General features: G+C 60.1%; 47 protein-coding genes and 1 pseudogene (1 of these 48 running past the window's edge). 26 read left to right on the forward strand and 22 right to left on the reverse strand.

Features of this window, described 5'->3' with window-relative positions:
• Positions 1-156 precede the first annotated feature (156 nt).
• Positions 157-1,698 (forward strand): alkaline phosphatase D family protein, encoded by a 1,542-nt coding sequence (locus OPU96_RS16650; protein ID WP_498559377.1) that lies wholly within the window; start codon positions 157-159, stop codon positions 1,696-1,698.
• A 147-nt stretch (positions 1,699-1,845) separates the two neighbouring features.
• On the opposite strand, the gene OPU96_RS16655 is transcribed toward OPU96_RS16650, so the two are convergent.
• A complete protein-coding gene (locus tag OPU96_RS16655) occupies positions 1,846-4,371 on the reverse strand; it encodes a PepSY domain-containing protein (RefSeq protein WP_498559378.1) in 2,526 nt (841 codons plus the stop codon).
• A 136-nt stretch (positions 4,372-4,507) separates the two neighbouring features.
• Positions 4,508-6,808: a TonB-dependent receptor gene (locus OPU96_RS16660; RefSeq protein ID WP_498559379.1), complete on the reverse strand. Its 2,301-nt coding sequence runs from the start codon at positions 6,806-6,808 to the stop codon at positions 4,508-4,510.
• A gap of 205 nt (positions 6,809-7,013) precedes the next feature.
• On the opposite strand from OPU96_RS16660, the gene OPU96_RS16665 reads away from it, so the two are divergent.
• The 3 genes and pseudogenes from OPU96_RS16665 to OPU96_RS16675 form a co-directional block, all read left to right on the forward strand.
• A complete protein-coding gene (locus OPU96_RS16665; RefSeq protein ID WP_192297724.1) occupies positions 7,014-7,694 on the forward strand; it encodes a Fe2+-dependent dioxygenase in 681 nt (226 codons plus the stop codon).
• A 1-nt stretch (position 7,695) separates the two neighbouring features.
• Complete coding sequence (locus tag OPU96_RS16670; RefSeq protein ID WP_498559380.1) at positions 7,696-8,448, forward strand: tetratricopeptide repeat protein; 753 nt, start codon at positions 7,696-7,698, stop codon at positions 8,446-8,448.
• A gap of 27 nt (positions 8,449-8,475) precedes the next feature.
• Positions 8,476-8,583 (forward strand): annotated as a pseudogene (locus tag OPU96_RS16675) (type II toxin-antitoxin system HicB family antitoxin); the annotation flags it as partial.
• 74 nt (positions 8,584-8,657) lie between these two features.
• Here OPU96_RS16675 and OPU96_RS16680 read toward each other — a convergent pair.
• The 5 genes from OPU96_RS16680 to OPU96_RS16700 form a co-directional block, all read right to left on the reverse strand.
• A complete protein-coding gene (locus OPU96_RS16680; protein ID WP_016986476.1) occupies positions 8,658-9,821 on the reverse strand; it encodes a type III PLP-dependent enzyme in 1,164 nt (387 codons plus the stop codon).
• A gap of 474 nt (positions 9,822-10,295) precedes the next feature.
• Positions 10,296-11,453, reverse strand: a complete 1,158-nt coding sequence (locus OPU96_RS16685) for an osmoprotectant ABC transporter ATP-binding protein OsmV (RefSeq protein ID WP_192297721.1) — start codon at positions 11,451-11,453, stop codon at positions 10,296-10,298.
• On the reverse strand, positions 11,450-12,103 hold the full coding sequence (locus OPU96_RS16690) for an ABC transporter permease (RefSeq protein ID WP_226456494.1): 654 nt from the start codon (positions 12,101-12,103) through the stop codon (positions 11,450-11,452). Before OPU96_RS16690 ends, OPU96_RS16685 begins: the two co-directional genes overlap by 4 nt.
• Positions 12,104-12,115: 12 nt before the next feature.
• A complete protein-coding gene (locus tag OPU96_RS16695) occupies positions 12,116-13,009 on the reverse strand; it encodes a glycine betaine ABC transporter substrate-binding protein (RefSeq protein WP_226456493.1) in 894 nt (297 codons plus the stop codon).
• 20 nt (positions 13,010-13,029) lie between these two features.
• Complete coding sequence (locus OPU96_RS16700) at positions 13,030-13,746, reverse strand: ABC transporter permease (RefSeq protein WP_025856261.1); 717 nt, start codon at positions 13,744-13,746, stop codon at positions 13,030-13,032.
• 331 nt (positions 13,747-14,077) lie between these two features.
• Between OPU96_RS16700 and OPU96_RS16705 the strand changes: the two genes are divergently transcribed.
• The 3 genes from OPU96_RS16705 to OPU96_RS16715 all read left to right on the forward strand — a co-directional run bounded on the left by OPU96_RS16705 (position 14,078) and on the right by OPU96_RS16715 (position 16,506).
• Positions 14,078-15,661 carry a peptide chain release factor 3 gene (locus OPU96_RS16705; RefSeq protein ID WP_192297717.1) on the forward strand — a complete coding sequence of 528 codons (1,584 nt, stop codon included), beginning with the start codon at positions 14,078-14,080 and terminating at the stop codon, positions 15,659-15,661.
• Positions 15,662-15,917: 256 nt separating this feature from the next.
• Positions 15,918-16,163 carry a hypothetical protein gene (locus tag OPU96_RS16710; protein WP_226456491.1) on the forward strand — a complete coding sequence of 82 codons (246 nt, stop codon included), beginning with the start codon at positions 15,918-15,920 and terminating at the stop codon, positions 16,161-16,163.
• 97 nt (positions 16,164-16,260) lie between these two features.
• Entirely contained in the window at positions 16,261-16,506 is a 246-nt protein-coding gene (locus OPU96_RS16715) for a hypothetical protein (protein ID WP_498559381.1), read from the forward strand.
• Between the two features lie 114 nt (positions 16,507-16,620).
• Here OPU96_RS16715 and OPU96_RS16720 read toward each other — a convergent pair whose 3' ends face one another.
• The 11 genes from OPU96_RS16720 to OPU96_RS16770 all read right to left on the reverse strand — a co-directional run bounded on the left by OPU96_RS16720 (position 16,621) and on the right by OPU96_RS16770 (position 33,568).
• Positions 16,621-17,592 carry a peptide ABC transporter ATP-binding protein gene (locus OPU96_RS16720; protein WP_017138288.1) on the reverse strand — a complete coding sequence of 324 codons (972 nt, stop codon included), beginning with the start codon at positions 17,590-17,592 and terminating at the stop codon, positions 16,621-16,623.
• Positions 17,592-18,560 (reverse strand): ABC transporter ATP-binding protein, encoded by a 969-nt coding sequence (locus tag OPU96_RS16725; RefSeq protein WP_192297714.1) that lies wholly within the window; start codon positions 18,558-18,560, stop codon positions 17,592-17,594. Before OPU96_RS16725 ends, OPU96_RS16720 begins: the two co-directional genes overlap by 1 nt.
• 10 nt (positions 18,561-18,570) lie before the next feature.
• Positions 18,571-19,482, reverse strand: coding sequence for an ABC transporter permease subunit (locus OPU96_RS16730; RefSeq protein WP_105520930.1), 912 nt, complete (start codon positions 19,480-19,482; stop codon positions 18,571-18,573).
• A gap of 10 nt (positions 19,483-19,492) precedes the next feature.
• Positions 19,493-20,503, reverse strand: a complete 1,011-nt coding sequence (locus OPU96_RS16735) for an ABC transporter permease subunit (protein WP_003171721.1) — start codon at positions 20,501-20,503, stop codon at positions 19,493-19,495.
• 75 nt (positions 20,504-20,578) lie between these two features.
• A complete protein-coding gene (locus tag OPU96_RS16740) occupies positions 20,579-22,177 on the reverse strand; it encodes an ABC transporter substrate-binding protein (protein ID WP_498559382.1) in 1,599 nt (532 codons plus the stop codon).
• An 80-nt stretch (positions 22,178-22,257) separates the two neighbouring features.
• The gene (locus OPU96_RS16745; protein ID WP_092240692.1) at positions 22,258-23,655 is read right to left on the reverse strand and encodes an OprD family outer membrane porin; all 1,398 of its coding nucleotides are present in this window, start codon (positions 23,653-23,655) and stop codon (positions 22,258-22,260) included.
• Positions 23,656-23,823: 168 nt separating this feature from the next.
• The gene (locus OPU96_RS16750; protein ID WP_370694907.1) at positions 23,824-25,368 is read right to left on the reverse strand and encodes an ABC transporter substrate-binding protein; all 1,545 of its coding nucleotides are present in this window, start codon (positions 25,366-25,368) and stop codon (positions 23,824-23,826) included.
• A 363-nt stretch (positions 25,369-25,731) separates the two neighbouring features.
• A complete protein-coding gene (locus OPU96_RS16755; RefSeq protein WP_226456487.1) occupies positions 25,732-27,360 on the reverse strand; it encodes an ABC transporter substrate-binding protein in 1,629 nt (542 codons plus the stop codon).
• A 258-nt stretch (positions 27,361-27,618) separates the two neighbouring features.
• Positions 27,619-29,220, reverse strand: a complete 1,602-nt coding sequence (locus OPU96_RS16760; protein WP_498559383.1) for an ABC transporter substrate-binding protein — start codon at positions 29,218-29,220, stop codon at positions 27,619-27,621.
• 100 nt (positions 29,221-29,320) lie between these two features.
• Positions 29,321-32,677: a dermonecrotic toxin domain-containing protein gene (locus OPU96_RS16765; RefSeq protein ID WP_498559384.1), complete on the reverse strand. Its 3,357-nt coding sequence runs from the start codon at positions 32,675-32,677 to the stop codon at positions 29,321-29,323.
• A gap of 180 nt (positions 32,678-32,857) precedes the next feature.
• Positions 32,858-33,568 (reverse strand): SIMPL domain-containing protein, encoded by a 711-nt coding sequence (locus OPU96_RS16770; RefSeq protein WP_226456484.1) that lies wholly within the window; start codon positions 33,566-33,568, stop codon positions 32,858-32,860.
• Positions 33,569-33,772: 204 nt separating this feature from the next.
• Here OPU96_RS16770 and OPU96_RS16775 point away from each other — a divergent pair, with 204 nt between their 5' ends.
• The 3 genes from OPU96_RS16775 (at position 33,773) to OPU96_RS16785 (ending at position 37,412) form a co-directional block, all read left to right on the forward strand.
• Positions 33,773-35,035 carry an ATP-binding protein gene (locus tag OPU96_RS16775; RefSeq protein ID WP_192297707.1) on the forward strand — a complete coding sequence of 421 codons (1,263 nt, stop codon included), beginning with the start codon at positions 33,773-33,775 and terminating at the stop codon, positions 35,033-35,035.
• Positions 35,028-35,588: a response regulator transcription factor gene (locus OPU96_RS16780; protein ID WP_003171731.1), complete on the forward strand. Its 561-nt coding sequence runs from the start codon at positions 35,028-35,030 to the stop codon at positions 35,586-35,588. Before OPU96_RS16775 ends, OPU96_RS16780 begins: the two co-directional genes overlap by 8 nt.
• A gap of 99 nt (positions 35,589-35,687) precedes the next feature.
• A complete protein-coding gene (locus OPU96_RS16785) occupies positions 35,688-37,412 on the forward strand; it encodes an ABC transporter ATP-binding protein/permease (protein ID WP_498559385.1) in 1,725 nt (574 codons plus the stop codon).
• Positions 37,413-37,518: 106 nt separating this feature from the next.
• On the opposite strand, the gene OPU96_RS16790 is transcribed toward OPU96_RS16785, so the two are convergent.
• Positions 37,519-37,956: a Z-ring associated ZapG family protein gene (locus tag OPU96_RS16790; protein ID WP_032886236.1), complete on the reverse strand. Its 438-nt coding sequence runs from the start codon at positions 37,954-37,956 to the stop codon at positions 37,519-37,521.
• 147 nt (positions 37,957-38,103) lie between these two features.
• Between OPU96_RS16790 and OPU96_RS16795 the strand changes: the two genes are divergently transcribed.
• From OPU96_RS16795 to zapE, 3 genes are all read left to right on the forward strand, one after another.
• Entirely contained in the window at positions 38,104-38,733 is a 630-nt protein-coding gene (locus OPU96_RS16795) for an alpha/beta hydrolase (protein WP_192297705.1), read from the forward strand.
• 24 nt (positions 38,734-38,757) lie between these two features.
• The gene (locus tag OPU96_RS16800) at positions 38,758-40,113 is read left to right on the forward strand and encodes a tryptophan--tRNA ligase (RefSeq protein ID WP_226456481.1); all 1,356 of its coding nucleotides are present in this window, start codon (positions 38,758-38,760) and stop codon (positions 40,111-40,113) included.
• Positions 40,114-40,192: 79 nt separating this feature from the next.
• The gene (gene zapE / locus OPU96_RS16805) at positions 40,193-41,287 is read left to right on the forward strand and encodes a cell division protein ZapE (RefSeq protein WP_192297703.1); all 1,095 of its coding nucleotides are present in this window, start codon (positions 40,193-40,195) and stop codon (positions 41,285-41,287) included.
• Positions 41,288-41,417: 130 nt separating this feature from the next.
• Here zapE and OPU96_RS16810 read toward each other — a convergent pair whose 3' ends face one another.
• A complete protein-coding gene (locus tag OPU96_RS16810) occupies positions 41,418-42,338 on the reverse strand; it encodes a GlxA family transcriptional regulator (protein WP_192297837.1) in 921 nt (306 codons plus the stop codon).
• Positions 42,339-42,558: 220 nt separating this feature from the next.
• On the opposite strand from OPU96_RS16810, the gene OPU96_RS16815 reads away from it, so the two are divergent.
• On the forward strand, positions 42,559-43,695 hold the full coding sequence (locus OPU96_RS16815; RefSeq protein ID WP_226456480.1) for an acyl-CoA dehydrogenase family protein: 1,137 nt from the start codon (positions 42,559-42,561) through the stop codon (positions 43,693-43,695).
• Between the two features lie 110 nt (positions 43,696-43,805).
• Here OPU96_RS16815 and OPU96_RS16820 read toward each other — a convergent pair whose 3' ends face one another.
• Complete coding sequence (locus OPU96_RS16820) at positions 43,806-44,846, reverse strand: NADP(H)-dependent aldo-keto reductase (protein ID WP_192297701.1); 1,041 nt, start codon at positions 44,844-44,846, stop codon at positions 43,806-43,808.
• A 248-nt stretch (positions 44,847-45,094) separates the two neighbouring features.
• On the opposite strand from OPU96_RS16820, the gene rplM reads away from it, so the two are divergent.
• From rplM to OPU96_RS16860, 8 genes are all read left to right on the forward strand, one after another.
• The gene (gene rplM, locus OPU96_RS16825; RefSeq protein WP_226456479.1) at positions 45,095-45,523 is read left to right on the forward strand and encodes a 50S ribosomal protein L13; all 429 of its coding nucleotides are present in this window, start codon (positions 45,095-45,097) and stop codon (positions 45,521-45,523) included.
• A gap of 14 nt (positions 45,524-45,537) precedes the next feature.
• A complete protein-coding gene (gene rpsI / locus OPU96_RS16830) occupies positions 45,538-45,930 on the forward strand; it encodes a 30S ribosomal protein S9 (protein WP_002555064.1) in 393 nt (130 codons plus the stop codon).
• Between the two features lie 266 nt (positions 45,931-46,196).
• Positions 46,197-46,790, forward strand: a complete 594-nt coding sequence (petA, locus tag OPU96_RS16835; RefSeq protein WP_027604843.1) for a ubiquinol-cytochrome c reductase iron-sulfur subunit — start codon at positions 46,197-46,199, stop codon at positions 46,788-46,790.
• Positions 46,790-48,001: a cytochrome b gene (locus OPU96_RS16840; RefSeq protein WP_003171746.1), complete on the forward strand. Its 1,212-nt coding sequence runs from the start codon at positions 46,790-46,792 to the stop codon at positions 47,999-48,001. The genes petA and OPU96_RS16840 overlap by 1 nt, the downstream gene beginning before the upstream one ends.
• Positions 48,001-48,783, forward strand: coding sequence for a cytochrome c1 (locus OPU96_RS16845; RefSeq protein ID WP_192297699.1), 783 nt, complete (start codon positions 48,001-48,003; stop codon positions 48,781-48,783). The genes OPU96_RS16840 and OPU96_RS16845 overlap by 1 nt, the downstream gene beginning before the upstream one ends.
• A 149-nt stretch (positions 48,784-48,932) precedes the next feature.
• A complete protein-coding gene (locus tag OPU96_RS16850) occupies positions 48,933-49,550 on the forward strand; it encodes a glutathione S-transferase N-terminal domain-containing protein (RefSeq protein WP_192297698.1) in 618 nt (205 codons plus the stop codon).
• Between the two features lie 17 nt (positions 49,551-49,567).
• Positions 49,568-49,984, forward strand: coding sequence for a ClpXP protease specificity-enhancing factor (locus OPU96_RS16855; protein ID WP_192297697.1), 417 nt, complete (start codon positions 49,568-49,570; stop codon positions 49,982-49,984).
• 159 nt (positions 49,985-50,143) lie between these two features.
• Positions 50,144-50,893: a FadR/GntR family transcriptional regulator gene (locus OPU96_RS16860; protein WP_226456478.1), complete on the forward strand. Its 750-nt coding sequence runs from the start codon at positions 50,144-50,146 to the stop codon at positions 50,891-50,893.
• A gap of 164 nt (positions 50,894-51,057) precedes the next feature.
• Here OPU96_RS16860 and OPU96_RS16865 read toward each other — a convergent pair whose 3' ends face one another.
• Positions 51,058-52,215, reverse strand: coding sequence for a phospholipase (locus tag OPU96_RS16865; RefSeq protein WP_498559386.1), 1,158 nt, complete (start codon positions 52,213-52,215; stop codon positions 51,058-51,060).
• Positions 52,216-52,450: 235 nt separating this feature from the next.
• Here OPU96_RS16865 and kdgD point away from each other — a divergent pair, with 235 nt between their 5' ends.
• From kdgD to garD, 4 genes are all read left to right on the forward strand, one after another.
• Entirely contained in the window at positions 52,451-53,362 is a 912-nt protein-coding gene (gene kdgD, locus OPU96_RS16870) for a 5-dehydro-4-deoxyglucarate dehydratase (protein WP_192297694.1), read from the forward strand.
• Positions 53,363-53,416: 54 nt separating this feature from the next.
• Positions 53,417-54,862, forward strand: a complete 1,446-nt coding sequence (locus OPU96_RS16875; protein ID WP_192297693.1) for an aldehyde dehydrogenase family protein — start codon at positions 53,417-53,419, stop codon at positions 54,860-54,862.
• Between the two features lie 183 nt (positions 54,863-55,045).
• Positions 55,046-56,410 (forward strand): MFS transporter, encoded by a 1,365-nt coding sequence (locus tag OPU96_RS16880; protein WP_498559387.1) that lies wholly within the window; start codon positions 55,046-55,048, stop codon positions 56,408-56,410.
• An 11-nt stretch (positions 56,411-56,421) separates the two neighbouring features.
• Positions 56,422-57,671 carry the 5' portion of a galactarate dehydratase gene (gene garD / locus OPU96_RS16885; RefSeq protein ID WP_498559388.1) on the forward strand. 304 nt of this gene lie beyond the right edge of the window, so only the first 1,250 of its 1,554 coding nucleotides appear in the window; it begins with the start codon at positions 56,422-56,424; its stop codon lies off the right edge, out of view.

Below are 57,671 nucleotides of genomic sequence, written 5' to 3' on the forward strand. Positions count from 1 at the left end.
GGCGGTGGGTCAGTCAAAGATGTTCTAACTGACCCACCGCCTTCGCGAGCAAGCCCGCTCCCACCGTTTGATCTTCATTGATCGCAAGGCCTGTGTCATATCCGCTTCATCCCTGCATGTTTAAGTTGCCCTTTTGATATTCAAGAGGGCACCTGCATGAGCCACTTCGATCTCGGCCGTCGCCGCGTGATGCAAGCCGTCGGCGCCGGGTTGTTGCTGCCGGGCCTGGCGCCGGCGGTGATCGCTTCGGTCAAGGACCGCCCGCAACTCACCGATGGCGTGCAGTCCGGCGACCTGCTTGGCGACCGGGCGATGATCTGGAGCCGCAGCGACCGCCCGGCACGGATGGTGGTGGAGTGGGACACCCGCAGCACGTTCGGCAACCCGCGCAAATCCATCTCGCCCCTGGCCGACCATCGCAGCGACTTTACCGCCCGCGTCGAACTCACCGGGCTGCCCGCCGACCAGGCGATCTTCTATCGCGTGCACTTCGAGGACGCCCAGACCGGTGTCGCCAGCGAACCCTGGTTCGGCCACCTGCGCAGCGTGCCGCAACAGCGGCGCGACATCCGTTTTGTATGGAGCGGCGATACCGTTGGCCAAGGCTTCGGCATCAACCCGGACATCGGCGGCATGCGCATCTATGAAGCCATGCGCCTGCGCCTGCCGGACTTCTTTATCCACAGCGGCGACACCATCTACGCCGACGGCCCGGTGCCCGCGCAGCTCGCGGTGGAGGGCGGACGTGTGTGGCGCAACATCACCAGCGAAGCCAAAAGCAAAGTCGCCGAGACCCTCGATGACTATCGCGGCAATTACCGCTACAACCTGCTGGATGAAAACGTGCGCCGCTTCAATGCCGAGGTGCCGCAGATCTGGCAGTGGGACGACCATGAGGTGGTGAACAACTGGTCGCCGAGCAAGCAGCTCGATGAGCGCTACCAGACCAAGGACATCAACACCTTGGTGAGCCGTGCCCGCCAGGCCTGGCTGGAATATTCGCCGATGCGCCGGCAGAGCGCCGACGGCGGCGGGCGGATTTATCGCAAGCTCGGCTACGGGCCGTTGCTGGATGTATTTGTGCTGGACATGCGCAGCTATCGCGGGCCCAACGATGACAACCTGGGCGGCGAAAAAGCCTTCATGGGCCGTGAGCAACTGGACTGGCTCAAGCGCGAACTCAAGGCGTCCACGGCGCAGTGGAAAGTCATCGCCGCCGACATGCCGATTGGCCTGGGCGTGCCGGATGGAGAGGTCAGCACGGGCGTGCCGCGCTGGGAAGCGATCGCCAACAATGACCCCGGCGCACCGCAAGGGCGTGAGCTGGAGATCGCCGAGTTACTCGGTTTTTTAAGGGCGCAGAAGGTGCGCAACCATGTGTGGCTGACCGCCGATGTGCACTACTGCGCGGCGCATCACTACCACCCGGACCGGGCGGCGTTCCAGGATTTCGAACCGTTCTGGGAGTTTGTTGCGGGGCCGCTGAATGCTGGCAGCTTTGGGCCCAATCCGTTGGATAAAACCTTTGGGCCAGAAGTGGTGTTCGAGAAAGCACCACCGGCGCAGAACACCTCGCCGTTTGCGGGATTCCAGTTTTTTGGCGAGGTGCAGATTGATGGGCAGACGGCGGAGTTGACGGTGATTTTGCGCGACTTGGATGGCGTGTCGGTATTCCAGCAAAAACTCCAACCCACCTGATTTGAAACGCGGTTAAACCTGTGGGAGCGGGCTTGCTCGCGAAAGCGGTGGATCGGTGAAATAGGTGTCGACAGAAACACCGTCTTCGCGAGCAAGCCCGCTCCCACACAAGCCCGCTCCCACATGGGGACTTTGGCGCCTAAGAGGTCAGTACACGTCGCGACGGTAACGGCCCTGTTCGATCAACCGCTCCACGGCGTCACTGCCCAGAATATCCGCCAGCGCCTGATCCACCCCGGCCGCCATGCCCTGCAAACTGCCGCACACATAAATCGCCGCACCCTCGGCCAGCCACTTGCGCAGCACATCCGCCGATTCGCGCAGGCGTTCCTGCACGTAGATCTTTTCCGCTTGATCGCGGGAAAACGCCAGGTCCAGCAGCGCCAGATCCCCACTCGCCAGCCAGCCTTGCAGCTCGTCCTGGCAGAAGTAGTCGTGGGCGATGTTGCGCTCGCCGAACAGCAGCCAGTTGCGCTGCTGGCCGTCGGCAATGCGTGCCTTGAGCAGGCTGCGCAGGCCGGCGAGGCCGGTGCCGTTGCCCAGCAGGATCAGCGGCACCGGCGCGTCGGGCAGGTGGAAGCCGCTGTTGCGGCGCAGGCGCAGGCTGATGGCCGAGCCGAGGGCCGCGTGTTCGGTGAGCCAGCCACTCGCCAAACCGAGGCTGCCGTCGGGGTGGCGTTCCTGGCGCACGATCAGCTCCAGCACGCCATCGCTGGCAATCGAAGCAATGGAGTATTCGCGCATGCCCAGGGGCACCAGCGCGTTGACCAGTGCCTGGGCGTGCAGGCCGACCAGATGGGCGCGATGGGTCGGCAGTTGGCGGGTGGCCAGGGCCTGATCGAGGGTGTGCGCGAGGTCGTCGATCAACACGCCGTCGCTGCCGCTCAGGCCGAGGCCTTCGAGGAAGTGTTCGATGGCCCACGGGCAATTGCGCGGCAGCACTTCCACCAGGTCGCCCGCCAGCCAGGTTTGCGGCGATGGCGGGGTGAGGCCCAGCAGGTAGACGCTGGCGCCGACGCTGTCGCGGTTGAGCAGGGTGCGTTGGCTCAGGGTCCAGTTTTCGTACTGCGCCGTTGGCCAGGCGGTGGTGGGGGCGTGGCCGGTCAGTTCGCCGAGTTGCTGGTGCCAGTGGCGCAGGGCGGCGGTGTCGCCGCTGTCGACTTCAACCGGGGCGAAGAGCGCGTTACCGCCCTGATTGGTCAGCCAGAAATGCAGGCGCCGGGCGAACCCACAGAAGTGTTGGTACTGCCGATCACCCAGGGCCAGCACCGAGTAGTTCAGGCCCTTGAGAGACAGGTCCTGGCCGAGCACGCTGCGCTCGAAACCACGGGCGCTGTCGGGCGCTTCACCGTCGCCGAAGGTGCTGACCACGAACAGCGCGTTTTCGGACTGACGCAGGTCGTCCTGGCTGACGCTGCCCAGGGGCTGCACCTTCACTGGCAGCCCGGCGGCCTGCAATTGGCCGGCGGTCTGCCAGGCCAGTTGCTCGGCGAACCCGCTCTGGCTGGCAAAGCCGATCAGCCATGCCGGGGCCTCGCTGCTGTTGGCGCCGAGGTCTTTGCGCGCATCACGCACCTGGCGTTTTTTGCGGCGGCGGTCGAGGTACAGCAGCCAGCCGGTGATAAAGAACAACGGCATCAGCAGCGAGCTGACGGTGAGAATAATCCGCCCTGCCAGGCCGAAATAGCTGCCGGTATGCAGGGCGTAAACGCTGGTCAGCAGTTGGGAACCAAGGGTCTTGCTGGCGTAGCGGTCGTGGGATTTGACCTCGCCGCTGGCCGGGTCCAGGTTGATCTGGTTCAGCGCGCGGTCGTGGGGCGAGTCCTGCAGCAGGTAGTAGACAGTGGCCGGTTGCCCGGCAACGGCTGGCATGCGGATGTTGTAGGCGCTCAAGCCGGGACCGGCGCGACTGTAGATGCTGCTCCACAGCGCGTCGTAGTTGGCGATTGGCGCCGGGCCAGCGGGTGGCGGGCCGCGCTTGCGCATGCGCTCGTTCTGCGGCGCGTCGGAGAGCAGTTTGGTCAGGCCCTGGTTGTACCAGTCGTAGGACCAATACAGGCCGGTCAGCGCTGCCAGCAGGTAGGCCAGCAGGCACCACGTGCCAAATACCGAGTGCAGGTCCCAGTTGAAGCTGCGGCCCTTTTTGCGCCAGTCCAGCGTCAGCCATACCCGCCAGTTCGCCACTTGGCGCGGCCAGCGCAGGTACAGCCCGGACAGGCAGAAGAACACCAGGATCAGCGTGCACGCGCCGGTGATGTTGCGCCCGGTGTCGCCCATCACGAGGAAACGGTGAAATTGCAGCAGGAAGCCGAACACGTCCTGGCCGACGGCGTCGCCCATGTAGGCGCCGGTGTACGGATCGAAATAGCGCATCTGCCCGCGGCGCTCGCCCGGTGGCGGGGTGAAGAACACGCGTGCGGCATTGCCGCTATCGTTTTCCACCCAGAGCATGGAGACGGTCTTGCCTTCGGTGGCTTCAAGCTTGCGCACGAGTTCGGCGGGCGGCAGCACACCGGCTTCGCGTTTTTCCACGCTCAGTACCGTGGGGTTGAGCGCGCGCAGGATTTCATCCTGGAACGACACTGCAGCCCCGGTGATCCCCATCAAGGCCAGCACCAGCCCGGCGCTGATGCCGAAGAACCAGTGCAACTGGAACAGGGTTTTCTTCAACACGTCTGACCGCCTCGTCTATCTGGGTATGTAGGACACGGCGCGCATTATGCCGTGGCTTGTCGAGAAACATTCTGTTCAACACGCAAAAGCCCCACGCATCCGATGCGTGGGGCTTTGTGCTGCGTGAGGCTGTTGCTTAGAAGTGGAAGTTGGTGGACAGCAACGCCGTGCGCCCGGCCGCCTGGTTGGCGAAGTGCGAACCGTAGGCCTTGTCGTAGTAGGTCTTGTCGGTCAGGTTCTGCACGTTCAGTTGCAGGTCGACGTTCTTGGTCAGCTTGTAGCTGGCCATGGCGTCGTAGCGGGTGTAGGACGGTACGTAAACCGTGTTGCCCGCGTCGCCGTAAACATCGTCGACATAGAACGCACCGCCGCCGACGGTCAGTTTTGGGGTGATGGCGTAGGTGGTCCACAGGCTGAACGAGTTTTCCGGGGTGTTCGGCATCTGGTTGCCTTTGTTCGAACCCGCGGTGACGACGCCCTGACGGTTGCCGTTCTTGCCAGGATCAACCAGCTCGGCTTTCAGGTAGCTGTAGCCGGCGAACACTTGCCATTGCTCGGTGATCTTGCCGCTGGCTGTCAGCTCCAGGCCGTCGACGCGAGACTCACCGGCGGTTTGGTAGGTGTTGGAATCCACCAGGATGCGGGTGTTTTTCTTCTCGGTACGGAACACCGCCGCCGACAGGGACAGGCGGTTGTGGAACAGGTCCCACTTGGTGCCCAGTTCGTAGTTGACGGTTTCTTCCGGCTTCATGTCGCTGGTGTTGATGCCGGTCGGAATCGCGTTGCTGTCGACGCCTTCACCGACCAGGCCGCCGGCCGGCGATGCCGAGGTGGCGTAGGAGGTGTAGATGCTGCCGTTTTCCAGCGGTTTCCAGACCAGGCCGGCCTGCCAGTTGAAGAATTGGCTGTCGTCCTTGACCTTGGTACGCCCGGTGGTGGCATTGGTGTTGGCTTCGGTGTCGAAGGTGTCGTAGCGCAGGCCAACGTTCAGCAGCCATTTCGGGTCTAGCTCGATGGTGTCGAACACGTAGGCGGCGCGGCTGGTGGCCTTGGTGTTGGTGCCCATGTAGTTGCGAGCGGTGGCGCCGGTCCAGGCGTCGTCCGGGTTCGGGTTGCCCAGGGAGGTGCAACTGCCGCCGCTGTTGCCGACCATGCCAGGCGTGCAACCGTTGGGCGTCGGGTTGGCGTTCGGCGTCACGGTGTAACCACTGACGCGGGTTTCTTCACCCGTGAACTCCAGGCCGGTGGAGTAGCTGTGCTTGAAGCCCAGGGCCTGGAAGCTGCCGAACAGGTCGGTCTGGTTGGTGGTGGTCGTGGTGGTGGAGACGCGGGTGTTGGCACGACGCCATACGGTGCCGTATTTGTTGACGTTGAGCTTGCTGTCGTCCGGCTGGGTGAGGATGTAATCCTGGCCGGTGCTGCCATGACGCAGGGTGTTTTTCAGCGTCATGCTGTCGCTCAGATCGTGCTCGATGGAGATCGTGCTGATGTCGGCGCGGGTCTTGCGGAAGTCGCGATCCTTGAGGCCATAGAAGTTGCTGCTGTCGCCGCCGTCGGTGGGTTTGTCATGGCCATGGGTGGTGGCGCTTGCCGAGCCATAACCGTACGGAATGCCCGAATCCGGCAGGTCGTTGCTTTCCATGTGGTAGTAGCTGAGGTTGACGCGGGTCGGGGTGCCCAGGCCAAAGGTCAGCGACGGGGCCACGCCCCAACGGTCGTAGTTGACCGCGTCGCGGCCGGCGACGTTTTGTTCGTGGCTCATCAGGTTCAGGCGGAACGCGGCGCTGTCGTCGAGGAACTGGCGGTTGACGTCAAGCACATAGCGGCGGGTCTGGTCGGAGCCGTAGGTGAAGCCGCCGTTGGTGAAGTCCCGCGCTTGTGGGGTCTTGCTGACCAGATTGAGGCTGCCACCGGCCGAACCACGACCGCCGAACGAGGAGTTCGGGCCTTTGCTGACTTCAATCGACTCAATGTCGAAGATCTCACGGCTCTGGCCGCCGGTGTCGCGCACGCCGTCGAGGTAGGTGTCGCCCTGGGCGTCGAAGCCACGGATGAATGGACGGTCGCCCTGGGGGTTGCCGCCTTCTCCCGCGCCGAAGGTGATGCCCGGTACGGTGCGCAAGGCATCTTGCAGCGAGGTGGCGCCGGTGTCCTTGAGGACTTGCTGTGGCACCACGGTGACCGAACGCGGGGTGTCTACCAGCGGCGCGGTGTACTTCTGCGACGAGGCTTTTTCGACCTGGTAGGAGGTCTGGTCCTGTTCTTCGCCGGTGATGCTGGTGGCGCCCAGGGAGATGGTGTTGCGCTCGCCTTTTTGTTCAGTGTCTTCGGCCGCTTGCGCCAATTGGGCGGCAGAGCTGGCGGTAAGCGCGACGCCGATGGCCGAAGCCAGCAGGCGCGGTGAACTGGCAGGTGTTTTTATTGAAGTGCGCGACATGACGTGTCCTTTCCCCAAGGATGTGAGGCGGCGGAATATAGGGTGAACACGACTTTCTATCAATTGCGATACATTGCTAATTGCATTGAATTTACATTCTTTACACTTTTTGCTTACGGTTTTTACGATCTCATCCGTCAACGGCGTTTTACAGGCTTGATAAGAATCAATACCATTGGCGCCTCTCTGCATTCAGGTACTGCCCATGTTGCTGCACATCCCCGGCCTGTTCTCTCGCGAGGAAGTGCAGCGCATTCGCCAAGCCCTGGAAAGCACCGATTGGGCCGACGGTAAAATCACCGCCGGGCACCAGTCCGCCAAGGCCAAGCACAACCTGCAATTGCCCGAAGGCCACCCGCTGGCCAAGGAAATCGGCGCGGCGATGCTTGAGCGCTTGTGGAAAAACCCGCTATTTATGTCAGCGGCGTTACCGCACAAGGTCTTCCCGCCGCTGTTCAACTGCTACACCGCCGGCGGCAGTTTCGATTTCCATATCGACAACGCCGTGCGCCAGGCCCGGGGTAGTTTTGAACGGGTGCGTACCGATTTGTCGTCCACCTTGTTCTTCAGCGACCCGGAGGAATATGACGGCGGCGAGCTGGAGATCCAGGACACTTTCGGCCTGCAACGGGTAAAACTGCCGGCCGGCGACATGGTGCTGTACCCCGGTTCCAGCCTGCACAAAGTCAACGCCGTGACCCGTGGCGCACGCTACGCCTCGTTTTTCTGGACCCAAAGCCTGGTGCGCGAAGACAGCCAGCGCACCCTGCTGTTTGAAATGGACGGCGCGATCCAGCAATTGACCGCCGATGTGCCCGACCATCCGGCGCTGATCCAGCTCACCGGCACTTATCACAACCTGTTGCGCCGCTGGGTCGAGGTCTGACATGGGCTTCTTGCTGCGTCGCGAAGAAGTGCTCAACGTCGAACAACTGCAATCGATGCTCGACGATTCCCCGGTACGCGCCGCCCAGGCGATCCTGATGGCGGCGAAAGAAGGCGTGGTGGATGCCCAGGCGCTGCTCGGGCAAATCCTGCTGGAAGGCCGAGGCATTGCGCGGGATGAAGCGCTGGCACTGTGTTGGTTCCGGATCGCGGCCCAGGGCGGGCACCTGATGGCGCGCAATATGGCCGGGCGGTGTCTGGAACATGGTTGGGGCTGCGCGGCGGATGAAGCGGCAGCTGCGCGGGAATACCGCAAGGGCGCCGAGGCCGGGCTGGATTGGGCCCAATACAACTACGCCAATCTGCTGGCGACCGGGCGCGGTGTTGCAGAGGATCAATCGCAAGCGCTGAGTTTTTATCGCCGGGCAGCTGAGCAAGGTCACGCCAAATCGATGAACCTGCTGGGGCGTTATCTGGAAGACGGCCGCTTCTGCGCACAGGATCTGGAGGCTGCCGTGGATTGGTATCGCCGTTCAGCCGAAGGCGGAGATTTTCGCGGGCAGTTCAGCTACGCGGCGGTGCTGGCGGACAGCGGCCAGGTCGATGCGGCGCTGGAGTGGTTGCGCAAGGCATTGGCGGGGGGCAATTTGAAGTTTTTACGCACGGCGTGCAAGGCATTGGCTGCGGCGAATGATGCGCAGATTCGCGCAATGGCCGATGCATACGAGGCGCGTGCTACACAGCTAACTCTGTAAACACCGGCTGTGGCGAGGCCGGCATAACCGGAACACCTGTTACAGCGCATCGATGAGCGCGTGCAAAAGGACCATCGCTACGCCTCGCGATCAGGCTTTTTGGCGACGGCGGCGTTGCGTGAGTTATCGGCTTAGCGGAAGCAAAAAAGCCCATGACACGTCATGGGCTTTTTTTCTTGTAGCTTGCGGCTAAAAACTAACCGCTGCTCTTAAACGTAGAAGGATTTCAGTGGCGGGAAGCCATTGAACTCAACCGCGCTGTAGCTGGTGGTGTACGCACCGGTCGACAACCAGTACAAACGATCACCGATCGCCAGGTTCAGCGGCAGGCCGTACTTGTAGTTTTCGTACATGATGTCGGCGCTGTCGCAGGTAGGACCGGCGATGACCACTTCTTCCATCTCGCCTTTCTTCTCGGTCCAGATCGGGAACTTGATGGCTTCGTCCATGGTTTCGATCAGGCCGGAGAACTTGCCCACATCCGTGTACACCCAACGCTCGACGGCGGTACGGGATTTACGTGCAACCAGGACCACTTCGCTGACCAGGATGCCGGCGTTGGCGATCAGCGAACGGCCCGGCTCCAGGATGATTTCCGGCAGGTCGTCGCCGAAATCTTCCTTGAGGAAGCGGATGATTTCTTCGGCGTAGGTTTCCAGGCTGTTGGTGCGGGTGATGTAGTTGGCCGGGAAGCCGCCGCCCATGTTGATCAGCTTGAGGTGAATGCCGTCTTCTTCTTTCAGGCGCTCGAAGATCACTTTGACCTTGGCGATGGCAGCGTCCCACACGCTGATGTCGCGCTGTTGCGAACCGACGTGGAACGAGATGCCGTAAGGCACCAGGCCCAGGTCACGGGCGAGGATCAGCAGGTCCATGGCCATGTCGGTCTGGCAGCCGAATTTGCGCGACAGAGGCCAGTCAGCCGTGGTCGAGCCTTCGGTGAGGATACGCACATACACTTTCGAGCCCGGCGCGGCCTTGGCGATGTTGCGCAGGTCGGCTTCGGAGTCGGTGGAGAACAGGCGCACGCCCTTCTCGTAGAAGTAGCGGATGTCCTTGGATTTCTTGATGGTGTTGCCGTAGCTGATACGGTCGGCGCTGACGCCACGGTCCATCACTTTATCCAGCTCGTAGATCGAGGCGATGTCGAAGCTCGAACCCTTTTCTTTGAGCAGGTCAATGATCTCGACAGCCGGGTTGGCCTTGACCGCGTAATAGACTTTGGCGAATTCGAAACCGGCGCGCAGGTCGTCGTAGGCCTGGCTGATCATCGCGGTGTCGATCACCACGAACGGGGTTTCTTGCTTGTCGGCGAACGCCTTCATTTTGTCAAATGTGGCGCGCGCGAAATAATCTTCGACCTGGATCGACATGCTGGGAACTCCTAAGGGCAAACTAGATTGATCAATGGGTGCAAATGAACGTCCTCCGTATCCCCACTTTGGTTCGCCTACTTCCCAAGGCATGTCGCCGAAAGCAAAAAGGCCATGGGATCTACCGCTTCCCTTGGCCTTGCTGTCTCGTCGTCAGTACTTGAGCCGGATGGATCGTTTCCAGCATGGACGTTCGGCGCGAACTTTAGGGCGTGAGGGGCTTGAGATCAACTAAAAATGTCGCGTTTTTGCACGCGTTCGTCGCGAGCACCCGTGCAGCTACTTATGTAACCGACAGGTGTGACGGAATGATGTTCCCCGGATGGGGCAAATTGAGGTGTTTCAGACACAATAGAGATCCAATGTGGGAGCGGGCTTGCTCGCGAAAGCGGAGTGTCAGTCGATAGATGTTTGACTGATACACCGCTTTCGCGAGCAAGCCCGCTCCCACAGTTTTGACCGAGTGGTGTCAGGTCAAGCCAGTGCGGTTTCGGCAGGCGAAACGATACTGGTCTTGCCACCCCGGGACTTACCGGAACTCAGGTACTCGGCAATCGATTCCTGGGTCACTTCCCCAAGGAACACCCGCTCCGCATCCATCACCGGTAACCACGAGCGATTGAACTCGTACATGCGCGACAACAGGATGCGCAAATGTTCGTCATACGCCGCCGTGGCGTTGAACTCGCGCAGGTATTGGCCGCAAGTACCGCTCTGGCGGTGCAGGTCGCGACGTCGTACGTACCCCAGTGCCTTGTTCTCGGCACAGGTCACCACCACGTAGCGGCGGTCGTGTTCGTCCATCAGTTCCAACGCGTCGGCCACTGGGGTTTCCGGGCTCACCGACGGGGCGTTGTCCGCCGCGTCCTCGGCTTTGACCAGCAGCAGGCGCTTGAGGGTGCTGTCCTGGCCTACGAAGTTGCTGACAAATTCGTCGGCCGGGTGGGCGAGCAGGGTGTCCGGGTGGTCGATCTGCAACAGCTTGCCGGCGCGGAAGATGGCGATCTTGTCGCCCAGCTTGATGGCTTCGTCGATGTCGTGGCTGACCATGATCACGGTCTTGTTCAGCGCACGCTGCATCTCGAAGAACTCGTTCTGGATCATCTCGCGGTTGATCGGGTCGACCGCGCCGAACGGCTCATCCATCAACAGCAACGGCGCATCGGCCGCCAGCGCACGGATCACGCCGATCCGCTGTTGCTGGCCGCCCGACAGTTCACGCGGGTAGCGGTGCAGGTACTGCTTGGGCTCCAGCTTGATCATGCTCATCAATTCGCGGGCGCGGTCGTGGCATTTCTGTTTGTCCCAGCCGAGCAGTTTCGGCACGACCACGATGTTTTCCTCGATGGTCATGTTGGGGAACAGGCCGATCTGCTGGATCACATAGCCGATGTTGCGACGCAGGGTCACTTCGTCGAGGTCGGTGGTGTCTTCGCCGTTGATCAGGATCTTGCCTGAGGTCGGCTTGATCAGGCGGTTGATCATTTTCAACGTGGTGCTCTTGCCGCAACCCGAGGGGCCGAGGAATACGCAAATTTCGCCTTCGTTGACGGTCAGGCTTACATCGTTCACGGCGGTGACAGTCTTGCCGTTGCTTTGGAAGGTCTTGGACAGGTTTTGAAGTTCGATCATTTGAGCAATCCTTTTGGAGTCAGCGAGCGTTGCAGCCATTGCAGAAGCAGGTCGGCGAAGATGGCCAGGAGACTGACCAGCACGGCGCCGACGATCAGCATCGACATGTCGCTGCGGCTGATGGAAGCCAGAATAAGTACACCCAGGCCACCGGCGCCGATGGTGGCGGCGATGGTCATGACACCGATGTTCATCACCACGGCGGTGCGCACACCGGCGAGGATCACCGGCACGGCAATGGGCAACTCGACCATGCGCAGGCGCTGGCCGAAGGTCATGCCGATGCCTTTGGCGGCCTCGCGAATGCCCGGTTCCACGCCCGTCAGGGCCAGGTAGGTGTTACGCATGATCGGCAGCAGGGAATAGAGGAACACGGCGGTGATCGCCGGCATTGGCCCCAGGCCCTGGCCGAATTTGGAGTAGAACGGCAGCAGCAGGCCGAACAGGGCGATGGACGGCACGGTCAGCAACACCGTGGCGCTGGCTTGCAAGGGGCCTGCGAGGCTCGGAAAGCGCGTCATCAGGATGCCCAGGGGCACACCGATCAGGATCGCGAGGATCACGGCAATGCCGACCAGGGTGATGTGCTGCCAGGTCAGATGCAGGACTTGGGCCCAATCAAGATGGGAAAAGGCGTTCAGGAATTCCATGTCTTCTCCTCTTTAGTTGAGCGGATGCTGGCGCAGGAAATCGGCGGCAACAGTGGACGGGCTTTCGTGGTCGACATCGACCCGCGCATTCAACTGGCGCATGGTTTCATCGTCGAACAGTGCAGCGAGCGGTTTGAGGTCGGCGGCCAGTTGCGGGTGGGCGTCGAGATAAACCTGACGTACCACGGGCGCTGCGGTGTAGTCCGGGAAGTAGTGCTTGTCGTCCTCCAGCAGCTTCAATTTGAACGCGTTGAGGCGACCGTCGGTGGTGTAGACCAAACCGGCAAACACCTGGCCGTTACGCAGCGCGGTGTAGACCAGGCCGGCGTCCATTTGCCGGGTGTTCTTGCGGGTCAGGTTCATGTCGTACAGCTTGACCATGCCGGCCAGGCCGTCGGAGCGGTTGGCGAACTCAGTGTCCAGGGCCACCAGGCGATGGGCCTTTGCATCGTCCGCCACGGCTTGGGTCAGGTCGCTGATGCTGTTGATCTCGGGATGCTCGGCGGCCACTTTTTCCGGCAGTGCCAGGGCGTAGGTGTTGCTGAAGCGCGATGGGGAGAGCCAGACCAGGCCTTTTTTCGCGTCGAGTTCTTTCACTCGGGCGTAGGACTGTTCGCTGTCGAGCTTCTCGTCCACGTGGTTGTAGGCCACCAGCGACACGCCGGTGTATTCCCAGATCAGGTCCAGTTGCCCGCTTTCCTGGGCACTGCGCGCCAGGTTGCTGCCCAGGCCGCCGGTCACGCGGGTGTCGTAACCCTTGGTGCGCAGGTACTGGGAGGTGATTTCGGCAAGCAGGGTCTGTTCGGTGAACACCCGGGCGCCGATGCGGATGACCGGTTTTTCAGCGGCTTGCGCAATGCCGGCGAGCAGCAGGACACAGCCTAATATCAAGCTAAGTTTTTTCATGTCGATTCCTTTGCCAAGCCTTAAGACGGACGCAACCCGCGTTCCAGCCAGAGGCGGCTGGCCATGGTCACCAGACCGTCAAGCAGCAATGCCAGCAACGCGGTGCACGCGGCGCCAAGCAGCAATTGCGGCTGATTGTTCAGGGCGATGCCAGGGAAAATCAGGCTGCCCAGGCTGTTGGCGCCAATCAGGAACGCCAGCGGTGCGGTACCGACGTTGATCGCCAGGGCCACGCGCACGCCGCCGATGATGATGGGCACGGCGTTGGGCAATTCCACGCGAAACAGCACCTGGCGCGGGGTCATGCCGATGCCGGTGGCAGCTTCTTTCAGGGAACCCTGGACGTTTTTCAGGCCTTCGTAGGTGTTGCGCACGATGGGCAGCAGGGAGGCAAGGAACAGCGCGAAGATCGCCGGGCCGCTGCCGATACCGAGGACGCCGAGGGCGATGGCCAGGACGGCCAGGGGCGGGACGGTGTTGCCGATGTTGAAGATCTGCATGAAGCGTTCTGCGCGCCCGACCATGTTCGGTCGGCTGAGCAGGATACCGGCGGGGATGCCCACAACGAGGGCGGCCAGCATGGAGACTAGAACGAGGATCAGGTGTGCTTGCAGGTAAAACAACAAATCGTCGCGGTACAGTTCGATCGTGTTGATGCCGATCCAGTGGACCAGCAGGGCCAGGAGCGCGACGACAACCGCACCTCCTATCAGCCCTTTGCCATAGCGAATAGCCACAGGCGGACTCCTTTTTTTCTTCTGTCGGCGAGCACATTCCTTCGTGGCATGCCATTCCTGGCTGTCGGCGAATGTGGTCGCGAAAAGCAGCTCGTCTATACCGGCAACGCGGTATCAATCCGAGCCATGAGCGCAGCCTCGTCAGGCTAACTTGCTGATTTATCAGCCCCTGTTCCGAGTGCGGTAGCAGGGGAGTGGACGTCTCGACCTTTTAAAAGGTTCCATACTTGGCAGCATTTAGCCACCCCCAATCGGGTGAACGGTGGTCCGGTGGCTGGGGTTTGCGCTATACTCGCCGCCCTTTTTTGACTCACCTGCCAGGCGATTTCCCATGACCCACCAGGCCGCCGAAGTCGCGAAACGCCGCACTTTCGCCATTATTTCCCACCCCGATGCCGGTAAAACCACCATCACCGAGAAGCTCTTGCTGATGGGCAAGGCAATCGCGGTGGCCGGCACGGTGAAATCCCGCAAATCCGACCGCCATGCCACCTCCGACTGGATGGAAATGGAAAAACAACGGGGTATTTCCATTACCACGTCGGTCATGCAGTTCCCGTATCGCGAGCACATGGTCAACCTGCTCGACACCCCGGGCCACGAAGACTTCTCCGAAGACACCTACCGCACCCTGACCGCCGTGGACTCGGCGCTGATGGTCCTCGATGGCGGTAAAGGCGTCGAGCCGCGCACCATCGCGCTGATGGACGTGTGCCGTCTGCGTGACACGCCGATCGTGAGCTTCATCAACAAACTCGACCGCGACATCCGCGACCCAATCGAGCTGTTGGATGAAATCGAAGCCGTCCTGAAGATCAAGGCCGCGCCGATCACCTGGCCGATTGGCTGCTACCGCGACTTCAAGGGCGTGTACCACCTGGCCGATGACTACATCATTGTCTACACCGCCGGCCACGGTCACGAGCGCACCGAAACCAAGATCATCGAGAAACTCGACTCGGACGAAGCCCGCGCCCATCTGGGTGACGAGTACGACCGTTTTGTCGATCAACTGGAGCTGGTGCAGGGCGCTTGCCACGAGTTCAACCAGCAGGAATTCCTCGACGGCCAGCTGACCCCGGTGTTCTTCGGTACGGCCCTGGGCAACTTCGGTGTTGACCACGTACTCGACGCGGTCGTCGACTGGGCGCCGAAGCCGTTGGCCCGTGTGGCCAACGAGCGCACCGTGGAGCCTGTGGAAGAGAAATTCACCGGCTTTGTGTTCAAGATCCAGGCGAACATGGACCCCAAGCACCGCGACCGCATCGCCTTTATGCGCATCTGCTCCGGCAAATACGAAAAAGGCATGAAAATGCGCCACGTGCGGACCGGCAAGGACGTGCGCATCGGCGACGCCCTGACGTTCTTCTCCTCCGAGCGTGAACAGCTCGAAGAAGCCTACGCCGGCGACATCATTGGCCTGCACAACCACGGCACCATCCAGATCGGCGACACCTTCACCGAAGGCGAAGCGCTGGGCTTCACCGGAATCCCGCACTTCGCCCCGGAACTGTTCCGTCGCGTACGCCTGCGCGACCCGCTCAAATCCAAGCAGCTGCGCCAGGGCCTGCAGCAGCTCGCGGAAGAGGGCGCCACCCAGGTGTTCTTCCCGGAGCGCAGCAACGACATCATCCTCGGCGCCGTCGGTGTGCTGCAGTTCGATGTAGTGGCCAGCCGCTTGAAAGAGGAATACAAGGTTGAGTGCTCGTATGAGCCGATCACCGTGTACTCCGCGCGCTGGATCGATTGCAGCGATAAGAAGAAGTTGGAAGAGTTCTCCAACAAGGCCGTGGAAAACCTCGCGGTGGACGGCGGTGGGCACCTGACCTACCTGGCCCCGACCCGGGTGAACCTGGCGCTGATGGAAGAGCGCTGGCCGGATGTGAAATTCCGCGCGACCCGCGAGCACCACTAAGGGCTGAGCGGTAAAGAAAGGGTGAAGCTGTGATGGCTTCACCCTTTTTCATGCCCACACAAAACCAACGGTGGGAATGGGCTTGTGTGGGAGCGGGCTTGCTCGCGAATGCGGTGGATCAGCCAGCATAGCTGTGAATGACACACTGCATTCGCGAGCAAGCCCGCTCCCACATTTTGGTCTTCATCAGGCTTGGGATTGGCGAGAACCGTACATCGGGTCTAGTTTTTACCCAACGACTGAGAAGGAGACCGCTGTGTCGAGTGTCAAACATGCCATCCGTCTGGTCCTGCTAACAGGCCTGTTGCTCCCCACCGCACACGCCCAGGCTGATGCCGGAACGCCCCAGTGGAAAGACACCGGCCCCGTCACCAAGCGCAAGCAACAAGAGGTCAACTCCGGCAGCTGGCAGCCCCAGGCCCAGCCCGCGCCCAAGGAAGACGCCGAAAACCCCTATAACGAAGGGGAAGACAGCGAAACCTACGATGACGGCGATACCTGACAGGCGATTGGCGTAAACCTCGGATCGCAACTAGCTTGAATCACAGCGCCAGTTGAACGCTGGCGCACGTGACTCACTGACTGGACGGAAATCGACCATGACTACCTTTCAACGTTTAGTGCTGCTGCTGAAAGTGCTGGTGCTGTTAACGCTGGGTACCACCACCGCATGGGCCAATACCGCGGTGCAAAGCCAGGCGCCCGGGTTTGTGGCGGTGAAGCACTTGCAGCTGGCCCAGAGCGAATCGGAAGCCGGTGACAAAGGCCAAGGCGGCTCCGAGGATGACGACGACCAACAAGCCCCACCGGATGACGATGACAGCGAAGGCGACAGCGATACCTGAGTCGAGACGAAAAAAAGCCCCACCTGCCGGACTGATGCGCAATCCGACGGGTGGGGCGGTAGAACTCCTGTCATGCCCTGGGCTTAATCAGCCCAGGGCATTTTTGTTGCGATCTCACGCCACGAATTGCTCCGCGTAGTGGCAGGCCACCTGGCGGTTATCCAAGGCCCGCAGTTGCGGCTCCTCGCTGCTGCAGCGTGCGGTCGCGTACGGGCAACGCTTGTGGAACGCGCAGCCCGGCGGCGGGTTCAGCGGGTTGGGCAGTTCGCCGACGATCTTGATCTTCGGCTTGTTCGGGTCCGGGTGGATGGTCGGGGTGGCCGACAGCAGCGCCTGGGTGTAGGGGTGCAAGGGGCGTGCGTAGATGTCTTCCTTGGGGCCGACTTCCACGGGGCGGCCGAGGTACATCACCATCACGTCATCGGCAACGTGCTGCACCACCGCGAGGTTGTGGGAAATGAACACGTAGGCGGTGTTGAATTCCTGCTGCAGATCCATGAACAGGTTGAGCACCTGGGCCTGGATCGATACGTCCAGCGCCGAGGTCGGTTCATCCGCCACCAGCACTTTCGGTTGCAGCATCATCGCCCGGGCCAGGGCGATGCGCTGGCGCTGGCCGCCAGAGAACATGTGCGGGTAGCGCTGATAGTGCTCAGGGCGCAGGCCCACTTGCTTCATCATCGCCTGCACTTTCTCGCGGCGTTCGGCGGCGGACAGGTTGGTGTTGATCAGCAGCGGCTCGCCCAGTTGATCGCCGACTTTCTGCCGTGGGTTCAACGACGCGTACGGGCTCTGGAACACCATCTGCACGTCTTTGCGCAATTGCTTGCGCTGGGCCTTGTCGGCGCCGGCGACTTCCTGGCCGGCGATTTTCAGCGAGCCTGAAGACGGTTCCTCAATCAGCGTGAGTGCACGGGCCAGGGTGGATTTGCCGCAACCCGACTCGCCCACCACGGCGAGGGTCTTGCCGGCCTCCAGCTCGAAGGACACGCCATTGAGCGCGCGCACCAACGCGTGGCCCTTGAACAGGCCACGGGACACTTCGTAGTGACGGGTAAGGTCGCGGGCGGTAAGAACGACGGCCATTACGCCACCTCCTGGTTCAAGGGGTAGAAGCAGCGCGCAAGGCTGTTGGTTTTCGGGTCCAGCCCAGGTCGCTGGGCGCGGCAGGCGTCCTGCACATACGGGCAGCGCGGCGACAGCAGGCAGCCCTGCGGACGGTCATAACGACCGGGCACGATACCCGGCAGCGTGGCCAGGCGCGTGGCACCGAGGCTGTGCTCGGGGATCGCCTTGAGCAGCGCTTCGCTGTACGGGTGCGCCGGGATGTCGAACAACTGCGGCACCTGGCCGACCTCTACAGCCTGGCCGGCGTACATCACGCACACGCGCTGGGCGGTTTCAGCCACCACCGCGAGGTCGTGGGTGATCAGCACCAGGCCCATGTTCTGCTCTTTCTGCAGGGCCAGCAGCAGCTCCATGATCTGTGCCTGGATCGTTACGTCCAGCGCAGTGGTCGGTTCGTCCGCGATCAGCAGTTTCGGCTCGCCGGCAATTGCCATGGCGATGGCCACGCGCTGGCTCATACCGCCGGACAGTTGGTGCGGGTAGGCATCCATACGGCTGGCAGCGCCCGGGATTTCAACCTTTTCCAACAGCTCGATGGCACGCTTGCGCGCTTGTTTGCCGGACATTTTCAGGTGCAGGCGCAGCACTTCTTCGATCTGGAAACCCACGGTGTAGCTGGGGTTCAGCGCGGTCATCGGGTCCTGGAACACCATCGCCAGGTCTTTGCCGACGATCTGCCGACGCTGGCGGTTGCTCAGCTTGAGCATGTCCTTGCCGTCGAAGTTCAGGGCGTCGGCGGTGACGATGCCGGGGTGCTCGATCAGGCCCATCAGCGCCATCATGGTCACGGATTTACCCGAACCCGACTCGCCAACGATGGCCAGTACCTCGCCTTTGTCGACGGAAATGTCGAGGCCATCGACCACCGGCACGGCGGTCTTGTCGCCGAAGCGCACATTGAGATTCTTGATTTCTAACAGTGACATGGGAATCTCCTCAGGCGGCGTTCTTGAGTTTCGGGTCCAGCGCATCGCGCAGGCCGTCGCCCATCAAGTTGATTGCCAGCACGCTGAGCAAAATGGTCAGGCCCGGCAGGCTTACCACCCACCAAGCGCGTTCGATGTAGTCACGGGCCGAAGCCAGCATGGTGCCCCACTCCGGGGTTGGCGGTTGTACGCCAAGGCCAAGGAAGCCCAGCGCCGCAGCGTCGAGGATCGCCGACGAGAAGCTCAAGGTGGCCTGCACGATCAGCGGCGCCATGCAGTTGGGCAGCACGGTGATGAACATCAGGCGTGGCAGGCCGGCGCCAGCGAGGCGCGCAGCGGTCACGTAGTCACGGTTGAGTTCGCCCATCACCGCGGCGCGGGTCAGACGCACATAGGACGGCAGCGAGACGATGGCGATGGCAATCACGGTATTGATCAGGCCTGGGCCGAGGATCGCGACGATGGCCACGGCCAGCAGCAGCGACGGCAGGGCCAGCATGATGTCCATCAAGCGCATGATGGTCGGGCCGAGCAAGCGCGGGAAGAACCCGGCGAACAGGCCCAGCAGGATGCCCGGGATCAGCGACATCACCACCGACGACAGACCGATCAGCAATGACAGGCGCGAGCCCTGGATCAGGCGCGAGAGCAGGTCACGGCCGAGTTCGTCGGTGCCGAGCAGGAACTGGATCTGCCCGCCTTCCAGCCACGCCGGCGGGGTCAGCAGGAAGTCGCGGTATTGCTCGCTCGGGTTATGCGGCGCGACCCAGGGGGCAAAGATCGCGCAGAACACGATCAGCAACATGAACGCCAGGCCGGCAACCGCGCCTTTGTTCTTGGAAAAGGCTTGCCAGAATTCTTTGTACGGGGACGGATACAGCAGGCTTTGATCGACTGCTGACACGGGAGTAGGTGTGGTCATGGTCTTGATCTCAGCGCTGGTGACGGATGCGTGGGTTGGCGAAGCCGTAGAGGATGTCCACCACGAAGTTCACCAGGATCACCAGGCAGGCGATCAGCAGGATGCCGTTTTGCACCACCGGGTAGTCCCGTGCGCCAATGGCTTCGATCAGCCATTTGCCGATGCCGGGCCACGAGAAGATGGTTTCGGTCAGGACCGCACCGGCCAACAGCGTGCCGACTTGCAGGCCGACCACGGTCAGCACCGGGATCAGCGCGTTGCGCAGGCCGTGGACGAATACCACGCGCGCCGGCGACAGGCCCTTGGCCTTGGCGGTGCGGATGTAGTCTTCACGCAGCACTTCGAGCATCGACGAACGGGTCATCCGCGCAATCACCGCCAGCGGGATGGTGCCCAGCACGATGGCTGGCAGGATCAGGTGGTGCAGCGCGTCCCAGAAAGCGTCCGGCTCGTCAGCCAGCAGGGTGTCGATCAGCATGAAGCCGGTGCGCGGCTCGATGTCGTAGAGCAGATCGATCCGCCCGGACACCGGGGTCCAGCCCAGGCTCACCGAGAAGAACATGATCAGGATCAGGCCCCACCAGAAGATCGGCATCGAATAGCCCGCGAGGGAGATGCCCATCACCCCGTGGTCGAACAGCGATCCTCGCTTCAAGGCCGCGATCACCCCGGCCAACAGGCCCAGGATACCGGCGAACAGCAGGGCGGCCATGGACAGTTCCAGGGTCGCCGGGAAGAGGGCGGTGAATTCAGTCCACACGCTGGTGCGGGTACGCAGGGATTCGCCGAGGTCGCCTTGGGCGAGCTTGCCAACGTAATCCAGGTATTGCGCATACAGCGGCTTGTTAAGGCCGAGGCGTTCCATTGCCTGTGCGTGCATCTCGGGGTCGACGCGCCGCTCGCCCATCATGACTTCGACGGGGTCGCCAGGGATCATGCGAATCAACGCAAACGTGAGCAACGTTATGCCGAAAAACGTGGGGATCAATAACCCCAGTCGGCGGGCAATAAAACTAAACATCTTGTCGTGTACCTCAATCAGCCGGTTAGGCAGGTCCGGCACCGTCAGTGTCGACGGCGCCGAGCGTTTTTCTTATTACTTCACCTGGGTGGTGGCGAAGTTATTGGTCGTCAGAGGACTTTGGATATAACCCTCGACGTTCTTGCGCATGGCGGTGAACATTTTCGGGTAAGCCATGGGAATCCACGGTTGGTCCTTGCCGAAAACGTCCAGTGCTTGTTCATAGAGTGCAGCGCGCTGGGTCGGTTCAGCATCGGCGCGGGCCTTGTCGATCAAGTCTTGAAACTCTTTGTTACACCAACGGGCGTAGTTTTCGCCGTTTTTGGCTGCATCGCAACTCAGGTTCGGCGTGAGGAAGTTATCCGGGTCGCCGTTATCCCCCGCCCAGCCGGCGGACACCATGTCGTGCTCGCCATTTTTAGCGCGCTTGAGCATTTCGCCCCATTCCATAACTTTGATATTCACTTTCAGGCCAATCTGCGCGAGATCTGCCTGCATGCGCTGGGCGCCGAGCATCGGGTTGGGGTTGGTCGGGCCGCCACCGTTACGGGTGAACAGGGTGAACTCAGTGCCTTCCGGCACACCGGCTTCCTTGAGCAGGGCACGTGCCTTGTCCAGGTCGCGGGGTGGGTTTTTCAGCTTGTCGCTGAAACCCAGCAGGGTGGGTGGATACGGACCGGTGGCATCGACGGCATTGCCTTTGCCATACAGGGATTCGTTGTAGCCCTTCTTATCGAACGCGATGTTGATCGCATGACGCACCCGCGCGTCGCTCATGTACTTGTGGGTGGTGTTCAGCGCGGTGTAGGCGGTGGTCATCGCCGCCAGTTCCGCCACCTTCAGGTTCGGGTCGGCCTTCATGCTCGGCACGTCATCCGGTTTCGGATACAGCGCGACCTGGCACTCGTTGGCCTTGAGCTTCTGCAGGCGCACGTTGTTATCGACGGTGATTGCCAGGATCAGCGGGTTGGCTGGCGGCTCGCCACGGAAGTAGTCCGGGTTGGCTTTGAAGCGCACCTGGGCGTCTTTTTGATAGCGGGTGAAGATAAACGGGCCGGTGCCGATCGGCTTGGCATTCAGGTCATCGGTCTTGCCGGACTTGAGCAACTGGTCGGCGTATTCGGCGGAGTGAATCGAGGAGAACGCCATGGCCAGGTCGGCCAGAAAGGGGGCTTCAGGACGGGTCAGGGTAAAGACGACAGTATGATCGTCGATCTTTTCTACGCTCTTGAGCAGTTCCTTGAAGCCCATGCTTTCGAAGTACGGGTAGCCCACGTTGGACTTTTTATGCCACGGATGATTCGGGTCCAGCTGGCGCTGGAAGCTCCAAAGCACGTCGTCGGCGTTCATGTTGCGCGTGGGTTTGAAGTAGTCGGTGGTGTGGAACTTGATGTCGTCACGCAGATGAAAGGTGTAGGTCAGGCCATCGGCGCTGATCTCGGGCAGGGCCTTGGCCAGCGCGGGGATCACTTCGGTGGTGCCGGGCTTGAAGTCCACCAGGCGGTTGAACATGGTTTCGGCGGCGGCGTCAGCGGTCACGGCCGTGGTGTACAGGACCGGGTCGAAACCTTCCGGGCTGGCTTCGGTGCAGACCACCAGCGGTTTGGCCGAAATGCCGACGGCCACGCTCAACAACGCGGCAGCCATGGCGGCTTGGAGTGGGAGCATTTTCATTCAGAGCCCTCTGCAATCGGTGGGACCAGACAAGCGTAGACGGCAGGCTCGTCCTGAGCCTGCCGTCTACCTGGCGCTAGTTAAAGAATGTTGAACGGAATGGTGGTGACCAGGCGGAACTCTTTGATGTTGCCGTCAGCTTGTTGGGCGCTGGCTCGGTGAGTCACGTAGGTGCCACGGATCGTAGTGGCCTTGAGCGGGCCGCTCTGAATTGCGTAGGAAGTACCAACGCCGTATTCCTGGTGTTTCTCGCCGTCCATCAGGCGCAGGTCGCTACGCGATGCGCCGGCTTCGCCGTAGGCGGTGCCGTTGTAGTGAGTACCGTCGATGCCCCAACCGCGAGCCGAGTACACGTTGAACTTCAGGCCTGGCACGCCGTATTCGGCCATGTTGATGGCATAGGCGATCTGGAAAGACTTCTCGTTCGGGCTGTTGAAGTCCGAAGTCAGGGAGTTTGCCAGGTAGATGCCGTTGGTTTCGTGCAGGTAGTCGAAGTACTCGTCACCGTTCACTTCCTGGTACGAGAAGGTCAGGCTGTGGGCCTGGTGGGTCAAGCCCAGGGACAACGAGTAAGTGTCGTTGTCGATGTTGCCCATCTTCTTGCTGCCGGTGTCGGTGGTCTTGTAGTAGTTCAGGCCGGTGGTCAGTGCCAGGGTTTGAGCATCACCCAGTTCGTGGGTTGCGCCGAAGTAGTACTGGTTCCAGAAGTCTTCGACGTTGGCGGCGAACACGCTGGTTTTCAGGCTCTTGAACGGCTGGTAGTTGAAGCCCAGGGTCTTGACCTTGTCGGTTTCCTGGCCATTGCCGTATTCGGAGCGGAATTTCGACAGGCTCTGCTCGGTACGCGGCGAAACGCGGTCGAAGATGCCGCCCTGGAACGACAGGTTGCTGAACTCTTCGCTGTTGAAGCTCACACCTTCAAAGCTCGAAGGCAGCGCACGGTTGCCGATGGTGTCGACGATACCGGTGCTGAAGTTCTGGCGACCGGCGGTCAAGGTGGTGTTGGAAACACGGAACTTGACGTTGGCCAGGCCCAGTTTGCTCCACTGACCTACAGCGTCGCCGCCGGAATCCGCCAGGGTACGGTTGGAACCGCCGGCGATATCTTTGCGGTCGCGGTCGAGGGCGATGAAGTTGTAGGCAGCGACTTCAGTGCTGACCCCGACAGTGCCTTGGGTGAAGCCCGAGGTGTAGTTGAGGATGGTGCCCTGGGCCCAGTTGATACGGCGCGAGATCGGCGTCTTCACGCCGTCTTTGCGATAGCTGAAGCGGTCGTTGCGAAACTTCATTTCGTTCGCATACCAGTTGCGAGTGGTACCGCCCAGGCTTTGACCGTCGATAAAGCCCTTGGCCTCGCTTTGCGCGCTGGTGCCGGCCAGTGTGGTCGGCACGAAATCCTGGCTGGCGGGTTCCGCGTAGGCGGTCGCCGTGATGCTGCTGATGGCCAGGGCCAGAAGCGCTTTGCTGCTCAGTTTCATGTGTGAAGCTCCTTTGGTTCTCTTTTTTATGCCGGCCTTATCAGGTGAACCGGCTATTGGGTGTAACTCGTTCAAGCTGTTGCAAACGTTTGCCGTAGGAAATTTCCTGAAAATTGGCTGCACGTTTGCTGGAGAGCCAGTTTGGCTCTCCATCATCCGGTTATGTTTTTATGGGGTGATACTGACGCCCGAGAACACGTTGCGGCCGAAGGGGCTCACTTGGAAACCTTCGACTTTGGCGCTTAACGGCTGGTTGACCGTCGAGTGGGCGACCGGCGTGATCGGCACCTGCGCTTTAAGCAGTTGCTGCGCCTGTTTGTACAGAACAGTCCGTTGTTCGCGGTCGGTCACGACCTTGGCTTGCTTGATCAGCTTGTCGTACGCCGGGTCACACCACATGGAGTAGTTGTTCCCGCCGATGGCGTCGCAGCTGTACAGGGTGCCCAGCCAGTTGTCCGGGTCACCGTTGTCGCCGGTCCAGCCGATCAGGCTCACATCGTGCTCACCGTTCTTGGTGCGCTTGATGTATTCGCCCCACTCGTAGCTGACGATCTTCACTTTCAGGCCGATCTTGGCCCAATCGTTCTGCAGCATTTCCGCCATCAGCTTGGCGTTGGGGTTGTAGGGGCGTTGCACCGGCATCGCCCACAGGGTGATTTCGGTGCCTTCCTTCACGCCGGCAGCCTTGAGCAGTTCCTTGGCTTTTTCCGGGTTGTAGGCGGCGTCCTTGATGCTGTCGTCGTAGGACCATTGCGTCGGCGGCATGGCGTTGACCGCCAGTTGCCCCGCGCCCTGGTACACGGCGTTCAGGATGCTCTGCTTGTTCACCGCCATGTCCAGCGCCTGGCGGACTTCGAGCTGGTCGAACGGCTTGTGGCGCACGTTATAGGCGATGTAGCCGAGGTTGAAGCCGGGCTTGGTGAGCAATTGCAGGTTCGGGTCGGCCTTGAGGGCGTCGACGTCGGCCGGACGTGGGTGCAGGGTTACCTGGCATTCGCCGGCCTTGAGCTTTTGTACACGTACCGAGGCGTCAGTGTTGATGGCGAAAATCAGCTGGTCGAGCTTGACCTTGCTCGGGTCCCAGTACTGTTTGTTGGCCACATAGCGGATCTGCGAATCTTTCTGGTAACGCTGGAACACGAAGGGGCCGGTGCCGATCGGCTTCTGGTTGATGTCGCTGGGCTTGCCGGACTTGAGCAATTGTTCGGCATATTCGGCCGACAGGATCGCGGCGAAGCTCATGGCGATGTTCTGGATAAACGCGGCGTCGACCGTGTTCAACGTCATCACCACGGTGTGCGGGCCGGTTTTCTCGACCTTGGCGATGTTCTTGTTCAGGCTCATCCCGTTGAAGTACGGAAACTCGGTGGGGTAGGCCTTGCGGAACGGTTGGTCGGGGTCAAGCATGCGGTTGAAGGTGAACAGCACGTCGTCGGCGTTGAAGTCGCGCGTCGGCTTGAACTCCTTGTTGCTGTGGAATTTCACCCCTTCACGCAGATGGAAGGTGTAGGTCAAACCGTCTTCGGAAATATCCCACTTGGTTGCCAGGCCCGGTACCACGTTGGTCGCGCCTTTTTCAAATTCGACCAGGCGGTTGTACAGCGGCTCGGCCGCGTCGTTGTCGGTGGCGGTGGTGTATTGCGCGGTGTCAAAGCCTGCGGGGCTGCCTTCAGAGCAGAACACCAGGCTCTTTTTCTCGGCGGCTTGGCCCATCGTGGCCACAGCCAGCAGGCTGGTGGCAAACAGTGCGGATAGAACGGTGGTATGGCGCATGACGATCCCGATCCTTGTTTGTAGTTGTCGTCAGCGTGCAATCACCCGGCCATTTACCGGCCGGGATGCATGGCTGACCCCACGCAGCAAGTGCCCATCAGATTGCAGCCTCTGCTGTCCTACGACGTTATGGGCCGTGGACTTCGCAGTAAATGCGCAAAATCTGACTGACTTTGTAGGTAACGTAGACAGGGATCGCAGTTTATTGCTGTAGGACGGCAACGAATGCGACTGTGGTCTGTTTCCTACTGTCATGGCGGATGCAATAACGGCGACGTTATGAAACGTCGCCGTTATTGATTTTTACTTGCCGCTTACGCTCACGCCGTAGAAGGAGTTCAAGCCAAACGGGCTGATCTTGAAGTCCTGCACGGTGTTGCGCATGGGTTGATACACCGTCGAGTGTGCGATAGGTGTCATCGGGACAGCATCTTTGAGGATGTGTTGCGCCTGCTTGTACAGCTCGGTGCGTTTGGCGACATCGGACGTAGCCTTGGCTTCTTTTACGATGCCGTCGAATTTCTTGTCGCACCATTTGGAGAAGTTGTTGCCGGCCAGCGAATCGCAGCCGAACAGCACGTTCAGCCAGTTGTCCGGGTCACCATTGTCGCCGCTCCAGCCAATGATCATGGCCTGGTTCTCGCCGCCTTTGGAGCGCTTGATGTACTCGCCCCACTCGTAGCTGGTGATCTTGACCTTCAGGCCGATCTTGGACCAGTCGTTTTGCAGCATTTCAGCCATCAGCTTGGCGTTCGGGTTGTACGGACGCTGAACCGGCATGGCCCACAGCACGATCTCGGTACCTTCCTTGACGCCGGCTTCCTTGAGCAGCGCCTTGGCTTTTTCAGGATCGTACTTGGCGTCCTTGACGGTGGTGTCATAGGACCACTGGGTCGGCGGCATGGCGTTGGTGGCCAGTTGGCCGGCGCCTTGGTATACGGAGTCGATGATCTGCTGCTTGTTTACCGACATGTCCATTGCCTGGCGTACGCGCAGGTCTGCCAGTGGGTTTGGCTGGTCGCTGCCCTTGACCTTGTCCATCACGTTGTAGGCAACGTAGCCCAGGTTGAAGCCCGCCTGGTGCGGCAGTTTCAGGTCCTTGTCTTCGCCCAGCGCCTTGAGGTCGGCCGGACGTGGGAACAGGGTGACCTGGCATTCGTTTTTCTTCAGCTTTTGGATACGCACCGACGGGTCGGTGGTGATGGCGAAGATCAGGTTGTCGATCTTCACGTCTTCAGGTTTCCAGTAGTCCTTGTTGCCGGTGTAACGGATGTTCGAGTCTTTCTGGTAGCTCTTGAACACGAACGGGCCAGTGCCGACCGGCTTCTGGTTGATGTCCTGCGGCGTGCCGTTTTTCAACAGCTGCGCGGCGTATTCGGCGGACTGGATCGAGGCGAAGCTCATGGCCAGGTTCTGGATGAAAGCGGCGTCCACGGTGCCAAGGGTGAACTTGACGGTGTGGTCATCGACTTTCTCGATGTTCTTGATGTTGGTGTCCATCCCCATGTCCGTGAAGTACGGGAACTCGGTGGGGTAGGCCTTACGGAAAGGATCGTCTTTGTTGATCATCCGATTAAAGGTGAACAGTACGTCGTCAGCCGAAAATTCACGAGTTGGCTTGAAGTACGGGGTGGTGTGGAACTTGACGCCTTCGCGCAGGTGGAAGGTGTAGGTCAGGCCATCCGGGGACACGTCCCAGCTGGTGGCCAGGCCAGGAACAACGGCGGTGCCGCCGCGCTCGAACTGGCTGAGGCGGTTGAACATGGTCTCTGCCGAAGCATCGAAGTCTGTTCCGGTGGTGTACTGGCCTGGGTCAAAACCGGCCGGGCTCCCTTCGGAGCAGAACACCAGGTTAGTCGCCGCTTGGGCGAAAGGGGCTGCGGCCATAAGGCCAGCGCTAACTAAAAGCGGAAGGACTGCGTGTTTAAGCATGTTGGCCTCATGATTTGTTGTCATTTTTGGTAGTGAGGGCGACCTCGTGAGTCGACCTGCGGATACTTATGCAGGGGCCATACCCATTGCAAGACGCAGAACCGATACGAGGTTAAAAGAGTGGTACGAACGTACAGGAATGTCGCAAATATGAAAGTTCGTACATGATTTCGTACATTTCGAGGGTTTTTTCGGTGCGCCAGGCGCACCAAAAAAGACCGAGCGAGGCGTCTGGCGCACCCGCTTGGGGCGTTGCTGTTACTTATCTAGACTGACGCCGTAGAACGGCGTGAGCCCAAACGGGCTGATCTTGAAGTCGCGCACTTCCTTGCGCAGGGGTTGGAAAACCGTCGAGTTTGCAATAGGTGTTATAGGTACTTGTTCTTTAAGTATTTTTTGCGCCTGTTGATACCACTTGATGCGCTGCTCGCGGTCACTGCTGACCTTGGCCTGCTGCACCAGCTTGTCGTAGGCCGGGTTACACCATTTGGCGTAGTTGCTGCCCTTCACTGCGGCACAACTGTAGAGCACGCCGAGCCAGTTATCCGGGTCGCCGTTGTCGCCGGTCCAGCCATAAATCATCGCGTCGTGTTCGCCGTTTTTGGCGCGCTTGATGTATTCGCCCCACTCATAGCTGACGATGTTGGCCTTGATGCCGACCTTGTCCCAATCCTGTTGGATCATTTGTGCCGACATACGCGCATTCGGGTTGGACGCGCGTTGGACCGTCATGGCCCACAGGTTGATGGTGGTGCCTGGCGCAATGCCTGCTTCTTTTAGTAGCGCCTTGGCTTTGGTGGGATCGTAGGGCGCGTCCTTGATATTCGGGTCATAAGACCACTGCGCCGGTGGCAGGGCGTTCTGCGCCAATTGCCCGGCGCTCTGGTATACGGCTTTGATGATCGCCGGCTTGTCGATGGCCATGTCCAGGGCCTGGCGCACCTTGAGTTGGTCCAGCGGCGGATGGGTCACGTTGTAGGCCAGAAAGCCCAGGTTGAAACCCGCCTGTTGCAGCACGCGCAGGTTGGGGTCCTGCTTCATCACTTCGATGTCGGACGGGCGTGGGTAGCCGCTGACCTGGCATTCGCCGGCCTTGAGCTTTTGCAGGCGCGAGGCGGCATCGGGGGTGATGGCGAACACCAGGTTGTCGAGTTTCACGTCCTCGGGTTTCCAATACTGTTTATTGGCCACGTAGCGAATCTGCGAGTCTTTCTGGTAGCGCTTAAACACGAACGGCCCGGTGCCGACGGGTTTCTGGTTGATGTCGGAGGCTGCGCCGTCTTTCAACAGTTGCGCGGCATATTCGGCGGACTGCACCGAGGCGAAACTCATGGCCAGGTTCTGCACGAACGCGGCATCGACGTTGTTCAGGTTGAAGCGCACGCTGTGCTCGTCGAGTTTTTCGACGCTCTTGATCGTGGTGTTCAAGCCCATGTCGGTGAAATACGGCGACTCGGATGGGTAGGCCTTGCGAAACGGGCTGTCGGCATCCAGCAGGCGGTTGAAGGTGAACAGCACATCATCGGCGTTGAAATCGCGGGTCGGGGTGAAGAAATCCGTGGTGTGGAACTTGACGCCATCCCGCAGGTGGAAGGTATACGTCAGGCCGTCATTGGACACGTCCCAGCTTGTGGCCAGGCCGGGTTCCACTTCGGTGCCGCCGCGCTTGAACTGGGTCAGGCGGTTGAACACGGTTTCGGCCGATGCATCGAAATCGGTGCCGCTGGTGTACTGGCTAGGGTCGAAACCGGCGGGGCTGGCTTCGGAGCAGTAGACCAGGGTGCTGGCCGCCTGGGCCATTGGCATGAAGGCCAGCAGGCCCGCGACGAGGAAGAGCGGTTTGAAGGTGATTCTTTCCATGGAGACCCCTGAGATGGCAGGCATAGATTCGCTGCCCAAACGAAAACGGCGGTCACCGAGGTTACCGCCGTTCAGTAGGACGTGATAGGGAGGAGCGCCATCAGCCTTGCGTAGGTCTAACCTCTATACGTGTCGGCGAAGAGGGGTCCAAGACATAGCCGTCACTGTCCAGTTCATTGCTGCGACGGAGGGTGAGTGTTCTGGATGCTTTTACATCCAGATCATTAAGGCGCTCAAGCTCACCATTCTGTTCATCTAGTTTGGTGACTATAAAATCGGACTTGGCCGTGACCGTGGTTGCATCGTTTGCCGGATCATAGTTGACGTAAAAATGCGGGTCACGTCCGCTTCCAAAAAACTCACCTTTGAATCGAGACGTTCTGAATTCATCCGTGGCCGCGCCGAGTGCCCATTGATTGGCAAGTTCAGATATGCGTCTTCTCAGCGCGGGGTCAGGAATAAGCTTCTCAATCGATTCGATAGCTTTTTGTTTGAGTTCATCCATTTCGGCCGTGGATAGGAATCTGCCCTTTTCCAATTCAAGCTCTCGTATTTGTTTACCGATATCAATTTCCAGTTTGATGTCACCGGGGGCTTGTATGGTGAGCTTGCTGCGGTTTAAATCTTTAAGGAACTGTTCTGTGTATTCATTGGTGCCGAACGCCGAATTGTATTCGGTAGGTGGTGGAGTGGCTAATGCGGGATTCTCTTCAGATGTCCAGGAAATTTGCGGGATGACTTCACCGTCATCGCCCACAGCAATGCCGTAAACGTAGTCGTTGCCATCAAGATTGAAGTAATTGTCCAGTTTTTCGGAGCCCTTGATTTTTGTGCCATCGACTTCAAGGAACTGATCCGATAGTTTTGGCGGTGTCCTGGGTTCCAGGCTTGGTGTTGGCGAAGGTGTACGTTTCCACCATGTACCGCCATCGGCTGGAGCTCGCGCCCACTCGCCATTGCGGCCGGGTGTTATCACTATCAGACCCGCGCCATTATTGGGATCAATGATTTTGGCGAATGAGTTCCCCGTCCTGTAGCGACCTGATATTTCAAATACCTTACTTGTGCCTGTTTCATCGGTAAGGCGCACGTATTGATGCAGCACCCCGTCGCTGTCGCTCACTCGATAGACCCCCTTCGCGTCGGCGGTGGCGTTCTTTATCAGCGCTTCGCCTTCCGGAACAGCGTATTGAGCCAAGGGAATGAGCGATTTGGATCTGGCCGCAGGCCCCGCCTCAGGGGCGGGCACAACGGGCTTACCGCTGGATGACCCCGGTTGTGGCTCTTCACCGGCATTGACGTCAGGTCGAGGCATCGGCTCCTGCGCAGCTATTTCATTCTCGGGAGGTAGAGCAAAAGGATCTTTGGGGACGGTGCTGGCGCCGGCCGAGAACAACACGTTCAGCACACCATCGAATGCCTTGGACGCACCGTCCTTGCGTTCAGCCTGGGTGTCACCGGATGATGCCTTTTCTGCTCCCAGCGCCACCTCAGCCAAGCCTGTGATGACTGCGGCAGCCGCTACCGGTGCCGCGATGGGGGCAAGCTTGGCCAGTAAGCCTGCGGCCACGGTAATGTCGTTCAGCCAAGTATCCCGGATCACCTCGCTGTTGGATTTGATCACGATGTCTGCATCGCTGCTCATACGCACCTTGCTGGCAGATGTCAGTGTGGAAAACACATCGCCCTCGATCTTTGAGTGGCTGGCACTGACGGCCGGCCCCTTCAGGCTACCGTCTGCCATTTCGCTGAGTACGGTGTCCAGACCTTTGGATTTAATCACCGAAGTCGCAAGAGCGAGTCCTGGGATCAACCCCTCAAGAATACTCTCACCCACGCCTGGCTTATGCGCATGGTCTTGTCGAGAGGCCAGCGGAAAATGAGCGGCCAGGGCCTCGCGTTTTTTAGGGTCATCGGCTTGGTTAGTGATCCACTTGTTCAACTGGTCGAGAGAATCAAATCTCAGAAACGCCGGCACGGCTCCGGGTATGTAGATGACTTGCCGACTACCGTCGTCCGCACTGAATCGCACAATATCGCTGGACGTAATCCCGTGGATGTTGAGGGCGTACGCCTTCACAACTCCGTTGGCTGGAGCCTTGGCCTTGAGCTGCTCAACGCTTAGCGGCGCGTTTTCATCGAGTGGCAGGTTGGACACGGCGCCCATAACCAAGCGGTAGTCGTCGCGCGTAAATCGATGTTCGGGAGCCTGCACCGCTTGTTCTGCCGCGGGCCTGGCCTCGGCCTCCTTCAATTGTTTGCGGGCCTGGTAGGTGAACTCTCCTTTGATGGCGGTCTCATAGCTTTCGGTATGCGTGCTCCAGAACTTGTCGATCTTCTTGTCCATTTGGCCTTGGAAATCGGTTTTCCAGCTCTCGTGCATGAGTTTGGATGGGGCCAAGGGGAATTCGTTACGGGCGCCGTATCCGCCTGTTGCACCTGCGCCGTATCCGACGGTGTATATACCGGCGTGAGCATCCAGTTCGCCTGGAATTGCGTCATGTTCGGAGAAGTTTTTCAGCAGTGCATCGGGCAGGCGCAACGACGATTTTGGCTCATCGTTGAAATGCTCGGTGCCTGAGGCGGTGGCTCCGAACATCGGTGTGTTGTAGTTGTCGAAGCGATTGAAATAGAGGGTGTCCGCGTCGACATGTTTGCCGGTCAACTTGAAAATGAGTGCCTCTGCCCACTTCTTTGCTTCTGCCCGTGTGTCAGGCAGGTTAGTCGCAACATCGACTGCCAGATGCTTGTACTCCAGCGCTTGCGGAGCACTGCTGTAGAACGTGGCTGCATTTTTTTTGTGCACCTCCAGGGCTTCCGCTGAACGGCTGCTGGCCGGGCGCACACGGTCGTCCGCCGGGATAGGGTCGAAGGCTTTTTGCTGCTCCAGATGCTTGATTTGGTCACTGGCCTTGGAACGGTTTGTAGGAAGCGCGATGCCCTGGAAGTTCGCCACCACTTTGGCGCTGACCTGTGTGTAGCCATCACCGAATCGTACGCGCAAGGCACCTTTGTTTTCGGGGGCGATCACTTTTGCAGCGGCCAGCAACGGGCCAGAAACCTGGCCCCAGCCGGAGGTGTCCGAGAGCGAAAAGGTTTTGTTCTGTGCGTCGACCCCGACGGTCAGCGTGCCCTTGAAGGGGTCGATTGAAAGCAGGGCAGAGGGATCGATCTTCTGATCGTGCATCCAGCGTTGCACAACCGGGTGTTCCACTTGGGCCCGATACAGCTCCAGCCATTGGCCCAGGGTGCTCTGGGGCGGCACCTTCACCAGACCGGCATCGTTGTGCAGTACTTTACGTTGTACCGCCGCAATGTAGGCGTTGAGCAGAGCGGTCTCGTGGGGCGACGCCGTTGTACCGGCGCCGGCCTGTGGCACCGGCGCTACGGGAGAGGGCGTGGGTAAATGGGTGGAATGTTGTTGGAGAGGCGCGGTGTAAATTGCAGAGATAGACATGAGCTGGGTTCTCGTGAGGTAGACAATATGCCTACGCAGCACTCCCTGTCGCTGCGGCACTCTCTGTGTCGGGAAAATCCTGCCGGGGATTCCAGAGAACATGCTGCGGCATATGACGACGCCCAAGAAAAAGGCGCAAACCTGCGAGGAATGCGCCGTTGTTACCGCCTGTTCGTGAAGTTATTGCAAGACTTCAATCACCCCGTCGGCACTCATGTTGACCTGGCTGGTGCCAGCCTCCACGTCCGGTGTCGGCGCCGAGTCCATCGCGGCGGCTTTCATCATCATTCCACCGCGTGCGTAGGGTTGCGGATAGCCGTTGGTGTTGAAGTTCAGGTTGACGATCTTGTAGCCCTTGCCACCCAACGCGTCGGTGGCCAGTTGCGCACGGGCCTTGAAGGCGGCGACGGCGTCCTTGAGCAATGAATCTTCGCTGGCCTTGCGCGTGGCATCGGCGATGGCGAAATCCATGCTGTCCATTTTCAGCGTGTTGAGCAGTTCGCCGGTGAGCTTGGACAGTGCCGGGAAGTCCGCGCTTTCCAGGCGCAGTTCGGCACGCTCGCGCCAGCCGGTGATCTTCTGGTTCTTGTTGTCGTAGATCGGGTAGCTGTTGCGACTGCCCTGGCGCAGGGTCACGCCTTTGACTTCGCGCGCCTGGCCCAGGGCCTTGTTCATGGTGGTGGTGATTTCAGCGGCGAGCTTGGCCGGGTCGCTGTTCTGGGATTCGGTGTAGAGGGTCACGATCATCTTGTCGCGGGCAACTTCCTGGCTGACCTCGGCGCGCAGGGAAATCTGGTTGTAGTTCAGTGCGTCGGCGGCCAATGCAGGCACGCTGACCAGGGTGCCGACGCTGAGGGTGATGACGGCTGCGCTGCGAGTGAAACGAGACATGAGAGCTCCTTGGGATAGTCGTGTTCGATAAGACTGTAGACGGTGGCATCGGGTTCTTCGGGTTTACACATTCGCTACAAGTTGTGTGGGGCCGACGAACGGTCATTCGCCGGCCCTGCGGCAAAGAGCCACACGCGCCGTGCCAGCCGGCCGGCATCGTTTATACTCCTGCCGATCCGCCTGCAGCGCTCACCGGGAGAGCTCATGCTCGCCGCCGTAAAACTGACTTCCGCCACTCGCCAGAACCTCTGGCGCCTGACGTTCATCCGCACGCTGGTCCTGGCCGCACAGGCCGGCTCCGTTGGGCTTGCCTATTGGTTCGACCTGTTGCCACTGCCGTGGCTGCAACTGGGTGTGACCCTGGGTTTTTCCACCGTGCTGTGCGTGTTTACCGCGATCCGCCTGCGCACCACGTGGCCGGTGACCGAGTTGGAATATGCGCTGCAATTGGCCTGCGACCTGTTTATCCACAGTGTGTTGCTGTATTTCTCCGGCGGTTCCACCAATCCGTTCGTTTCGTATTACCTGGTGCCGTTGACCATCGCCGCCGTGACGTTGCCGTGGCGCTATTCGGTGGTGCTGTCGGGCATCGCCCTGACCCTCTACACCTTGTTGCTGGCGCGCTTCTATCCGCTGCAGACCTTTCCCATTGCCCGGGAAAACCTGCAGATCTACGGGATGTGGTTGAGTTTTGCCCTGTCCGCCGCGGTCATCACCTTTTTCGCTGCGCGCATGGCCGAAGAGTTGCGCCGCCAGGAACAGCTGCGCGCCATTCGGCGGGAAGAAGGCCTGCGCGATCAGCAACTGCTGGCCGTGGCCACCCAGGCCGCCGGTGCGGCGCATGAGTTGGGTACGCCGCTGGCGACCATGAGCGTACTGCTCAAGGAAATCATTCAAGACCACCACGACCCTGCCCTGCAGGAAGACCTCGGGGTGTTGCAGGAGCAGGTCAAGCAATGCAAGCAGACCTTGCAGCAACTGGTGCGCGCCGCCGAAGCCAATCGCCGCCTGGCGGTGGAGATGCAGGACGTGACCCAGTGGCTCGACGAAGCCTTGAACCGCTGGCACCTGATGCGCCCCGAAGCCAGTTACCGCTTCCACCTGCTTGGGCAAGGCACCGTCCCGCGCATGGCGCCGCCGCCCGACCTGACCCAGGCGTTGCTCAACCTGTTGAACAATGCCGCTGACGCCTGCCCCGAAGGCCTGGGCGTGCAGCTGGACTGGGATGCGGAACACGTGACCATCAATATTCGTGACCACGGCGCGGGCGTGCCGTTGGCCATTGCCGAGCAGATCGGCAAACCGTTCTTTACCACCAAGGGCAAAGGCTTCGGCCTCGGCCTGTTTTTGAGCAAGGCCAGCGTGACCCGCGCGGGCGGCTCAGTGAAGCTCTATAGTCATGAGGAAGGTGGCACGCTCACCGAGCTGCGCCTGCCCCGTGTCGCACGAGGAGATATCGATGAGTGACGAGATCCAAGTCGAAGGCGAAGAACTGCCGCACCTGTTGCTGGTAGATGACGACGCCACCTTTACCCGCGTGATGGCACGCGCCATGAGCCGTCGCGGTTTCCGCGTGAGCACCGCCGGTTCCGCCGAAGAAGGCCTGACCATCGCCCAGGCCGATCTGCCGGACTACGCCGCGCTCGACCTGAAAATGGACGGCGATTCCGGCCTGGTGCTGTTGCCCAAGCTGCTGGAGCTCGACCCGGAAATGCGCGTGGTGATCCTCACCGGCTACTCCAGCATTGCCACCGCCGTCGAGGCGATCAAGCGCGGCGCGTGCAACTACCTGTGCAAACCGGCGGACGCCGACGACGTGCTGGCCGCCTTGCTTTCCGAGCATGCCGACCTCGACACCCTGGTGCCGGAAAACCCGATGTCGGTGGACCGCTTGCAGTGGGAACACATCCAGCGGGTGTTGACCGAGCACGAAGGCAACATCTCCGCCACTGCCCGCGCCCTGGGCATGCACCGTCGTACCTTGCAGCGCAAACTGCAAAAGCGTCCGGTACGCCGCTGAACGAAGTCTGAACAACCCGCTTCAGGCCGCACGGAGCCCTGAACCGATCGTCTATGATCGGTTCAAACGTCTGTTACATTTCCTTACAGAGCCTGAACGATGAATCAGAACGCTGAGTATTGCGCGGTCAATGACGCGGTGCGTGGGCAATTCCTGCGCCGAACCTGGGCGATGATCACGCCGTATTGGCGCAGTGAAGAGAAGGGCAAGGCGTGGCTGCTGCTGGCGGCGGTGATTGGCTTGTCGCTGTTCAGCGTGGCGATTTCGGTGTGGATCAACCACTGGTACAAGGATTTCTACAACGCCCTTGAACACAAGGACACCGCCGCGTTCTGGCAGTTGATCGGCTATTTCTGCGCGATTGCCGCCGTGGCGATTCTGGGGGCGGTGTACCGCCTGTACCTGACCCAGATGCTGACCATCCGCTGGCGGGCCTGGCTTACCGAAAAACACTTCGCCCGCTGGCTCGCCGACAAAAACTATTACCAGCTGGAGCAGGGCGGTTACACCGATAACCCGGACCAGCGGATTTCCGAAGACCTCAACAACTTCACCTCCAGTTCCTTGAGCCTGGGCCTGGGGTTGTTGCGCAATGTGGTCAGCCTGGTGTCGTTCTCGATCATCCTGTGGGGCGTGTCGGGCAGTATCGACGTGTTTGGCATCACCATCCCCGGCTACATGTTCTGGTGCGCGTTGCTGTACGCCGCCGTGGGCAGTTGGCTGACCCACCTGATCGGCCGTCGCTTGATCGGCTTGAACAACCAACAACAACGCTTTGAAGCGGACTTGCGTTTCTCCATGGTGCGGGTGCGTGAGAACGCTGAGAGCATCGCGCTGTATAACGGCGAACCGAATGAAAAACAGCGCTTGAGCGCACGTTTCAGCAAGGTCTGGCACAACTTCTGGGACATCATGAAAGTGTCCAAGCGCCTGACGTTTTTCACTGCCGGCTACAGCCAGATCGCGATCATCTTCCCGTTTATCGTCGCCGCGCCGCGTTACTTCGCCGGCAAGATCGAGTTGGGCGAGCTGATGCAAATCAACTCGGCGTTCGGCAACGTGCAAGAGAACTTCAGCTGGTTTATCAACGCGTACTCGGACCTGGCGTCGTGGCGTGCCACCAGTGATCGTCTGCTGAGCTTTCAACAGGCCATGAGTGAAAACGAGCAGCGCCCGCCGGCGATCGATGTGCGTTCGGAAGGCGAGCGCCTGGTGGTGCAAGGGCTGCGGATGGACCTGGCCGATGGCCGCCACCTGCTGAGCGATGCCGACATGAGTGTCGAGCCCGGCCAGCGCGTGATGCTCAGCGGGCGTTCCGGCAGCGGCAAAAGTACCTTGCTGCGTGCGATGGGGCATTTGTGGCCAGCGGGGCACGGCAGCATTCGCCTGCCGGCGGCGCGTTATCTGTTCCTGCCGCAAAAGCCTTATCTGCCGATTGGCACCTTGAAAGCCGTACTGAGTTATCCACAGGACGACAGCGCCTACCCGGCGCAACGTTATGCACAGGTGCTGCAGACCTGCCGCTTGCCCCATCTGGTGGCGCGCCTGGACGAAGCCAACCACTGGCAGCGCATGCTTTCGCCGGGTGAGCAGCAGCGTTTGGCGTTTGCCCGCGCGCTATTGTTTGCGCCGCAGTGGCTGTACATGGACGAAGCGACCTCGGCCATGGATGAAGAGGATGAGGCGACGCTGTACCAGGCGTTGATCGATGAATTGCCGGGGTTGAGCATCGTCAGCGTGGGCCATCGCAGCAGCCTCAAGCGCTTCCATGGGCGGCATGTGCGGATTGAGGGTGGGTTGTTGCAGGAACAACAACCGGCTTGAGGCTGCACCCGGTCCCACATTGGATCTCCACTGTTCTGTAAAATGAAGCCAACAAAAAGCCCGGCTGATCATCGATCAGCCGGGCTTTTTAGTGCCTGAAGAAAACTTACTTCTTCAAGCCGTAATGCTCATCCAGCATGCCTGGGGCGTTCGGCGTTTTTGGCGCGTAGTCCCGTGGTGGCTCCTGGTTTTCCCGTGGCGGGGTCAGGCGCTCCCGTGGGGTTTGCGGGGCATCGGAATGCAGCGCGGCCAGCAGACGCTGGCGGGTGATGTCGTCGAGGGCGAGGCGGTTGGCGCCGTCCGCGAGGTGATCCTGTACTTCCTGATAGCTCTGGGTGAGTTTCTTGACCAGATTTGCGGTGCTGTTGAAGTGGGTAACCACCTCGTTCTGATAACTGTCAAAACGTTCCTGAATGTCATCCAACTGACGCTGCGTGCGGTTAGGCGCGGCATTCGGCAGCAGGCGAGCGACCAGGAATCCAATGGCGACACCGGCAACCAGGGCAAGAGTCGGCAACAACCAAACTAAGAGCGAGTGTTCCACGAGTCCTTCCTCTATAAACGGCTTTGCTTTACGTTAACGGCTCAAACCTGCGCTGTATACCGCGATTAACCTCGCAATGATGCCATGCACAGACTTTTAGCTAGACGAGTCGACCCTTTGAGAGGTCACGGAGTTCATCTCTTGCTCATGCGTGAAACCCCTGTTTTGATCGATGGCCCGGTAGGCCAATTGGAAGCCTTGTACCTGGATCACCCCGAGCCACGTGGCCTGGCGCTGATCTGCCATCCTAACCCGGTGCAGGGCGGGACCATGCTCAATAAAGTCGTATCGACCCTGCAACGCACCGCCCGCGATGCCGGTTTGATCACTTTGCGTTTCAACTATCGTGGCGTCGGCGCGAGCGCCGGCAGTCACGACATGAGCACCGGCGAAGTGGACGATGCCGAAGCGGCCGCCACCTGGCTGCGGGAAAAGCATCCCGGTTTGCCGCTGACCCTGCTCGGTTTTTCCTTTGGCGGTTATGTCGCCGCGAGCCTTGGCGGGCGTCTGGAAGCCAAGGGCGAAAAACTCGCGCACCTGTTCATGGTCGCCGCGGCAGTGATGCGCCTGCGTGATACCGATGTGTTGCCACAGGGCTGCCCACTGACCCTGATCCAGCCGGAAACCGACGAAGTGGTCGATCCGCAGACCGTCTACGACTGGTCCGCCGCCTTGAATCGCCCCCATGAGCTGCTGAAAGTGGCAGAATGCGGGCACTTTTTTCATGGCAAGCTCACCGATCTCAAGGATCTGGTGCTGCCGCGCCTCTCGAATTGATAGCAGTCTGATAAGCGATTACCCATGACGACTCGTACCCGTATCCTCACCGGCATCACCACCACCGGCACGCCGCACCTGGGCAACTACGCCGGTGCGATCCGCCCGGCGATCCTCGCCAGCCAGGATGCCAATGCCGACTCCTTCTACTTCCTGGCCGACTACCACGCCCTGATCAAATGCGATGACCCGCAGCGCATCCAGCGCTCGCGCATGGAAATCGCCGCGACCTGGCTGGCCGGTGGCCTGGATGTGAACCGGGTGACCTTCTACCGCCAGTCCGACATCCCGGAAATCCCCGAGCTGACCTGGCTGCTCACCTGCGTTGCCGCCAAGGGCCTGCTCAACCGCGCCCACGCGTACAAGGCCTCGGTGGACAAGAACGTGGAAGCCGGCGAAGACCCGGATGCGGGCATCACCATGGGCCTGTACAGCTACCCGGTGCTGATGGCGGCGGACATCCTGATGTTCAACGCGCACAAGGTGCCGGTCGGCCGCGACCAGATCCAGCACGTGGAAATGGCCCGTGACATCGGCCAGCGCTTCAACCACCTGTTTGGCAAGGGCAAGGAGTTCTTCACCATGCCCGAGGCGCTGATCGAAGAAAGCGTCGCCACCTTGCCGGGCCTGGATGGCCGCAAGATGTCCAAGAGCTACGACAACACCATCCCGTTGTTCACCAGCGCCAAGGACATGAAGGACGCGATCTCGCGGATCGTCACGGACTCCCGTGCGCCGGGCGAAGCCAAGGACCCGGACAACTCCCACCTGTTCACCCTGTACCAGGCGTTTGCCAGCAAGCCCCAGGAAGAAGAATTCCGCGCTGAGCTGCTGCAAGGTCTGGGTTGGGGCGAGGCCAAGGCCCGTCTGTTCCAATTGCTGGACGGTCAACTGGGCGAAGCCCGCGAGCGTTATCACCAACTGATGTCGCGCCCGTCGGACATGGAAGACCTGTTGTTGGTCGGCGCCAAGAAAGCCCGCGCCGTGGCGGCACCGTTCCTCGCCGAGTTGCGTGAGGCGGTGGGCCTGCGTTCGTTCGTCGAGCAGGCCGCGGCACCGGTCGCGACCAAGAAGAAAGCGGCGAAAGCGGCGCGTTTCGTGAGCTTCCGCGAGGATGACGGCAGCTTCCGGTTCCGCCTGCTGGCCGCCGATGGCGAGCAATTGTTGCTGTCGCGCAACTTTGCCGACGGTAAAGCCGCTGGCGCCGTCACCAAGGCGCTGCAAAACGGCGACGCACTGGACGTACGCACCGAAGCCCTGGGCTTCAGCGTATGGCTGGACGGCGCGGCCGTGGCCGACAGCGCGCAGTTCGCTGACGACGCCTCCCGTGACGCTGCCATCGCCGCCTTGCGCGTTGCGTTGACCCCCATCGAGGATTGACCCGACCAAGGGTTGATTGCCATTAATCAGGGCCGTCGTTACAGTGACGGCCCGTTTTTGTTGCCTTGCTAACGAAATTATGACGCCCCTAGAACGATACCAAGCTGATCTGAAACGCCCTGAATTCTTCCATGACGCAGCCCAGGAAACGGCGGTGCGTCATTTGCAGCGCCTGTACGACGATCTCGTCGCGGCCTCGCAAAGCAAGCCAGGGATGCTCGGCAAGCTGTTCGGCAAGAAAGACCGCACGCCAGTCAAAGGCCTGTATTTCTGGGGCGGCGTCGGCCGCGGCAAGACCTATCTGGTGGACACCTTCTTCGAAGCGCTGCCGTTCAAGGAAAAGGTCCGGACGCACTTCCACCGCTTCATGAAGCGCGTGCACGAAGAAATGAAGACCCTGCCGGGCGAGAAAAACCCGCTGACCATCATTGCCAAGCGCTTCTCCGACGAAGCGCGGGTGATCTGCTTCGATGAGTTCTTCGTCTCCGACATCACCGATGCCATGATCCTTGGCACCCTGATGGAAGAGTTGTTCAAGAACGGCGTGACCCTGGTCGCCACCTCGAACATCGTGCCCGACGGCCTGTACAAGGACGGCCTGCAACGCGCGCGCTTCCTGCCGGCCATCGCGCTGATCAAGCAGAACACCGAAATCGTCAACGTCGACAGTGGCGTCGACTACCGCCTGCGTCACCTTGAGCAAGCGGAACTGTTCCACTTCCCGCTCAACGAAGCGGCGCACGAAAGCCTGAAAAAGAGCTTTCGCGCCCTGACGCCGGAATGCACCCAGGCGGTGGAAAACGACAAGTTGATCATCGAAAACCGCGAAATCATCGCGTTGCGTACTTGCGATGACGTGGCGTGGTTCGACTTCCGCGCCCTGTGCGACGGCCCGCGCAGCCAGAACGACTACATCGAGCTGGGCAAGATCTTCCATGCGGTGATCTTGAGCGGTGTGGAGCAGATGAGCGTGACCACCGACGACATCGCGCGGCGGTTTATCAACATGGTCGATGAGTTCTACGACCGTAACGTGAAGCTGATCATCTCGGCGGAAGTCGAGTTGAAGGATCTGTACACCGGCGGTCGATTGACCTTTGAATTCCAGCGGACCCTGAGTCGCTTGCTGGAAATGCAATCCCACGAGTTCCTCGCGCGCGGCCATAAGCCCTGAGAACGCTATAGATCAAATGTGGGAGCGGGCTTGCTCGCGAATGCGGACTGTCAGTCACTGATGATGTTGACTGACCCACCGCATTCGCGAGCAAGCCCGCTCCCACATTTTTTACCGCGTTCAGCCTTGCCTATGCCGCCTGCTGGAACTGCTGGCGGTATTGGTTCGGCGACAGTTCCGTGTGCTGCCTGAACAACCGCGCAAAGAAGCTCGCATCGTCGTAACCCACCTCGTAACTGATGGTCTTGATGCTCTTGCGACTGCCTGACAGCAGTCCCTTGGCCGTCTCGATGCGCAGGCGTTGCAGATAGTGCAATGGCTTGTCGCCCGTCGCCGTCTGGAAGCGGCGCATGAAGTTGCGGATGCTCATGCCGTGTTCCCGGGCAACGTCTTCGAAGCGGAACTTGTCGGCGAAGTGCTCTTCGAGCCAGTGCTGGATCTGCAGGATGATCACGTCCTGGTGCAGCTTCTGCCCACCGAAACCGATACGTCCCGGCGAATAGTTACGTTGCACTTCGTAGAGAATGTCGCGGGCTACGGCCTGGGCGATGTTGGCGCCGCAGAAGCGTTCGATCAGGTAGATGTAGAGGTCGCACGCCGAGGTGGTGCCGCCGGCGCAGTACAGGTTGTCGGCGTCGGTGAGGTGCTTGTCCTGGTTGAGTTGTACCCGTGGGAAGCGTTCGCTGAAGGCGTTGAAAAAGCGCCAATAGGTGGTTGCCTCCTTGCCATCGAGCAAGCCGGCTTCGGCCAGCCAGAACACCCCGGTGGCTTCGCCGCAGAGCACGGCGCCGCGTGCGTGTTGCGCGCGCAGCCACGGCAGCACTTGCGGGTAGCGGCTGCAGAGGGCGTCGAAGTCGTCCCAGAAGGCCGGGAGCACGATGATGTCGGCGTCTTCCAGGCCGCCATCCACCGGCATGATCACATCACTGAAGCTGCGTACCGACTGCCCGTCGGGGCTGACCAGGCGCGTTTCGAACGCCGGGATCAGGCCCAGACCTTGTTGCTTGCCGTAACGCAGGCTGGCGAGGTGGAAGAAATCCTTGGCTTGCATGAGGGTTGAAGCGAATACCCGATCAATGGCCAAAATGCTGACGCGCCGCAAGGGCGTGGAGATTTGGTTAGACATAATTTCATTTATTCTTATAGGGGAAAGTGGTCACCAGACGGCTGGATCGTCTTATTTTTTGTCGCATGTGTCCAGTGTCCCGTGCTGCCTTCGCGGCATAGTCTCTGTGGGCTCGTCTTTGTCCGACAATCCTCGCAGGTGACCCATGATTCCCAGAACCTTGTACAGCCCGGAGCACGAACTCTTTCGCGAGAGCGTGCGCACCTTCCTCGAAAAAGACGCGGTGCCGTTCCATGGGCAATGGGAGAAGCAGGGCTATATCGACCGAGCCTTGTGGAGCAAGGCGGGGGAGGCGGGGATGTTGTGTTCCCACCTGCCGGAGGCATACGGCGGGTTGGGTGCGGACTTTCTGTACAGCGCGGTGGTGATCGAGGAGGTTGCCCGGCTGGGGCTGACCGGGATCGGTTTTTCCCTGCATTCGGACATTGTCGCGCCGTACATCCTGCATTACGGCAGCGAGGCGTTGAAGCACAAATACCTGCCCAAACTGATCTCCGGTGAGATGGTCACGGCGATTGCGATGACCGAGCCAGGTGCCGGTTCCGACCTGCAAGGGGTCAAGACCACCGCCGTGCTGGATGGCGATGAATATGTGATCAACGGTTCGAAGACCTTTATCACCAACGGCTATCTGGCTGAGTTGGTGATCGTGGTGGCCAAGACCGATCCCAAGGCGGGCGCCAAGGGCACCAGCCTGTTTCTGGTGGAGGCCGACACACCGGGCTTCGCCAAGGGCAAGCGCCTGGAGAAGGTCGGCATGAAGGCCCAGGACACCTCGGAGCTGTTCTTCCAGGACGTGCGCGTGCCCAAGGAGAACCTGCTGGGCCAGGCCGGTGCGGGGTTCGCGTATCTGATGCAGGAGTTGCCTCAGGAGCGTTTGACGGTGGCAATCGGCGCCGTGTCATCGGCCGAGGCGGCACTGCAATGGACCCTGGAATACACCCGCGAGCGCAAGGCGTTTGGCAAGGCGATTGCGGATTTTCAGAACACTCGCTTCAAGCTGGCGGAAATGGCCACCGAGATTCAGATCGGCCGCGTGTTTGTCGACAAGTGCATAGCGTTGCATCTGGAGGGCAAGCTGGACGTGCCGACTGCCGCAATGGCCAAGTATTGGGCCACGGACCTGCAATGCAAGGTGCTCGATGAGTGCGTGCAGTTGCACGGTGGCTACGGCTTTATGTGGGAATACCCGATTGCGCGGGCCTGGGCGGATGCGCGGGTGCAGCGGATTTATGCGGGGACCAATGAGATCATGAAGGAGATCATTGCGCGGGCGCTTTAAGTGATGCGGTGTGTTTGAGGGCCTCATCGCAGGCAAGCCAGCTCCCACATTTGACGGTGTTCACCCGTCAAAATGTAGGAGCTTGCCTGTGATGGCGGTCTACAGATCAATCAAGGCGCAGGGTTCGGATGATCCTTCTGAATCGCCTCAATCCCCTCCAACACCTCTTTGGACAGTTTCAGATCGGCACTGGCAATGTTGCTATCTAGTTGCTGAAGCGACGTGGCGCCAATGATGTTGCTGGTCACAAACGGCTGCTGGGTCACAAATGCCAACGCCATCTGCGCCGGGTCCAGACCATGTTCTCGGGCCAGCGCTACATAACGGCTGCACGCCGCTTCCGACTGCGGGTTGAAGTAGCGGCTGAAGCGGCTGTATTCGGTCAGCCGCGCCTTGGCCGGGCGTGCGCCATTTTCGTATTTGCCACTGAGCATGCCGAACGCCAGGGGCGAGTAGGCCAGCAGGCCGCATTGCTCGCGAATCGCGACTTCCGCCAGGCCCACTTCAAAGCTGCGGTTGAGCAGGTTGTAGGGGTTCTGGATCGATACCGCACGGCTCCAGCCACGGGCTTCGGCCAGGGCGAGGAATTTCATGGTGCCCCAAGGGGTTTCGTTGGACAGGCCGATGTGGCGGATCTTGCCGGCCTTGACCTGTTCGTCCAGCGCTTCGAGGGTTTCCTCCAGCGGGGTGAGGTCGTCTTCGTCCTTGTGCTTGTAGCTCAGTTGGCCGAAGAAGTTGGTGCTGCGTTCCGGCCAGTGCAGTTGGTAGAGGTCGATCCAGTCGGTCTGCAAGCGCTTGAGGCTGGCGTCCAGGGCGGCGGCGATGTGCTTGCGGTTGTGGCGCAGGTGGCCGTCGCGGATGTAGTCGATGGTGTTGCCGGGGCCGGCGATCTTGCTGGCGAGGATCCAGTCGGCACGATCGCCACGGCTTTTGAAGTAATTACCGATGTAGCGCTCGGTGGTGGCATAGGTGTCGGCCTTGGGCGGCACCGGGTACATTTCCGCTGTGTCGAGGAAGTTGATCCCCGCGGCCTTGGCCCGTTCGATCTGGGCGAAGGCCTCTGCTTCGCTGTTCTGCTCGCCCCAGGTCATGGTGCCCAAGGCTATCGCGCTCACGTTCAGATCCGTACGGCCCAGCTGTCGATAATCCATCGGGTACTCCTTCAGGGAAAACAATCATAAAAGCAGGTTGAATTTTTTTTCGCAATCTGCATAATTGCCCACCTCTTTCTGCAGTGGAAGTGATGCGCCGCCTGCCGAAGAATCTTGCCGTTGAACGGACGCGCCGACCCGAGCCCCCGATAGCGTCTGTATCCGGCTGCCTTTGACTTGTCAAAGTACGCACTATTCAGTAAGATCCGCCGTCTAATTTACAGGGCGGCCCCTGAGGCTATTAAAGAATGTCTACTTATACTGCAAAACCGGAAACAGTTCAGCGCGACTGGTTTGTCGTCGACGCCGCTGGTCAGACTCTGGGTCGTCTGGCCACTGAAGTCGCTAGCCGTCTGCGTGGCAAGCACAAGCCTGAATACACCCCTCACGTTGATACCGGTGACTACATCGTGATCATCAACGCTGAGCAGGTACGTGTTACCGGCAACAAAGCTCAAGACAAAATGTACTACCGTCACTCCGGTTTCCCAGGTGGCATCAAGTCTTCGAACTTCGAAGGCCTGATCTCCAAGAAGCCTGAAGCCCCGATCGAAATCGCGGTCAAAGGTATGCTGCCTAAGGGCCCACTGGGTCGCGATATGTTTCGCAAGCTGAAAGTCTATGCGGGCGCTGTACACCCTCATGCTGCTCAGCAGCCCCAAGAACTGAAGTTTTAACGGAATAGTTCATTATGTCGGCGACTCAAAATTACGGCACTGGCCGTCGCAAAACCGCAACCGCACGCGTTTTCCTGCGTCCGGGCACTGGTAACATCTCGATCAACAACCGCTCCCTGGACAACTTCTTCGGCCGCGAAACTGCCCGCATGGTAGTTCGTCAGCCGCTGGAACTGACCGAGACCGTTGAAAAGTTCGACATCTACGTCACCGTTATCGGTGGCGGTGTAAGTGGTCAAGCTGGCGCAATCCGCCACGGTATCACTCGCGCTCTGATGCAGTACGACGAAACCCTGCGTGGCGCTCTGCGCAAAGCTGGCTTCGTGACTCGCGATGCTCGTGAAGTTGAACGTAAGAAAGTCGGTCTGCGTAAAGCGCGTAAGCGTCCGCAGTACTCGAAGCGTTAATTCGCTTTACGTTCCACAAAAGCGCCCAGCCTCCTTACGGAGCTGGGCGTTTTTTATTGCCTGCGATTTATGCACAAATTTGTGCGTGACAACTTGCCACATCCGTAGACCCCCTATACTACAGGGCCTGGAGGCTGAGCCCCGGGCAATTCCCTTGTCATACGTGGGGCTTTTCATTACCATTCGGCAAAATTTTTATAAGCAAAGATTCAACACTTAGTAGACGCCTGATTTAACAGGCCAAAAAGCTGATGGGAGAGGACTGAATGAGCAATGACGGCGTGAATGCAGGCCGGCGTCGCTTCTTGGTAGCAGCCACATCCGTGGTGGGTGCTGCAGGAGCGGTGGGGGCTGCGGTCCCGTTCGTGGGGTCATGGTTTCCCAGTGCCAAGGCGAAAGCCGCAGGTGCACCGGTGAAGGTGAATATCAGCAAGATCGAACCAGGTCAGCAGATGATTGCTGAGTGGCGCGGCCAGCCGGTCTTCATTGTTCGTCGTACTGAGGAAATCCTGGGCAATCTCAAGAAGATCGAAGGCCAGTTGTCTGACCCGAAATCCGAGAAGTCCGACCAACCCGCCTACGCCAAAAACGAAGCGCGTTCGATCAAGCCAGAGATTCTGCTGTTGGTCGGTCTTTGTACTCACCTTGGATGCTCGCCGACGTTCCGCCCGGAAGTCGCCCCGGTCGACCTGGGCAAAGACTGGGTTGGCGGTTATTTCTGCCCCTGCCACGGCTCGCACTACGACCTCGCCGGTCGCGTCTACAAGTCTCAGCCCGCGCCTTTGAACCTGCCCGTGCCTCCGCATACTTACGAAACTGACGACCTCATTGTCATTGGCCTCGATAAGGAGAACGCGTGATGAGCAAGTTCATGGATTGGGTGGATGCGCGCTTCCCCGCCACTAAAATGTGGGAAGACCATCTCAGCAAATATTACGCACCAAAGAACTTCAACTTCTTCTACTTCTTCGGTTCCCTGGCGCTGCTGGTGTTGGTCAACCAGATCGTCACCGGGGTCTGGCTGACGATGAGCTACACGCCGTCGGCTGAAGAAGCGTTCGCCTCCGTCGAATACATCATGCGTGACGTCGAGTACGGCTCGATCCTGCGCCTGCTGCACTCCACTGGCGCGTCGGCGTTCTTTATCGTCGTCTACCTGCACATGTTCCGCGGTTTGCTCTACGGCTCGTACCAGAAGCCTCGCGAACTGGTATGGGTGTTCGGCATGCTGATCTACCTGGCGCTGATGGCGGAAGCCTTCATGGGCTACCTGCTGCCTTGGGGCCAGATGTCGTACTGGGGCGCCCAGGTGATCATCTCGTTGTTTGGTGCGATCCCGGTGATCGGCAACGACCTGACCCAGTGGATCCGTGGTGACTACCTGATCTCGGGGATCACCCTGAACCGCTTCTTCGCCTTGCACGTGGTGGCCTTGCCGATCGTGATCCTGGGCCTGGTGGTGTTGCACATCCTGGCACTGCACGAAGTGGGTTCGAACAACCCGGACGGTGTGGACATCAAGAAGCACAAGGACGAGAACGGCATCCCGTTGGATGGCATTCCGTTCCACCCTTACTACACCGTGAAAGACATTGTCGGCGTAGTGGTGTTCTTGTTCGTGTTCTGCTCGATCGTGTTCTTCTTCCCGGAGATGGGCGGCTATTTCCTCGAGAAGCCTAACTTCGAACAGGCCAACGCCTTCAAGACCCCTGAGCACATTGCCCCGGTCTGGTACTTCACGCCGTTCTACGCAATTTTGCGTGCGATCCCCGACAAACTCATGGGCGTGATCGCCATGGGCGCGGCCATCGCGGTGCTGTTCGTGTTGCCTTGGCTCGACCGCAGCCCGGTCAAGTCCATGCGCTACAAGGGTTGGCTGAGCAAAATCTGGCTGTGGGTGTTCTGCATTGCCTTCGTGATCCTGGGTGTCCTCGGCGTGTTGGCGCCAACCCCTGAGCGTACGTTGCTGTCGCAGGTCTGCACCTTCCTGTATTTCGCCTACTTCATTCTGATGCCGTTCTATACCCGGCTAGAGAAGACCAAACCGGTTCCGGAAAGGGTGACTGGCTGATGAAAAAATTATTCGTTGCATTGATGCTTGCGGCCCTGCCGCTGCTGTCCTTCGCTGCCGAGCACGGTGGCCCTGAGCTGGAAAAGGTCGACATCGACGTGTCCGACAAGGCCGCCATGCAGGATGGTCTGCGCACCTTTACCAACTACTGCATGGGCTGCCACAGCGCCAAGTTCCAGCGTTACGAGCGTGTCGCCGATGACTTGGGTATCCCCCATGACGTGATGCTCAGTCACGCGGTGTTCAGCGGCGCCAAGATCGGCGACCACATGAGCATCGGCATGCAGCCGGCTGACGCCAAGACCTGGTTCGGTGCGGCACCGCCCGACCTGACCCTGGTCGCCCGTGTACGTGGCACCGATTGGCTCTACGGCTACCTCAAGTCGTTCTATGAAGACCCGTCGCGCCCATACGGCGTGAACAACAAAGTCTTCCCGAACGTCGGCATGCCGAACGTTCTGGTCGGCCTGCAGGGTCGCCAAGTGGTAGGATGCAAGCAGGTTCAGGTCGTTGAAAACGGCAAGAAGCAATATGACCCGTTGACTGGCACGCCTTTGACTCATGAAGCGTGCGATCAACTGACCATCGTGCCCAAGACCGGAGCGCTGAATGAAGAGCAGTTCGACGAGAAAGTAAAAAACCTCGTGACCTTCCTGGCCTACTCGGCCAACCCGGTCAAACTGCAGCACCAGCGCATCGGTACGTATGTGTTGCTGTACCTGGCCTTCTTCTTCGTATTCGCCTATCTGCTCAAACGCGAATACTGGAAGGATGTGCATTGATCCAACCGTAAGCAATTGCTGTTAATCTTGCGCGCCCAGCGGCATCTCTGAATACGTAGCGACCCGGTTCAACAGGTTGTTACAGAGATGCTCTCTGGGCGCGCTCGTTTTTGAGCTTTCGATAATTTCAACAAGCGAGGAGGACCGCCATGGGCGTGACCAATCGGTTGGCCTGTTACTCCGACCCCGCCGACCACTATTCCCACCGAGTGCGTATCGTGCTCGCCGAGAAGGGTGTCAGCGCCGAGATCATCAGTGTGGAGGCGGGCCGTCATCCGCCGAAACTGATCGAAGTGAACCCGTACGGCAGCTTGCCCACCCTGGTCGATCGTGACCTGGCGTTGTGGGAGTCGACCGTAGTGATGGAATACCTGGATGAGCGTTACCCGCATCCGCCTTTACTGCCGGTGTACCCGGTGGCACGTGCCAACAGCCGCCTGCTGATCCATCGGATCCAGCGTGACTGGTGCGGGCTGGTGGACGTGATTCTGGATTCGCGCACAAAAGAAGCTGTTCGCACGCAAGCGCGTAAGGAATTGCGCGAAAGCCTGACCGGCGTTTCGCCGTTGTTCGCCGATAAACCTTTTTTCCTCAGTGAGGAACAAAGTTTGGTCGATTGCTGCCTATTACCGATACTCTGGCGTTTGCCGATTCTTGGTATTGAACTGCCGCGGCCGGCCAAGCCGCTGCTTGATTATATGGAGCGCCAGTTTGCGCGTGAGGCTTTCCAGGCGAGTCTGTCTGGTGTCGAACGCGATATGCGCTAAGGCTTAAGGAGCCGCTGATGAACTCCAGTCGACCCTACTTGGTCCGCGCGCTCTATGAGTGGATTGTGGACAACGATTGCACCCCGCACATGCTGGTCAATTCCGAATTTCCTGCGGTTCAGGTTCCGCAGGGTTTTGCCAGTGACGGACAGATTGTGCTGAACGTATCGCCCAGTGCCGTGCGTCACCTGCACATGGACAACGAGGCGGTGAGCTTCGAAGGGCGTTTCGGCGGTGTGCCGCATACGCTGTTCGTGCCGATTGGCGCCATCCTCGGCATCTATGCCCGGGAAAATGGCCAAGGCATGGTGTTTGATCTGGAGTCGCCTTTCGAGGATGACGAATCGATCGACAGCGAAGACGGCGATGATCTGCCACCGGATACCGAGCCACCGCGCCCAAGCGGCCGGCCGAGTTTGAAAGTGGTAAAGTAAACGGCTGCCGCCTTCGGGCCAGCCATGAAAGATGCCTCGGCCTGTGCCGGGGCATTTTTTTGCGCTCGGGATATAGATGAAAGTCGTGCCTGGACGGTGATCGTACAACCGCCATGGGCTATGATGCTCCCTCAAGCTCACCGAGAAAGATGATTCATCATGGAAAACGCCAACACCGCCCCGCGTCTCCCCCGCAAGCGCCGCAGCCTTGCCCAGGAATTGGTCACGGTGTTGTCCGAGCAGATCCGCGACGGCGAACTCAAGCGTGGCGACAAGCTGCCCACCGAGTCGGCGATCATGGAAGCCCATGGCGTCAGTCGCACCGTAGTGCGTGAAGCGATCTCGCGCTTGCAGGCCGCCGGACAAGTCGAAACCCGCCACGGGATCGGCACCTTTGTGCTGGATACCCCAAGCCCTAGCGGTTTCCGTATCGACCCGGCCACCGTCGTGACCCTGCGTGATGTGCTGGCGATCCTCGAGCTGCGGATCAGCCTGGAAGTCGAGTCTGCCGGCCTGGCCGCCCTGCGCCGCACCGACGCGCAACTGGCGACCATGCGCGCAGCCCTCGATGCCCTGAATGAAAGCGCGGCCCACGCCGGCGATGCGGTGGCCTCCGACTTCGCTTTCCACCTGGAAATTGCCCTGTCCACCGGCAACCGCTACTTCACCGACATCATGACCCATCTGGGCACCAGCATTATTCCGCGCACGCGGCTGAATTCGGCACGCCTGGCCCATGATGACCAGCAGCACTACATGGGGCGCCTGAGTCGTGAGCACGAAGAGATCTACGAGGCGATTGCCCGTAAGGATTCGGATGCGGCACGTGCGGCGATGCGCTTGCACCTGACCAACAGCCGTGAGCGACTGCGCCATGCCCACGAAGAGGCAGAAGCGCAGCGCGGTTAAAGCAGGCAACCGAGTTGTGCCGGGTGTAAAGCAATCCAAGTGTGGGGGCGGGCTTGCTCGCGAATGCGTCCTTTAAGTTAATGCATGTGCAGACTGACACACCGCCTTCGCGAGCAAGCCCGCTCCCACATTTTGATCTCCAGTGTCTCGGATGGCGTGTTTACTTAACTGGCCGGTTGGTTGGGCTTGTAGTCCTTGAGCAACAGATACGTACTCCACCCCCACCAATCATCCGTCCAGTGCTTGTCGTTCAGGTCATTCACGTCCTTGCGGCGCAGCACCTTGTCACCCTCCATCTTGAACAGTGGCGAAAAGTTGTTCGCCGGGTTCTGTACGGCGTTCAAGTCGGGCACATACAGCGGCGCCTTGAAATTGGCCGGGGAGGGCGCCACGCCGCTGGTAAACGTTTCGAAGACTTCATCGGCTGAGGCCTGCACCGCACGTTTGACTTGCGTCCGATTGTCCGCATCGATGGCGTCGAAGTAGCGTTTGTCCCCATACGCGTGCCATTGATCCCCCAGCGCATTGCGCACCTTGAGCCCGAACTTGCTGTCTTCGTCGTGCATAAAGCGGCTGATCAGCGAACCCAGCTCACCCGGCGTGACCACGGCGGCCAGCTGTTTGCGTGGAACGCGCAAGTGCCCGGCGGAAAACAGGTCGGTCAAAAAGTGATCGGCAAAACTGTTCATGGCGTAGGCCAGTTCCAGTGCCTGGTCGGTGCCGGTCTGATGCGCCACCACCGCCTGCTGCAAGGCCGCCGTGTGCCCTGCCAGATACGCCGACAACGCCCACTCGCCGAAGTGGTCGGCATTGTCGGCCGCCAACTTCAAATAACGCCCCAATGGCACCAGGGCCGAAACCACGCTGCCGCCGCCGGTGATGCGGTTCCACTCTTCGGACAACGTATCACCGAGTGCGTCGTAGGCTTCATGGGCTTGCTTGCCGTCCCTGATCGCCTGGTTGACCGCATTGATCTCCTTTTGCATCACCGCGAGGATCTTGCCTGCTTCCTCTCGCGAGGCCGGCAACACCGCCAGCGAGTTGAACGCGGCCGTGAAGCGTTGCACGCGTTCGGCAGGGGAGGCGCCATCGCTGATGGGCTGGCCCGGGATGCCATAGAAATCACCGCCCAACGCAATCATCTGGCCGTAGGTCAGTGCCAGCCCGTTGGGCAGGTGCAACTGCACTTGTCGGGCTGGGATGGCCGCAGCGTCCTTGGCGAAACGCAACAGGGTATCGTCGCCGATGGCAGTGTGTTCGCCGCCTTCGAAGCGCAGGACAGGAGGGTTTTTTACGGGTGCTGCGAGTTCAAGACCTGACATGTTAGCTCCTTGCTATGTCGTAGGAATCTTCCTTAATAACTGTATGCATATACAGTTATCGCAAGCATAGAGGAATACTTTCCTACGTCAAGCGCAGATGCAGAACACCCACTCGTGGATCAACGTCGACGAATTGCAGTTGACGAATCTTTTTATAGTTGTACGATGACGTACGACATCATCAAAACCAACAACAACCTTTCGCCAGAAAGTCTTTGCCCAGGGTGTTCGAATAATGAATCCACAAGAACTGAAGTCCATCCTCTCCCACGGCCTGCTGTCTTTTCCCGTGACCGATTTCAACGCCCAGGGTGATTTCCACCAGGCGGGTTACATCAAACGTCTGGAGTGGCTGGCCCCTTACGGCGCCACGGCGCTTTTCGCTGCCGGCGGCACCGGTGAGTTTTTTTCCCTCGCCGCCAGCGAATATTCCCAAGTGGTGAAGACCGCGGTTGATACCTGCGCCACCAGCGTGCCGATTCTTGCCGGTGTCGGTGGTTCGACCCGCCAGGCCATCGAGTACGCCCAGGAAGCCGAACGCCTCGGCGCCAAAGGCCTGTTGCTGCTGCCGCACTACCTCACCGAAGCCAGCCAGGACGGGGTTGCCGCCCACGTTGAAGCCGTGTGCAAATCGGTAAAAATCGGCGTGGTGGTGTACAACCGCAACGTCTGCCGCCTGACCGCACCACTGCTGGAACGCCTGGCCGAACGCTGCCCGAACCTGATCGGCTACAAAGACGGCCTGGGCGACATTGAGTTGATGGTCTCGATCCGCCGTCGCCTCGGTGATCGTTTCAGCTACCTCGGCGGCTTGCCGACTGCAGAGGTTTACGCCGCTGCCTACAAGGCCCTGGGCGTGCCGGTGTACTCCTCGGCGGTGTTCAACTTCATCCCGAAAACCGCTATGGACTTCTACCACGCGATTGCCAAGGACGATCACGCCACGGTCTCCAAGATCATCGACGACTTCTTCCTGCCTTACCTGGACATCCGTAACCGCAAGGCCGGGTATGCCGTGAGCATCGTCAAGGCTGGCGCCAGAATCGCCGGCTACGACGCGGGCCCGGTGCGCACCCCGCTGACCGACCTGTTGCCTGAAGAATATGAAGCCCTGGCCGCGCTGATCGACAAGCAAGGCGCGCAATAACTTATCTACAAGGCCGCTGAGAGATCAGCGGCCTTTTGCGTCAGGAGAAGATTCGTGTCCCAAGCCCAGCGTTTTGAAAACTACATCAACGGCCAATGGGTGGCCGGTGCCGACTATTGCGTCAACCTCAACCCGTCGGACTTGTCCGATGTGATTGGCGAATACGCCAAGGCCGATGTCAGCCAAGTCAACGCCGCCATCGATGCGGCACGCGCCGCCTTTCCGGCGTGGTCCACCTCGGGGATTCAGGCGCGCCACGATGCCCTGGATAAAGTCGGCAGTGAAATCCTCGCCCGCCGCGAAGAGCTCGGCACGCTGCTGGCCCGAGAAGAGGGCAAGACCCTGCCCGAAGCCATTGGCGAGGTGACCCGTGCCGGCAACATTTTCAAATTCTTCGCCGGTGAATGCCTGCGTTTGTCCGGTGACTACGTGCCGTCGGTGCGCCCGGGCGTCAATGTTGAAGTGACCCGCGAAGCCCTCGGCGTAGTCGGCCTGATCACCCCGTGGAACTTCCCGATCGCCATCCCTGCGTGGAAGATCGCCCCGGCCCTGGCCTACGGCAACTGCGTAGTGATCAAGCCCGCTGAATTGGTGCCGGGCTGTGCCTGGGCCCTGGCGGACATCATCTCCCGCGCCGGTTTCCCCGCCGGCGTGTTCAACCTGGTGATGGGCAGCGGCCGTGTGGTCGGCGACGTATTGGTCAACAGCCCGAAAGTCGATGGCATCAGCTTTACCGGCTCCGTGGGTGTCGGGCGCCAGATCGCGGTCAGTTGTGTGTCGCGCCAGGCCAAGGTGCAGTTGGAAATGGGCGGCAAGAATCCGCAGATCATTCTCGACGACGCCGACCTCAAGCAGGCCGTCGAGTTGGCGGTGCAAAGCGCGTTCTACTCCACCGGCCAACGCTGCACGGCCTCCAGTCGCCTGATCGTCACCGCCGGTATCCACGACCAATTCGTCGCGGCCATGGCTGAACGCATGAAGTCGATCAAAGTCGGCCACGCCCTCAAAAGCGGGACCGACATCGGCCCGGTGGTTTCCCAGGCCCAGTTGGACCAGGACTTGAAGTACATCGACATCGGCCAAAGCGAAGGCGCGCGGCTGGTCAGCGGTGGCGGCCTGGTGACGTGCGACACCGAGGGTTACTTCCTCGCGCCGACGCTGTTTGCCGACAGCGAAGCCGCGATGCGCATCAGCCGTGAAGAGATTTTCGGCCCGGTGGCCAACGTGGTGCGCGTAGCCGATTACGAGGCGGCGCTGGCCATGGCCAACGACACCGAGTTCGGCCTGTCGGCGGGTATCGCCACCACCTCGCTCAAGTACGCCAACCACTTCAAGCGTCATTCCCAGGCCGGGATGGTGATGGTCAACCTGCCGACTGCCGGTGTGGACTATCACGTTCCATTCGGTGGCCGTAAGGGCTCATCCTATGGTTCGCGTGAGCAAGGTCGCTATGCGCAAGAGTTCTACACCGTCGTAAAAACCAGCTACATCGGTTCGTAACACGCACTACCTGTTGGCACCGGTTCCTGTGGGAGCTGGCTTGCCTGCGATAGCATCACCGGTGTGTGCCTGACACACCGAGGTGCCTGTATCGCGGGCAAGCCCGGCTCCCACATAAAAGCGGTCCTCAGAGACAACCAGACCATTACCCGCAAAAAAAATAATTAGTGGGAGTACTTCTACATGCAAGCGACCAAGCCGACCCACGTCCGCTATTTGATATTGCTCATGCTTTTTCTGGTGACCACGATCAACTACGCCGACCGGGCCACCATCGCTATCGCGGGCTCCAGCCTGCAAAAAGACCTCGGCATCGACGCGGTCACCCTCGGTTACATCTTCTCTGCATTCGGTTGGGCCTACGTGGCCGGGCAAATTCCTGGCGGCTGGCTGCTGGACCGGTTTGGCTCGAAAAAAGTCTATGCCCTGAGCATCTTCACCTGGTCACTGTTCACTGTGCTGCAAGGCTATGTGGGTGAGTTCGGTGTCTCCACCGCCGTGGTCGCGCTGTTTATGCTGCGCTTTATGGTGGGCCTGGCCGAAGCGCCGTCGTTCCCCGGAAATGCCCGTATTGTGGCGGCGTGGTTTCCTACGGCGGAGCGCGGCACGGCCTCGGCGATTTTCAACTCGGCGCAGTACTTCGCTACGGTGTTGTTCGCGCCGTTGATGGGCTGGATCGTCTACAGCTTCGGTTGGCAGCACGTGTTTATCGTGATGGGGGTGATTGGCATCCTGTTCTCGCTGATCTGGCTGAAAGTTATCCACAGCCCGCGCCAGCATCCGCTGATCAACGAAGCCGAGTTCAATCACATCGCCGCCAATGGTGCGATGGTCGATATGGACCAGGACAAGGGCAAAGGTAAGAAAACCGACGGGCCGAAGTGGGATTACATTCGTCAGTTGCTGACCAATCGCATGATGCTCGGTGTGTACCTGGGCCAGTACTGCATCAACGGCATCACGTATTTCTTCCTGACCTGGTTCCCGGTGTACCTGGTGCAGGACCGTGGCATGACTATCCTCAAGGCCGGTTTCATCGCCTCGTTGCCGGCGATCTGCGGGTTTATCGGTGGTGTGCTGGGTGGGGTGATTTCCGACTACCTGCTGCGCAAGGGCCATTCCCTGACCTTCGCCCGCAAGGCGCCGATCATTGGTGGCCTGCTGATCTCCAGCAGCATCGTGGCGTGCAACTACGTGGATATTGAATGGGTGGTGGTGGGCTTCATGGCGTTGGCCTTCTTTGGCAAAGGCGTTGGCGCACTGGGTTGGGCGGTGGTGTCCGACACCTCGCCGAAACAGATCGCCGGCCTTAGTGGCGGCTTGTTCAACACCTTCGGTAACCTCGCGTCGATCACCACGCCGATTGTCATCGGCTACATCATCAGCACCACTGGGTCGTTCAAATGGGCCCTGGTGTTTGTCGGCGCCAACGCGCTGGTGGCGGTGTTCAGTTACCTGGTCATCGTCGGCCCGATCAAGCGCGTAGTGCTCAAGGAGCCGCCGAGCAAGGGCCCTGAGCTGACCAATCTTTCCCAAGCGCATTCCTGAGGGGCGATGTAATGCAGTTGATTGAACATGCCGACTCGCCGCGCTCCATCCGTTTGCACGAGCGCGACAACGTGGTGATCGTGGTCAATGACCAGGGCGTACCGGCCGGGACCGAGTTCCCGGACGGCCTGGTGACCGTGGATTTCATCCCCCAGAGCCACAAGGTGACCCTGGAAGATATTCCCGAGGGCGGTCAGATTATTCGCTACGGCCAGACCATCGGTTACGCCTTGGCGCCGATTCCCCGTGGCAGTTGGGTCCAGGAAGATCAACTGCGCATGCCCACCGCGCCACCGTTGGACAGCCTGCCACTGGCCACCGAGGTGCCTGAAACTCAGGCACCGTTGGAGGGTTTCACCTTCGAAGGGTATCGCAACGCCGACGGCACCGTCGGTACGCGCAATATCCTCGGTATCACCACCACGGTGCAGTGCGTTACCGGGGTGCTGGACCATGCGGTCAAGCGCATCAAGGACGAGTTGCTGCCCAAGTACCCCCATGTCGATGACGTGGTGGCGCTGACCCACAGTTACGGGTGTGGCGTGGCCATTACCGCGACGGATGCCTACATCCCGATCCGCACCTTGCGTAACCTGGCCCGCAACCCGAACCTGGGGGGCGAAGCCCTGGTGATCAGCCTGGGCTGTGAGAAATTGCAGGCCGGGCAGGTGATGCACGACAACGACAGCTCGGTCGATTTGAGCGAGCCGTGGTTGTATCGGCTCCAGGATTCCAGCCATGGCTTTACCGAGATGATCGAGCAGATCATGGCCCTGGCTGAGACGCGCTTGAAGAAACTCGATCAACGCCGCCGCGAAACCGTGCCAGCCTCGGAACTGATCCTGGGCATGCAGTGCGGGGGCAGCGATGCGTTTTCCGGGATCACCGCCAACCCGGCGCTGGGTTATGCCTCGGATTTGTTGCTGCGGGCCGGGGCGACGGTGATGTTTTCCGAAGTGACTGAAGTCCGCGATGCCATCTACCTGCTGACTTCGCGCGCCGAGAGCAAGGAAGTCGCCGAGGAACTGGTCCGGGAAATGGACTGGTACGACCGCTACCTGGCCAAGGGCGAGGCCGATCGCAGTGCCAATACCACGCCGGGCAACAAGAAGGGCGGGTTGTCGAATATTGTCGAAAAGTCCCTGGGTTCGATCGTCAAATCCGGCAGTAGCGCGATCAGTGGCGTGCTGGGTCCGGGCGAGCGCTTCAAGGGCAAGGGCCTGATTTTTTGCGCGACGCCGGCCAGTGACTTTGTTTGCGG

The sequence above is a fragment of the Pseudomonas sp. RP-B7 genome, assembly GCF_059803535.1.

Coding starts and splice junctions, on each gene's coding strand:
- OPU96_RS16740 (WP_498559382.1), bottom strand. CDS start 22,177: ATGAAAATGCTCCCACTCCAAGCCGCCATGGCTGCCGCGTTGTTGAGC.
- kdgD (WP_192297694.1), top strand. CDS start 52,451: ATGAATCCACAAGAACTGAAGTCCATCCTCTCCCACGGCCTGCTGTCT.
- OPU96_RS16730 (WP_105520930.1), bottom strand. CDS start 19,482: ATGACCACACCTACTCCCGTGTCAGCAGTCGATCAAAGCCTGCTGTAT.
- petA (WP_027604843.1), top strand. CDS start 46,197: ATGAGCAATGACGGCGTGAATGCAGGCCGGCGTCGCTTCTTGGTAGCA.
- OPU96_RS16780 (WP_003171731.1), top strand. CDS start 35,028: ATGAGTGACGAGATCCAAGTCGAAGGCGAAGAACTGCCGCACCTGTTG.
- rpsI (WP_002555064.1), top strand. CDS start 45,538: ATGTCGGCGACTCAAAATTACGGCACTGGCCGTCGCAAAACCGCAACC.
- OPU96_RS16745 (WP_092240692.1), bottom strand. CDS start 23,655: ATGAAACTGAGCAGCAAAGCGCTTCTGGCCCTGGCCATCAGCAGCATC.
- OPU96_RS16815 (WP_226456480.1), top strand. CDS start 42,559: ATGATTCCCAGAACCTTGTACAGCCCGGAGCACGAACTCTTTCGCGAG.
- OPU96_RS16850 (WP_192297698.1), top strand. CDS start 48,933: ATGGGCGTGACCAATCGGTTGGCCTGTTACTCCGACCCCGCCGACCAC.
- OPU96_RS16720 (WP_017138288.1), bottom strand. CDS start 17,592: ATGGCCGTCGTTCTTACCGCCCGCGACCTTACCCGTCACTACGAAGTG.
- OPU96_RS16845 (WP_192297699.1), top strand. CDS start 48,001: ATGAAAAAATTATTCGTTGCATTGATGCTTGCGGCCCTGCCGCTGCTG.
- OPU96_RS16765 (WP_498559384.1), bottom strand. CDS start 32,677: ATGTCTATCTCTGCAATTTACACCGCGCCTCTCCAACAACATTCCACC.
- OPU96_RS16680 (WP_016986476.1), bottom strand. CDS start 9,821: ATGTCGATCCAGGTCGAAGATTATTTCGCGCGCGCCACATTTGACAAA.
- OPU96_RS16725 (WP_192297714.1), bottom strand. CDS start 18,560: ATGTCACTGTTAGAAATCAAGAATCTCAATGTGCGCTTCGGCGACAAG.
- OPU96_RS16810 (WP_192297837.1), bottom strand. CDS start 42,338: ATGCAAGCCAAGGATTTCTTCCACCTCGCCAGCCTGCGTTACGGCAAG.
- OPU96_RS16775 (WP_192297707.1), top strand. CDS start 33,773: ATGCTCGCCGCCGTAAAACTGACTTCCGCCACTCGCCAGAACCTCTGG.
- OPU96_RS16735 (WP_003171721.1), bottom strand. CDS start 20,503: ATGTTTAGTTTTATTGCCCGCCGACTGGGGTTATTGATCCCCACGTTT.
- OPU96_RS16820 (WP_192297701.1), bottom strand. CDS start 44,846: ATGGATTATCGACAGCTGGGCCGTACGGATCTGAACGTGAGCGCGATA.
- OPU96_RS16750 (WP_370694907.1), bottom strand. CDS start 25,368: ATGGGCCAAGCCGCCGAGAAAAAGAGCCTGGTGTTCTGCTCTGAAGGC.
- OPU96_RS16695 (WP_226456493.1), bottom strand. CDS start 13,009: ATGAAAAAACTTAGCTTGATATTAGGCTGTGTCCTGCTGCTCGCCGGC.
- zapE (WP_192297703.1), top strand. CDS start 40,193: ATGACGCCCCTAGAACGATACCAAGCTGATCTGAAACGCCCTGAATTC.
- OPU96_RS16785 (WP_498559385.1), top strand. CDS start 35,688: ATGAATCAGAACGCTGAGTATTGCGCGGTCAATGACGCGGTGCGTGGG.
- OPU96_RS16685 (WP_192297721.1), bottom strand. CDS start 11,453: ATGATCGAACTTCAAAACCTGTCCAAGACCTTCCAAAGCAACGGCAAG.
- OPU96_RS16650 (WP_498559377.1), top strand. CDS start 157: ATGAGCCACTTCGATCTCGGCCGTCGCCGCGTGATGCAAGCCGTCGGC.
- OPU96_RS16855 (WP_192297697.1), top strand. CDS start 49,568: ATGAACTCCAGTCGACCCTACTTGGTCCGCGCGCTCTATGAGTGGATT.
- OPU96_RS16770 (WP_226456484.1), bottom strand. CDS start 33,568: ATGTCTCGTTTCACTCGCAGCGCAGCCGTCATCACCCTCAGCGTCGGC.
- OPU96_RS16760 (WP_498559383.1), bottom strand. CDS start 29,220: ATGGAAAGAATCACCTTCAAACCGCTCTTCCTCGTCGCGGGCCTGCTG.
- rplM (WP_226456479.1), top strand. CDS start 45,095: ATGTCTACTTATACTGCAAAACCGGAAACAGTTCAGCGCGACTGGTTT.
- OPU96_RS16795 (WP_192297705.1), top strand. CDS start 38,104: ATGCGTGAAACCCCTGTTTTGATCGATGGCCCGGTAGGCCAATTGGAA.
- OPU96_RS16665 (WP_192297724.1), top strand. CDS start 7,014: ATGTTGCTGCACATCCCCGGCCTGTTCTCTCGCGAGGAAGTGCAGCGC.
- OPU96_RS16840 (WP_003171746.1), top strand. CDS start 46,790: ATGAGCAAGTTCATGGATTGGGTGGATGCGCGCTTCCCCGCCACTAAA.
- OPU96_RS16755 (WP_226456487.1), bottom strand. CDS start 27,360: ATGCTTAAACACGCAGTCCTTCCGCTTTTAGTTAGCGCTGGCCTTATG.
- OPU96_RS16705 (WP_192297717.1), top strand. CDS start 14,078: ATGACCCACCAGGCCGCCGAAGTCGCGAAACGCCGCACTTTCGCCATT.
- OPU96_RS16690 (WP_226456494.1), bottom strand. CDS start 12,103: ATGGAATTCCTGAACGCCTTTTCCCATCTTGATTGGGCCCAAGTCCTG.
- OPU96_RS16865 (WP_498559386.1), bottom strand. CDS start 52,215: ATGTCAGGTCTTGAACTCGCAGCACCCGTAAAAAACCCTCCTGTCCTG.
- OPU96_RS16715 (WP_498559381.1), top strand. CDS start 16,261: ATGACTACCTTTCAACGTTTAGTGCTGCTGCTGAAAGTGCTGGTGCTG.
- OPU96_RS16660 (WP_498559379.1), bottom strand. CDS start 6,808: ATGTCGCGCACTTCAATAAAAACACCTGCCAGTTCACCGCGCCTGCTG.
- OPU96_RS16860 (WP_226456478.1), top strand. CDS start 50,144: ATGGAAAACGCCAACACCGCCCCGCGTCTCCCCCGCAAGCGCCGCAGC.
- OPU96_RS16800 (WP_226456481.1), top strand. CDS start 38,758: ATGACGACTCGTACCCGTATCCTCACCGGCATCACCACCACCGGCACG.
- OPU96_RS16880 (WP_498559387.1), top strand. CDS start 55,046: ATGCAAGCGACCAAGCCGACCCACGTCCGCTATTTGATATTGCTCATG.
- OPU96_RS16670 (WP_498559380.1), top strand. CDS start 7,696: ATGGGCTTCTTGCTGCGTCGCGAAGAAGTGCTCAACGTCGAACAACTG.